Below are 53,956 nucleotides of genomic sequence, written 5' to 3' on the forward strand. Positions count from 1 at the left end.
GGGCGGAATCGGTGTGGAGACCGCCCGGGCCCTCGCCGGGGCGGGTGCGGAGGTCGTGCTGGCGGTCCGCCGCACCAGCGTCGCCGAAACGGCCATCGCGGACATCACGGCAACAACGGGAAACACCGACATCAGCGCACGGGAACTCGACCTGGCCGACCAGGGATCGGTGCGCAGGTTCGTCGACGGATGGGACCAGCCCCTGCACATCCTGGTGAACAACGCCGGGATCATGGCGCTGCCGCACCTCCAGCACACCCCCGAGGGCTGGGAGATGCAGTTCGCCACCAACTACCTGGGCCACTTCGCGCTGACCCTCGGGCTGCACGACGCGTTGGCCGCCGCCGGTGGCGCACGCGTCGTCTCGGTCGCCTCCAGCGGGCACCTGTTCTCCCCCGTCATCTTCGACGACCTGCACTTCCGATTCCGCCCGTACGACCCGTTCCTCGCCTACGGGCAGTCCAAGACCGCGGAGGTGCTGCTCGCCGTCGAGGCGACCCGGCGCTGGTCCGGTGCGGGCATCTACGCCAACGCGCTGAACCCCGGCGCCATCGCGACCGGCCTCCAGAAGCACACCGGCGGGCTGCGTACGCCCAAGGAACAGCACAAGACCCCGCAGCAGGGGGCCGCGACCACCGCCCTGCTGGCCGGCTCGCCACTTGTCGACGGCGTCGGCGGGCGCTACTTCGAGGACGTCACCGAGGCCCCGGTGGTAGACGAGATGCCCGCGAACTACGCGGGCGTCGCCCGGTACGCGCTCGATCCGGCCAACGCGCAACGGCTGTGGGACGTCGCCCTCGGGCTCCTCAACTGAGAACACCCCGGCTCCGGGCGCGGACCGGGGCGCACCGGGCATTCGCCGGTACGCCCCGCCCCGAGGGATCGGTGTGTCAGCTCGCGGGACCCACGTTCATCACGTACTGGCCTTCCATGTTTCCGGGCAGCGAGAAGTTGGCCACGATGAAGGTCTCCCACCACTTCGTGCCCTGGCCGGCGACCCGCCCAACGCCCAGCTTCGTGGTGTTCTTCCAGACCAGTGCGGTGAAGTGCCCGATGGGCTTCGTGGAGTCGATGGGTTCGCCCGTGGCGAAGTTGTAGTTGCTGTGCTCGGCGTACCAGCCGTCTACCGCGGCAGTGCCCGAGCCCGCCGTGGGGCCGGTTGAGGCGCCCGCCCACGACGCGTTCTCACCGGTGTCCGGTCGCAGGCCCTCGTGGGTGAGCGTGGTGCTCTCGGCCATGAAGGACGCCCTCGACTTCGCATACTCCACAAGTTCCGGGTCGAGGGTAAGCGGCGACGATCCGTGCCGTGCCCGCAGTTCGTTGACCTTGGTCAGCACCTCTTGCAGGAACTCGTCGTTGGTTCGATCAGAGAATCCAGCTCGCATGACGTGACACCCTTCTTCGGAAGACGAACGGCGGAAGATCTGCCCCCGTGGCGGGTGGCTCGGCCCTGGACGGCTCGCACCGGGGCTGGGCAGCCATCGGCAGCCTTCCATTCGTCAACGCGAAAAGACCATCACTCAAGGTGACGCATCAATGACAGAGCGACAAGTTGGGGTCTCGCCGGTGGACCGGTGAGGAGACGCTGCGGCGAATCCGGCCGCACCGCTCCAGGTGAGCGGGGTAGCCGGGCTTGGACGTGGGCGTCAGCGCCACGTCGTGCCAGAACCTGAACGATGTCAGTGGCGTGACAGCGAATTTCCTGTTCTCTGCCACAACGGCAATTTCGCACCCCGCCGGTTGCGGCGGGATGCTCCACGAGACTGCGCCCGCGCCTCGTCGTCACCGTCGAGGCGGCGGCGTCACTCTCCGGTCGGACCCCCGGCCAGTTCGGCGACCACGTCGAGGTGGCCGAGGTGGCGGGCGTACTCCTGCACCAGGTGCAACAGCACCCGCTCCAGCGACGCCGGGGCCGCGCCGTTCCAGCGCGGCCCCGGCGCACCGACCTCCGCCAGGTCGTGCGCCGTCACCACCGCCGTGGTGTGCGCGCCCTGCGCCCGCAGCGCCGCCACCAGGTCCGCCCGGGTCTCGTCGGGGCCGACGTACCAGCGGTCGTCGCGGCGGTCACCCCACGGCTCGGCGACGTCCCGGCCCTGGAAACCCCACTCGATCCAGCGCCGCTCGACGTGCCGCAGGTGCGTGAGCAACTCCAGCGGGGTCCACCCGGACGACAGCCGGGTGCGCCGCAACTCCGGCTCGGCCAGCGCCGACACCTTGGCCACCACGGACTCCCGGAAGTAGTCCAGGTAGCGCAGGAAGACCTCGGTGCGGCTGCTAGCCGGGGCGGTGGGCTCGGGGAAGGCGATCACGGCGCGGTCGGCAGGTCGCGGGCGCGCTGGCGCACACCCGCCCCGCCGTAGGGGTAGTCGCCCACGAGCGGGGCGCTGGCCTCGTCGAGCAACCGCATCTGCTCGGCGTCGAGGACCAGGTCCGCGGCGGTCAGGTTGTCGTCGAGCTGCGCGGTGGTGCGCGCGCCGAGGATCACCGAGGTGACCGCCGGGCGGGCGGCCAGCCAGGCCAACGCCACCGCCGACATGGACACGCCGCGTTCCTTGGCGACCCGGCCGACCACGTCGAGCACCCGCCAGGTGCGCTCCTCGGCGTTACGACCGGCGTACGCCTCGACGCCGCGCTGCGGGTTCTCCCCGAGGCGGGTCGCGCCGGTGGGCGTGCTGTCGCGCTGGTACTTGCCGGTCAGCCAGCCACCACCCAACGGCGACCACGGCAGGATGCCGATGCCCTCGTTCTCGCAGACCGGCACCAGCTCGAACTCGATCTCCCGGGCCAGCAGGTTGTACTGCGGTTGCAGGGTCACGATCGGGGTGAGGTTGAGGTGCTGGGTGAGCAGGGCGGCCTTCTGCAACTGCCAACCGGTGAAGTTACTGACCCCCGCGTAACGGATCTTGCCGGCGCGCACCGCGTCGTCGAAGAACCGCAGCGTCTCCGGCAGTGGGGTAAGCGGGTCCCAGGCGTGCGCCTGGTAGAGGTCGACGGCCTCGACGCCGAGCCGTCGCAGGCTGGCATCCAGGGCGCGGGTGAGGTGCACCCGGGACAGGCCGGCGTCGTTCGCCCCCGGCCCCATCGGGAAGCGGCCCTTGGTGGCGATCACCAGTCGGTCGCGCAGGTCGGGCCGGGCCCGCAGCCAGCGCCCGACGATGCTCTCGGAGACACCCGTGGAGTAGACGTCGGCGGTGTCGAGGAAGGTGCCCCCGGCCTCGACGAACCGGTCCAGTTGGGCGAAGCTGCCGGCCTCGTCGGTCTCCGCACCGAACGTCATCGTGCCCAGACACAGGGTCGACACCACCGTGCCGGTGCCGCCCAGAGTGCGATAGCGCATATCGTCCTTCCGGTCCGAGTCAGAAGCCGATCTTCGCACCCGGCTCACCCACCTGCACGGGGAGGCCACCGGACCCCGGTACGGGCACCCACGCGACCGGCCCGCCCGTCATCATGTGCCCATGAGCGAGCCCGCGATCGACACCGACCGGCCGCAGCGTCCAGCCCAGACGGCACCGTCGACGGAGCCCGGTGTGCCCACCCGCGGGCCGTGGCTGGTGGCCCTGGCGACGAGTATGGTCCTGCTGCTGCTCGCCGGCCGCTACGGCTATCACCGCGACGAGTTGTATTTCCTGCTCGCCGGCCGACACCTCGACTGGGGCTACGTCGACCAGGGCCCGCTGGTCCCGGTGCTGGCCCGGCTCCTGGACACGATCGCGCCGGGCAACCTGGTGATCCTGCGTACCCCGTCGGCGTTGCTGGCCGGCGCGGCGGTGCTGCTGGTCGCCGCCATCGCCCGCGAGTGGGGCGCCGGTCGGGCCGCCCAGATCTTCGCGGCGGTGTTGGCCGCGCTGTCCGGCATCGTGCTCGCCAGCGGGCACCTGCTCAGCACCACCACCGTCGACCTGCTGGTCTGGTTGGCCGCGGCGTGGTGCGCGGTGCGGTTGTTGCGCTCCGGCGACAGCCGCTGGGCGCTGGGTATCGGGCTGGCGCTCGGTGTGGGCATGCTCAGCAAGCTGCTGCCCGCGCTCCTGGCCGTGGGCCTGATCACCGGCGTGCTCATCGCCGGGCCCCGTCGGCTGCTGCGCGACAGGTGGGTGCTCGCCGCCGCCGGGATCGCCGTGCTGCTGGCCGCACCCAACCTGATCTGGCAGGCGACGCACGGCTTCCCGCAGCTCGGCGTCGCCGCCTCCATCTCCGGGGGTGACAGCTCCTACAGTGGCCGCCTCGACGCGTTCACCCTCCAGTTCGTCATCATCAGCCCGTATGCCGTACCGATCTGGATCGCCGGCCTCGTCGCGCTGCTGCGCCGCCCGGCGTGGCGGGCCTACCGGGCGGTGGGCTGGGCCTGGTTGGTCGTGTTCGGCATCGTGTTGATCGCCGGTGGCAAGGGTTACTACGACGCGCCGCTGCTGCTGGTGCTCACCGCCGCCGGCGCGGTGGTGACCGTCGCGTGGGCGTCGCGCGGGTCGGTCCGGCTGCGTCGGGGGCTGCTCGCGCTCGGCGTGGTGCCGTTGCTGCTGCCCAGCATCGTGCTGCTGCTGCCGGTGCTGCCGGCCGAGCGGTTGCCCGGTTTCGTGGTCGACGTCAACTACGACGCCGGTGAGACGATCGGCTGGCCGGCGTTCGCCGACTCGGTCGCCGCCGTCCATCGTGGGCTCGCGCCCGAGGAGCGTTCCCGGGCGGTCATCCTGACCGACAACTACGGCGAGGCCGGCGCGCTGGCCCGCTACGGTCCGACCCGTGCGCTGCCCCGGGCCTACTCGGGGCACAACAGCATGGCCGACTTCGGTCAGCCGCCCGCCAGCGCGGACGTGGTCATCGCGGTCGGCTGGCAGCGTGCCGACCCGCTGACCGCCTGGTTCGACGAGTGCACGCTCGCCGGGCGGGTGGACCAGCGGGTCGAGGTGGAGAATGACGAGAACGACGGCCCGATCCACGTGTGCCGAGGGCTGCGGCGTCCGTGGGCGCAGATCTGGGACAGCGAGGTACGCCACACGGGCTGAGCGCGCTCAGCCCGTGCCGGTTGTCAACCACGCCTGGATGCCGGCGAGGGCCTCGGGGCCGGAGGTGGCGTCGACGTCACCGGCGAGGTCGGCGATCGTGACGGCGGCGAGTGCCTGACGCCAGGCGTCCTCGGCTGCCCACATGGCGCGGGCGACCGGGCACGGCGTGGTGCAGGCGTCGGCCGGCGTCGCGAACGGGCCGCGCTGGCGGATCTCGGTGCAGACGAAGGTCGGGCCGGGGCCGTCGATGGCCTGCACCACGTCGAGCAGGGTGATGCTCTCGGGTGCGCGGGTCAGCACGTAGCCGCCCGACTTGCCCTGCACGGAGTGGATCAGGCCGGCACGGGCCAGGGCCTGGAGCTGCTTGGCGAGATAGCTGCTGGAGACGTCGTGCAGCTCCGCCAGCTTGGCCGCCGCCACGGGCGTGTGGCTGGCCGTCAGCACCACGCAGCAGTGCAGGGCCCACTCGACCCCGCCGGACATCTTCATGTCGCCACCCTAGTCGGGGTGCGGCCGTTGATCTCGATCGCGACGTCGACCGGCAGCGGGCGGTGGCGCGGTGAGCTGACACACGCACCCTCGCATACTCGGACTTCCGCTGTCCGGATATAGTTACCCGGACAGCGGAAGTCCGAGTATCGCTGGAGCGTCAGCAACCGGACGAACGACCACACAGCCACGGGAAGGTGCATGGGCATGAAGATCGCCGTACTGGGCGGGACCGGCCTCATCGGGTCACAGGTCGTCAAGATCTTGCAGGCGGCCGGGCACGACGCGGTGCCACTCTCGCTCTCCACCGGGGTGGACCTGCTCACCGGGCAGGGCCTGGCCGACGCACTCACCGGCACCGAGGTCGTCGTCAACCTGACGAACTCGCCGACCTTCGACGACGCCTCCCCCGCCTTCTTCCAGACGACCATGGACAACCTCCTGGCCGCGGCCGCCCGCGCGGGTGTCGGTCACGCGGTGGTGCTCTCCATCGTCGGCGTCGACCAGGTGCCCGACCTGGCCTACTACCGTGCCAAGGTCCTCCAGGAGGACATCCTCAAGGCCGGTCCCATCCCGTACTCGATCGTCCGCGCCACCCAGTTCTTCGAGTTCGTCGAGGCGATCCTGTCCTGGACGGCCGACGACACCACCGTCCGCCTGCCCCGCACCCCCGTACAGCCGATGGCCGCCGCCGACGTGGCGCAGGCCGTCGCCGAGGTCAGCATGGGCGCACCCCTGCGCGGTGTCCGCGACGTCGCCGGCCCCGACGTCTTCACCCTCGACGAACTGGGACGGATCACGCTGGCCGCACGCGGTGACAAGCGCACCGTCACCACCGACGACAGCGCCGGCATGTTCGCCGCCGCACCCGGTGCGGTCCTCATCGCCGCCGACGACGCCGTCATCGCACCCACCACCTACCGGGAGTGGCTCGACCGCCAGAGCTGAGGCGTCCACCGACCCGCACGCCGCCGTGGCGGCCGATCACGACGGCGGCATGCGGGGTCCCGGCCCGCCACTCGTGGGCCGCCGATCGTCGGTCTCCGCGACGATGCCCGGCAGACGACGAGCGGCGCTGTCGACGGTGGACCCGACGCGGCGCGGCCAGCTGCGCCCCCTCGGGAGACGGCTAGAGTGTGCGTCGTGACTGGCCCGGGGGTCGATGTCGACACGCGCGTCGCCGAGGCGTGGGCGCGGATCGAGGCGGGCCTGAGCAGCGTCCTGCCGGCGTCCCTGCGGCTGCTCAACGCGCCGGCCCCGGCACCCGCGATCGACGTGGTGGAAGCCGCCCTGGGCGTGGCACTGCCGCCGGATTTCCGCGCCAGTCTCCGCGTTCACAACGGCACCGACCCCGGTCTGACACTGCCGTCCCCCGAGCCCAGCCCGGTACCACTGACCAACCTCTGCGACACCGACCAGCTCGTCGAGATGACCCGGGTGTGGCGCGACAACCATCACCCGGATCCGGACTGGGACGATCCTCAGGTCTGGGCATACCTGGTCGACACCAAGATGCTCTGCCTGAACGGGCCGGTGCGGCCGATCGTCGGTTCGCCGGGCGCGGTGGTCGTGGGTGACATGAATGGCGACGTGTGGTGGTTGCTCGACTTCGATCCGGCACCGGGGGGAACGCCCGGACAGGTGGTCCGCGTCGATGTCGAATGTGTCTCCTGGGACGTGCTGGCACCTTCCTGGACGCAGCTACTTGTCCGCTACGCCGAGGACCTGACCCGGTTCGCGGCTGATCCGGGCACCTCGCCCCTGGAGATCGATCACCACGTGGGACCGGCCTGCGAATGGGGTAGCACCCCGTCGGACTTCTGGGGGACGCGTCCGGCCTGGCTGCGAGACGTCCAACCGCGCAGCCCCCACACGTGACGCGTGGGGCGACCGCCGGCACCGGCGAGACCTGGGTGGGGCGGTCAGTGCCGCAGCAGACCGGTCGTGTCGATCGGCTCCACGTGACCGGTGGGCGGCGCGCTGCGGTGCAGCTCCACACCGACGTCGACGACGACGGAACGCTCCAACGTCACGACCTGCGCCAGCGGAACCCACTGCGCCAGGTCGGTCGAACCACCCGTCTCGGGCCGAAGCTCACCGCCGACGATCCCGGCCCGGTAGAAGACCGCCACCATGTGCAGGTCGACAACGCCCGAGTCGTCGTAGGACTGCACCTGCCTGGTCCGCGAGTGCACGCCGAGCAACTGCTCGACCCGGGCCTCGTACCCCGTCTCCTCGGCGACCTCGCGCACGACGGCGTCGAACGGATCCTCGGTGTGCTCGACCCCTCCGCCGGGCAACGTCCAGTGCCGCCGAGCCCCGTCCGGCGACACCCAACGGGCGAGCAGCAGACTTTCGTCGCGCAGACACACCGCGTACGCGGCGACCCGGAGCCGTTGTGTGGTCACAGTGACCAGGATCCCCCAGTTGAGGGAAACGTGCTCTCCTCCTCGCCCAGGACGCCCACCTCCAACTGGAATCCCCCTCGCCCCGACCCGCGCACGGGCATCCAACGGCCGCTGCTGTCGACCTGGCGACCGGCCTGCTCGTCGCCGCCCGGGCAGGACTACCCTCGCCGGTATGCCGGATTCCCGCCTGCTGCGCATCGGTACCCGCAACTCCCCGATGGCGCTGGCCCAGGTCGAACGGGTCCGCGCGATGCTCGCCGACCGACACCCCGACATCTCCGTCGAGGTGCTGTCGATGTCCACGAGCGGGGACCGGTGGCACGGCGACCTGGCCGCGCTGGGCGGCAAGGGCGCGTTCACCAAGGAGGTGGACGCCGCGCTGCTCGCCGGGCACGTCGACCTGGTCGTGCACTGCGTCAAGGACATCCCCGGGGACCGGCCCGCACCAGCCGGGACGGTGATGGCCGCCTACCTGGCCCGCGACGACGTCCGGGACTGCCTCGTGCACCCGTCCGGCCTGCCGATCGAGCACCTGCCCGCCGGCACCCGGATCGGCACCTCCGCGGTAAGACGGGTCGCGCAGTTGGCCCTGCACTGGCCGCACCTGACGCCGGTGGCCATCCGCGGCAACGCGAACAGCCGACTGGCCAAACTCGACGCCGGCGACACGTACGACGCGCTGCTGCTCGCGGTCTCCGGGCTGCGACGGATCGGCCAGGCCGCTCGGATCACCCACCCGATCGACGTCGACACGATGGTCCCCGCCGTCGGCTCCGGCACCCTGGTCCTGCAATGCCGCGACGACGACACCCGCACCCGTGACCTGGCCGCCGGCCTCGGCGACCCACGGGCACAACAGGAGACCGTGGCCGAACGGACCATGCTGCACATCCTCCAGGGCAACTGCCACTCCCCCATCGCCGCGCTCGCCCGCACCGAACCGGACGGCCGCCTCGGCCTGCGGGCACGGGTGATCAGCCTGGACGGCAAGACGGTGCTCGACGTACACGAGTGGGCGGCGGACCCGATCACCCTCGGCACCTCGGTCGCCGCGGCCCTGCTCCGGCAGGGCGCCCGTGACCTCCTCGAACTGCCCGCCCACGGGTCGGCCGACGTCGCGGCCCCGTTCGCCGCCGCTGCCGGCGGGGACGTGTCGGGGCGCTGACCTAACCTGGCGAGATGCTGTCGCAGCTGACGGGTCTGTCCCGCCACTTCACCGAGGAGACCCTGCGCGCGTACCTCATCGATCGTTCGGTGCGACGAGACGACGGCTGCCTGATCGTGCGCGGCTACGGCAGCCAGCGGGGCGTGCACCAGAAGCTCGCCGGGAGGGCGTGGGCACACATCACGGCCTACGTCGTCTTCGTGGGTGGTTACGACCCCGAGTTGGACGTGGGCCACCTCTGTGGCACGCCGGACTGCATCGAACCCACCCACCTGCGACAGGTGACCCACGCCGAGACCTGCCGCGAGCGCACCCAGCAGCCGCGCTGCCGCAACGGGCACGAGCGGGAGATCGATCCCACGAGTGGTCGATACCGCAGGGTATGCCGAGTGTGCAACAGCGACGCCCAGAGGCGGTGGCGCGCACGCCAGGCCGCCGAGGTCGCAGCGGCACGCGCTGCCCACGGACGGCAGGTGGGCTGACCGCGCGCGGCGCGACGAGCGGGGCGGTGACGATCGGCGACGTGCGGGCGGCGGCCGGTGTCAGCGGCAGCCGATCGACTGGGGCGACCTCGCCGGTGCCGCCGGCCACTTCGACCAGGCCCACTTCGGCCACGAGTTCCGTGCGTTCACCGGGCTCACGCCGACCCGGTACGTCGAAGCCCGGCGGCGCTTCCTGCGCGAGCATCCCGGCGGCCACGTGCTGGACAGTTGGCCGCTGCCGGCCGATTGATTTCTTACAAGAACGCCAGCTCACGACACGCTAACGTGGGGGCCCCAGAGCAGAGGAGAGCCCGTGGGCACGGTGGTCATGTACAGCTCGGTGTCGGTGGACGGCTTCATCGCCGACGACAACGACCAGCCCGGGCCGCTGTTCGACTGGTTGTCCGGCGGTGACGTCCCGTTGGACGACAGCGGCGCGTTGACGGTGTCGCAAACGTCCTACGACTACGTCCGGCCGTACTGGGACCAGATCGCCGTCACGATCGCCGGCCGTCGCGTCTTCGACATGACCGACGGCTGGGACGGGAAACCGCCGAGCGGAATCGACCACGTGGTCGTCGTGACGCACCGGCCGCCGCCCGAGGGCTGGGCCCCCGAGGCGCCGTTTCACTTCGTCGACGGCATCGAGGCAGCCGTGGCCAAGGCACAGGAGCTGGCGGGTGAGCGCATCGTCGAGGTCGCCGCTGGCGACGTCGGTGGTCAGGTACTTGCCGCGGGCCTGGTCGACGAGGTGCGCATGGACGTCGTACCCGTCGTGTTCGGGTCCGGCAAGCGCTACTTCGGGTCGGTCGACGCGCAGCACCTGTTGGAGGATCCGGACGTGGTGATCCCGGGTAACCGGGTGCTTCACCTGCGCTATCGGGTGCGGACGGCTGCCGGCGGCTGATCCAGCGATGTATCGCTCGGGTCAACGATCGGGGATGCTGGTCCTCACGGGCAGGTGGTGGCTTCAGGAGAGCGGATTTGATGAAGTTTCTTCTCACGTCGGCGGGCATCTGCAATCCGAGCATCTCCGACGCGCTCGTCGACCTGCTGGGCAAGCCGATCGCCGAGGCCACGGCCCTGTTCGTCCCCACCGGTGTCTACCCCTTCCCCGGCGGAGCCGAGAGGGCGTGGAAGGCGATCCACGGCCAGGCTTCGATCCCGCTGTCCCAGCTCGGTTGGAAGTCCCTGGGGATTCTGGAGCTCACCGCGCTGCCGACCATTCGAGAAGAGAACTGGGTCCCGGCGGTCCGGGAGGCCGATGCCCTCCTGGTCTGGGGCGGCGACGTGCTGTACCTGACCTACTGGCTGCGCCAGTCGGGCCTGGCCGACCTCCTGCCGTCGCTGAGTGACACGGTCTATGTGGGGGTCAGCGCCGGAAGCATCGCGGTCACCCCGTACAACTGCGACGCCGACTTCGACCGTGCCTTCGTCCCCGACGGCAGCGACATGGCGCAGCATGCCGACCGGGCGCTGGGGCTTGTGGATTTCACCCTGTACCCCCATCTCAATCATCCGGACATGGAGGACACCGACCTGTCCACCATCCAGAACTGGGCGTCCGGAATCCCGGTCCCGACCTACGCCATCGACGACAACACCGCCATCAAGGTGGCCGATGGCACAGTTGAGGTCATCTCCGAAGGAGACTGGAAACTGATCAACCCCTGACCGACGCAGGGTGGGTCCACACCACGATCACCGCAATCGGCCGAAAAATCGTGGGCCCGGTGCGGGTCGGCTCGTTCTCCCTCATCCCGACCCTCGTCGGCCGATGTCGACTTTGGTGAGGACCGGTCGGGTCACGTCCTGGTTGTCGATGACGACGTCCGCGCGATCGTGCGGCGAGCAGGCGGCGAAGTACAGCCGCTGGCCGCCGACGTAGCGGCCGACGCTGGCATGGTCGGGATCCGGATGCGAGCCGTCGCGTCCGGCTATCCGCGCCACGGTGACGGCGAACGGCGCGTCAAGGAAGACGGAGAGGTCCCAGAACTCCACAAGCTCGTCACGGTGCAGGAACAGCCCGTCGACGATGAGTACCGTGCCGGGCTCCGCGGTCCGCCAGGCGAGATCCAGGACCTCGTCGGTCCGAAGATCGTGAGCAGCAGGACGGTAGCGGCGTGAGCCCCCGGGACCGAACGGCTCCAGCACGTCGTGGACGAGGGCGTCGTAGTCGTAGCTGTCGAGCCAGAAGCCTTCCGGCGAATCACGCCCCCGGCGGTGCCGCACAGCCCGGCGGTGATGAAAGTCGTCCGCCGACACGTGCACGACAGCGCGTCCCCGGCCGCTGAGCAACGCGGCCAACTCGCCGGCGAACGTCGACTTACCCACCCCATCGACCCCGTCGACGGCCACCCGTACGCACCGCGGCGCGGAGAACGTCGGAACCAGGTCGGCGACATCGTCAAGCAACTGCCCCCGCGCGGCACCCACGCCCGTTCCTCCATCCATGACCGGCAGCTCAACACGTCCGTCGGGGCAGGACAACCACCGAACCGTCGGCATCCACACCAGACTGATTCATTACGCACAAGAACTGTCATTATGATGCACGCCCGTTCTGTCCTTTTTGTGGCGCTCATTTAACGAATTACTGTTATCGGAAAACCAGTAATGGTGATCTGCGGTGCAGTGAGGCATCACCGGCAGGTCCGGGGGCATGGTGCGCCTGCTGCCACTTGGGTTGAGGCACCCTGAAGGTCGCGTCGGCGAGGCACGGTGACGATGCGGGCTGCGAGGGTGGCCTACCGGCGCGACGGCCGCCGCGATGATCTGCTCCCGGTCGAGCGGCACCGGGCGATTCGGCGCGCCGGGTGACGGGCAGGAGTGGCCCCCTGTCGACGATGCGGCTCCGCTCCTCGTCCGTGCGGCGAAACGGATCGAGGGTGGCGACCGGGGCCGGCGACCGGATGTTCAACGGGCGAATCCCGCGCAGCCGGAAGCATCGGGCCGATCCAGCTCCGGTCGCAGCCACGAACACCCCGCACCGGGCAAACCACCCATCCCGCGCCGCGCTCACGACCCCGAGCCGCCACCAGCGGGCACGATCGACTCGGGTTTGCGGAAGTCGGGGCATCCCGGCCGCCCGGATACCCCGCCTTTCGCAAACCCGAGTCGATCAAGGCGAGGGCCGCGTGCGCCGCGTTCAGGGTCGCGGCCGACGGTCGAACCGGGCGCGGGTTCGACGCGGGACGTCGAGTTGGTGGTTGCGCTCCCGGATCGAGTGGCCTTCTCGTGGGGAGATCACGAATTTCGTACTCGACAGGGCAGGTGCACGGCCTGCCCGAGGGGAACGTTCGTGTCCTCGACACCGTGCAGGATGAGCACCGGCGTGCGGAGGCCAGCGCTTCGTGCGCGGACCTCGGCGGCGTCGAACGATCCGGTGGTCAGGATGCGGGGTGGGCGCCGGGCCCGGGCAACAGATCGATGTCCGTGGCCCGCATCGGCTGTTCGCACTCCGAGCACCGTAGTTCCACGTGGCTGATCTTGCCGCAGGCGTGGTGGCGGTAGAGCACCGGCGGCCCGGCCTCGCCCGCCGTCCACCGGTCACCCCACCGCACCATGACGAGCAGCAGGTCACAGAGCTCCGTGCCCTTGTCGGTGAGCAGGTACTCGTGCCGGACCGGCCGGGCAGAATACTCACGCCGGGTCAGGACGCCCTGTTCGACAAGCCAGTTCAGCCGCTCGGCGAGCACCTTGCGGGACATGCCGAGGCTCCGCTGGAGTTGCTCGAAGCGGTGTGTGCCGGCGTAGACGTCCCGCAGGATCAGCGGAGACCACGGCTCACCGATGACGTCGAGGGTGCGGGCGATCGAGCAGGCCATGGCGCCGAACCGCGTTCGCTGCATGGGACCACGATACGCAAGGCAGTTCCTTCAAGGAACTAACTCTGTTAGCGTCACATCAGTCCATCCCCTTAGGGAACGGACTGCCCCCTCCCCCCGAGTGCGTGAAGACGAAGGAGGCTCTCTCATGAACCACCCGCCGATCGTGCCGACCGAGGACTGGCAGGACGCTGTGGACACCCTGCGCGTCCAGGAAAAGGCACTCACCCGCCAGCTCGACGCGATGGCCGCAGCGCGTCGCCGACTGCCGATGACGCCGGTGGAGCAGGACTACGTGTTCGAGGGCCCGAACGGGCCTGCCACTCTGAGCGACCTGTTCCAAGGCCGCCGCCAGCTCATCGTGTACACCTTCATGTGGCACGGCGGCGACGCCGTCTGCTCCGGCTGCTCGTTGTTCACCGACAACGTCGGACACCCGGCCCACCTCAACGCCCGCGACGTCACCCTGGCGTTGACGTCGCACGGCCCACTGGACGACCTGCTGGCGCTGCGGCGGCGAATGGGCTGGGACCTGCCCTGGTACTCGTCGCTGAACAACAGCTTCAACGTCGACATGGGAACCGGTGACGGTTTCGCGCTGAACGTCTTCCTCCGCGTCGACGACCGGATCTTCCGCACCTACACCACCACCTCCCGGGGCGTAGAGCGGCTCGGCAGCAACTGGACCTTCCTCGACCTGACACCGTACGGCCGCCAGGAGACCTGGGAGGACTCGCCGGAAGGGTGGCCGCAGACCCAGCCCTACCAGTGGTGGCGGCTGCACGACGAGTACGACGCGACGAACGATCCGTCATGACAGTCGGCCCGGTGGGGGTTCAACCGCACCTGACGTGCCGGCGGCGCGAGCGGCGGACGGGCCCGGGGTGACCGAGAGCGTCGCCCCGGGCCCGTCCGCCGCTGGTTGGTCCCGCCGCACTCCTCGACGTCGGGCGGCCGGCCGGAGATCAGTGGGCGGGCTCGCCGAACCAGCGGGAGAGGTGCTCGTCCAGATCCCGCTGATCGTCACCGACCCAGGCGACGTGACCATCGGGGCGGAGCAGGACACCCGGGGCGTCCAACTCGGCGGTGGGATCCGCCAGGTGATCGACCCGGTCTGACCAGCCGCCGACGGTCAGGCGTTCGGTGCGGTCCAGCAGCAGGCCCCGGCCGCCGTGCAACAGACCGTAGAGGTTGCCCTGTTTGACAGCGATGTCGCGCAGGCGGCGGCCGAGCAGGTCGGAGCCCGTCCCGAAGTCGTACCGGACGCCGAGCCCGGTGATCTTCTCCATCAGATGGCGGTTCACCTCGTCGAGGTCCATCAGTTCGGTGAGCAGCCTGCGGACGGCCTGTGGGCCCGGTTCGGGGGACAGCAACTCGCTCTGGGCGCGGGTGTTGTCCAGCACCTCCTCGGCGACCGGATGACGTTCGGCCTGGTAGGTGTCCAGCAGCGTGTCCGGCGCCCAGCCCCGGACCTGCGCGGCCAGCTTCCAACCGAGGTTGACCGCGTCCTGTACGCCCAGGTTGAGGCCCTGCCCGCCGATGGGTGGATGGATGTGTGCCGCGTCGCCGGCCAGCAGCACCCGCCCGACCCGATACCGTTCGGCCAGCCGGGTGGCATCTCCGAAGCGGGACAACCAGCGCGGGGAGTGCACACCGAAATCGGTCCCGGCGATCGCGCGCAACTGTTGTTGGAAGTCCTCGATGGTGGGTGGCTCCGCGCGGTCGCTGACTCCCGCGGCGGGGACCAGGACGCTGTAGACCCCGTTGCCGAAGGGCCGGAGCCAGAAGGGGCGACGCGTTTCGCTGATCTCGGCCACCTTCGCGGCGATCTCCTCCGGTGGCGCGCCCACCTTCATTTCGCCCATCAGCGTCTCGGTCCGTGCGGGCTCGCCGGGGAAGCCGACACCGAGCACCTTGCGCACCGTGCTGCGCCCGCCGTCGCAGCCGACGAGATAGCGCGACCGCAGCCGTTCCCCGTCGGCCATGTCGACGGTGACACCCTCGTCGTCCTGCTCGACACCGGCGACCGTGCGACCGCGTCGGACCTGCGCACCCAGTGCGATCGCGTGTTCTTCGAGCAGGTTCACGATGACCGGCTGCGGAATACCCAGCAGATAGGCGTACGCGGAATCCAGGCCCCTGGGCTCGGGTTTGGCGATGGCGGCGAAGAAGCCGGCGGCCGGACGCCGTCGTCCGTGCGGGAGGATGCGATCCAACAGTCCGCGCATCGCCATCAGCTCAAGGCTGCGGATGTGCAGACCGACGATGCGGACGAACGACGCGGGCTCGGTCTCCTTCTCCAGAATGAGGACCCGTACATCGTGCAGCCGTAGTTCGGCGGCGAGCATGGCGCCGGTGGGCCCGCATCCGACGATGATCACGTCGAAGTCCCGGTGTGCGCGGTCGGCGGGGGCGTGCAGAGCAGGCATGACGTTGCCTTTCGAGAGTGCCTTGTTGGCGAGGCGCTCCCGGCGACACCTACGTCAGTCGCTCGGCCATGACGGGACGGGGAGCACCCACATCGGTACAGCGTTCATGGGTCTCACCTCCTCGGGCGGTGTCACGGTCAGCTGGAAGCTACAAGCCGAGCAGCTGCCCGTCGAGTCATATTCCCAGCGAACGGTGCAGCCACTCCGTCATGAGCGCGCGTTCGGCGTCGCTGAGCCCCGGGAGGTCGGGCACCACCGTGGCGAAGGTGACCGCCACCGCCCGCACGGTCGTGTCGGGTGTCGCCGGAGTGCTCACCAGGATGCTGCCGAGCACGGCATCGAACATGGCGTCACTCAGACCACTGTCGCGCTGCTGCGGGGGCGTCGCCAGGAGGGCGAGGATGGTGCCGTTGCCGGCGGCGTGGATCATCATGAGGGCCCGCTGCTCGTCGACCCGCAGCAGGCCGGTCGCGGCCAGTCGTCGTACGCGGGTGCGCAGCACCTCGATACCCGCAGCCGTCGCCGGTGACGGCCCGCCGCGCCCTCGTGTGCCGATGAGCGCGTACAGCTCTGGATTCGCCAGGCCGAACTCGACGTGCACCCGCCATCCGTGGCGCAGGTCCGCTACCGGGTCAGGCTCGGCGGCTTGCACCGCGGCCGCCTTGGCAGCGACGTAGGTGGCCATGACGTGTTCCGCGACGGCATCGATCAGGCCGTCCTTGTCACCGAAGAGGCGGTAGATGGTGGGCGCCTGCACACCCGCCGCCTCGGCCACGGCTCGCGTCGTCACCGCGTTCGCGCCCCTGTCCCGCAGTAGTTGGCTGGCTGCCGTGACGATGCCGAGCCGTACGTCGTCCCGCGATGCCGTGTCCTGCGCCGGAGTCATGAATCAATGCTAACAGCATCTTGTTATCCTCGAATTATCACTGCTAACGTTTCGGCGTTAACACCGACAACAAGGAGTGCTCATCATGATCGTCATCACCGGCGCCACCGGTCAGCTCGGCTCCCAGATCGTCGACCGGCTCCTCGATCGGGTTCCCGCCGAAACCGTGGGCGTCAGCGTCCGCGACGTGACCAGGGCCGCGGGTCTCGCCGCGCGTGGCGTACGGGTCCGCGCCGGAGACTTCACCGAACCGGCCACGCTGCAACACGCCTTCGAGGGTGCCGAGAAGGTGCTCGTCGTGTCCGCCGCCATCCGCGGCAGCGGTGCGGTCACCGCGAACCTGGCCGCCATCGACGCCGCCCACACCGCCGGAGCCAAGCGCATCCTCTACACCAGCCACCAGGCGGCATCCCGGGACTCGCTCTTCCCCGCCCAGCTCACGCACGCCGCGACCGAGGAGCACCTGGCCGGGCTGGGCGTCGCGTTCACCGCCCTGCGCAACGGCTTCTACGCGAGCACGCTCAGCTTCGCCATCGGTACGGCCCTCGACACCGGTCAGCTCGTGGCACCGGCGGACGGTCCGGTCTCCTGGACCGCACACGCCGACCTGGCCGAGGCCGCGGCCGTCGCCCTCGCCGAGGACGGCGCGCTCGACGGCGTCACGGCACCACTGACCGCGCCGGAGATGCTCGACCTCGAAGCGGTGGCCGGCATCCTGAGTGCCATCACGGGCCGGACCGTCAGGCGCGTCGTCGCCGATGACGACCAGTGGCGGGCCGATGCCATCGCGCGGGGCCTCCCGGCGGCGGCAGCCGACTTCACCCTCGGCATGTACCGCGCGGCGCGCCGGGGCGAGTTCGCCGTCACCGACCCGACGCTGCAGACCCTCATCGGGCGCCGCCCGACGTCCGTCCGCTCAGTGCTTGAGGGCATCGCCGCCCAGGGCTGAAGGACGTGGTCGCAGATCACCGGCACCGTCCGCCCGCGGCGGCGGGCCGGACGGTCGACGGCGGCCGCCGGCCCAGCACGACATGCCGCATGTCGTGCTGGGCCGGCGTACCGCCGGTGGGAGCGGCCGCACCGATGAGAAATCCTCCGCCACGTCGTCAGTTCTGTTGGCGTACTCGCACCGGTGGAAGGATCAACGACCATGACCGACGCCAGACGGCTGGGTGCCGACGAGGCCACGTTCATCGCCGCGGTCCGTGCGGAGGATTCCGGGCAGTTCGCGCTGCTGACCGAGCGCCACCGGCGTGAGCTGCAGGTGCACTGCTACCGGATGGTCGCGAACTACGAGGACGCTCAGGACCTGACGCAGGAGACGTTCCTGCGAGCATGGCGCAAGCGGGAGTCGTTCAAGGGCCACGCGGCCCTGCGGACCTGGCTGTACCGGATCGCGACGAACGCCTGCCTCGACTTCCTGGAGAAGCGCAACGACCGCACACCCGTACTGTCCGAGCTGCCGGACCCCGACTCCGAGGTGCCGTACCTGCAGCCGTACCCCGACCGGATGCTCCCCGAGGACCCGCAGGAGTCGGTGGTGGCACGGGAGACGATCGAGCTGGCGTTCATCGTCGCCGTCCAGCACCTGCCGCCGCGGCAGCGGGCGGTGTTCATCCTGCGCGACGTCCTCGGCTGGCCGGCGTCGAAAGCCGCCGACGCCCTCGAGCTGACCGTCGCATCGGTGACCAGCGCCCTGCAGAGGGCTCGTGTGACGATGCGTGAGCAGCTGCCCGACCGCCGCCTCGACTGGCGGAGTCCCGCCACCCACGAGCTGTCGAATGACGAGCGCGGCGCGGTGACGTCGTACATCAGGGCCCATGAGCGCAACGACCTCGACGGGCTGACGTCCCTCCTGCGCGACGGCCTGCGCTTCGCGATGCTGCCCGATCCGGGCACCGTGACCACCACCGCCAAGGAGGCGGTGGACGGCTGGGTCTCCGGTGGGCTCTTCCAACGCGGCCACGACGACTGGCGCGGTATCCCCACGACGGTCAACCGCATGCCTGCCGCTGCGCTGTACCTCCGCAGCCCCGACGACCCGGAGTACCGGCTGTTCGCCATCGCGGTCCTGCACATCGTCGACGGGAAGATCGCCGAGCTCACCGGATTCGACGCCGCCGACAAACCATGGCTGGACCTGCCACCGACACGGTGATCACACATGTCGTCGACCGGGGCCCGGCCCGTGCTCATCGCCTCGTCTCGTATCGGGTCAGTACCACGCCGCCGGGAAACGTCCGCGTCTCCACCAGGTTCAGGTTCACCCAGTTGTCCAGGGCTGTGAAGAACGGCGTGCCACCGCCCAGCAGGGTCGGTGCGGTGAGCAGCACGTACTCGTCGATCAGCCCGGCCCGCATGGCCGCCGCGGCGAGTGTGGCGCCGACGATGTCCATGGGGCCGCCGTCTTCGGCCTTGAGCCGGGTGATCTCGGTGACCGCGTCGCCGACGACCAGGCGGGTGTTCCAGTCGACGGTACGGGTCGTCGAGGAGAACACCATTTTCGGCATGTCCCGCCAGCGGCGGGCGAACTCGATCTCCGCCGGTGTGGCGCCGGGCTGCTGGTCGGCCGTGGGCCAGTGGGAGCTCATCGCCTCCCACAGTTTGCGTCCGTACAGCGCCAGGCTTGTCGCTTCCACCCGGTCGGACCACCACTGGAACAGCTCGTCGCTCGGTACGCTCCAGCCGAGGTCGTCGCCCGGCGCGGCGATGTAGCCGTCCAGGCTCAGGTTCATACCGAAGATCAGTTTCCGCATCGTGCCAGCCTCTCGTCAGTCGATCTCACACGTACAGACGGGCGCGGCGCGCAAACCTCATCGGTGCGCGACCTGCGCCCGCAACGGCCGAAGCGCTGGCCAGCGCCCAGTCCCGCTGACGCCGGCCAGCACACCGGCAGGAGTCCCGACGACCCGTGGTCACCAGCAGACAGGAAAATCCGGCCGTGTACGCCGAGGTGGTTCTGGTCCGTCACGCGGTGTCCGTCCAGCCGGCGGCGGACGGCCTGGACGAGCGCGCCCGGCCGCTCACCCCGACCGGCCTTGGGCAGGCACGTGACCTGGTCGACGCGCTCGTCGAGCCGTGCCCGGTCGCGGTGTGGTCCAGCCCGTACCGGCGGGCCATCCAGACCGTCCAACCCACCGCTGACGCCCTCGGTCTGGCGGTGCACACCTGCGCGGAGCTGCGGGAGTGGGACGACGGGCTCCCGTTCACCACCGACTGGGAGCCCCACTACGAACAAAGTTGGGCCGAGCCGTCGTTCGCGCGGCCCGGGGGCGAGAGCCTGGACCAGGTGACGATCCGTGGCGTCGCGGCAGTGCGAGCGCTCGCCGCGACGTACCCCGGCCGGTGTGTCGTCGCGGCCAGCCACAGCACCCTGATCGCCCGCGCGCTAGGTGGTCTCGGCGTTGCCGTGGACTGGGTTTTCGAGCGGCGCATGCCGATGCCCGCGGTCTATCGCCTCCGCTTCACCGACCCGAGCTCCAGGCCGACGATCCGCGGCCCGCACTTCGAGGAGTCGGCGTAGCGCGGCCTCGTCCCCGCTGACAACCGCCGCGCCGACGCTGACGGCGGTGGCCAGTGCGGTGGACCCGTCGAGCAGGCGGTTGAGCGTGGTGGGGTCGGTGCGCAGGCCGGCGTGGGGGTGGGCTGGCTCGCCGGGCTCGACGTGGACCTGCCCGTCCCGGGTGCGGATCGTCCACACCTGTCCGGTGAGTTCGAACCGGTAGGTGGCCGGTGCCGTCGATGGGCTCGGGCGCCGCGAGCCGCGCAGGAACAGCAACACCGAGGTCGCGCTGAGGTGCGTCGGAGCCGGGGGCAGGGGTACGCGCATTCCCCAGCCACCGAGCGCCAGCACGATCGGCTCCAGTTCACGGCCGGACTCGGTGAGGTCGTACACCATCGAGGCCGCAGGGGGCGGCAGTCGGCGCTGACGCACCACGCCATGGCCCTCCAACTCGCGGAGCCGGTCGGTGAGCATGTTGGAGCTGACCGCCGGCAGCGCCCGGCGCAGGTCGGAGAAGCGCTGCGGCCCGAGCAGGAGTTCGCGGACGACGAGCAGCGCCCACCGCTCCCCGACGACGTCGAGGGCGCGGGCGATCCCGCAGGCGTCACCGTAGCTGCGGCTGGTCGGCATGTCGGCCCCTCTCCCCGCACCGATGCCCTACATGTTAATCGCTCCCCTGTGGTTGTTTTTAGCAACCGCGACCGGTTACGGTCTCGCAAACGAGAACGAAGGAGAGACCATGGGAAACCCAGTGGTGCACTTCGAGATCATCGGGACCGATCCGCAACGGTTGCGCGGTTTCTACGGCAAGCTTTTCGACTGGCAGTTCGACGTCGCGGGCGACGCCGCAGAGGCGGTCTCGGCGCCGGGCAACTACGGGTTCGTCCACCCCGACGGTGGTGGGATCCCGGGCGGTGTCGGTGGCGGCGCGGACTACCCACGTCGCACGTTGTTCTACGTCTCGGTCGGAGATGTCGAGGTCGCGTTGCAGCAGGCCGAGCATCTCGGCGGCACCCGAGTGTCGGGGCCGCACCCCAACCCGGACGGGACGCTGGTCGTCGGCTTCTTCACCGACCCCGAAGGACACCTCGTCGGGCTCGCCGCCGCCGCGGTTTGACCCTCGACCGGGTCGAGACCCGACCATCGGCGACATGGACGACCAACCGACTCCCGACCCGACCATGACCCGTATCGGCGAGGCGGTGCAGCTCGGCCGATCAGGGCAGCGCGGCCCCGCTCGCGACGCCCTCACCGCGTTGTGGGACGAGATCGGCCCCACCGGCGACGCCTTCCACCGCTGCACCCTCGCCCACTACCTCGCCGATCTCCAGGACACCACCGAGGCGGAGCTGAGCTGGGACGAGCGTGCCCTGGCCGCCGTGTCCGACCTGACCGACGAGCGCGCCCAGCGCTACCTGTCCTCGCTCCAGGTCCAGGCGTTCCTGCCGTCGCTGCACCTGAACCTGGCCGACTGCCACCGACGGCTGGGCAATCCCGCCCAGGCCCGGGAGCACCTCGCTCGGGCCAGCGAACACCTGCTACACCTGCCGGACGACCCGTACGGCGCGGCCATCCACGCCGCCATCCGCGACTTCGCCGCGGACGACCCGACCGACGCTCGCGGGTAACGGCCGGCGAGGGCGCAAGCGCGCGGCTCGCTGGGCTTCCACGAGATGAGCAGCTTCCGCTGCTGCGAGAGTGCGGCGCTACGCGGAACCCGACGCGCCCTCGGGGTGGTGAGAACGGGCGGCTGACTGTTGTCGGTCTCGCCGGGGTGCTCATGCAGTCGGTCGTGTTCACCAGCGTCGAGGCCACCCGCCTCGCACTGATCTCCGCAGCCCCGCACGACAGTGGGAGCGTCGCCGGTCTCTGGGGCTTGCACACCGCCCTGTTCGGCTTCAACCAGGTCTTCCTGGCGACCGCACTCCTCGGGTCGTCCCTGTTCGGCATCCGCTCCGGCGCCATAGCCCGATGGCACGCCGGCACCGGTCTCCTCGCCGCGACGCTGCTCTTCGTCACCGCGACGACCAGCCCGTACGGCGTCGGCGGCGTCAACCCGCTCGCCCTGCTCGGCCTCACCGGCTGGCTTCTCTGGCTGGTCTGGATCGTGGCATACAGCGTCATCCTGATCCGTCGTGCGCCCACGCGTTCCGGCATGCCCGACCCGTCGCTCAGCGCAGCATCGCCCGGGTCATTCGACGGGTGGCGACGGCCATCGCGATCGAGCCGAAGGCGAGCAGGTAGGCCACCGGAATGAGCAGGTCCCAGCCGAGTCGGCCCAACGCTGGTTCGCGAACCAGCTCGATGCCGTGGTAGAGCGGCAGTGCCTGGATCAGGGGCCGCACCGCCTCCGGATAGACCGACAGGGGATAGAACGTCGTCGCGAACAGGAACATCGGCAGCATGAAGAGCTGGATGTACTGGAAGTCGGGGAAGTCGCGCAGGTACGTCGTGACGGCCAGCCCGCCGGCGGCGAACGCGTAGGAGATCAGCACCGACGCTGGCAGGGCCAGCAGTGCCCAGGGCGAGGTGACCAGCCCGCCGACCGCCATGAGGGTGAGGAAACCGATCGAGGTCACCAACGCGTTGATCATCGCGCTGGTGACCTCGCCGACGGCGATGTCGGTGACCGACAGCGGTGTCGGCAGGATCGCCTCGTAGGTCTTCTCGACCCGCATGCGGGAGAAGACGCCGAAGCTGGTCTGGTTGAACGCGGTGTTCATCGCGGTCGTGGCCAGGATCGCCGGCGCCACGTAGACCGCGTACGGGACATCGACCCCGGGGACCGTGCCGACGAGCAGCCCGACACCGACACCTATCGACAACAGGTACAGGACCGGTTCGACGAGCGCGTTGAGCAGCGGTGTGAGCGACCGCCGGTAGATCATGGCGTTGCGTTCGATGAGCGCGAAGGCCCGGCGGCCCGTCCAGGCCGGCACGACGACGGTGCTCATGCTGTCTCCCCGAGGCTCGGTGGGTGGGCCGTCACGGGTGCAGCCGTCGGCGGTAGGTGACCCGGGCGACCAGGAAGCCGCCGACCGCGAGCGTCAGCAGGTAGGCGACGTGGACGCAACTGCCGGTGATCGTGGCCGTGCCGAGGCTGAGGGTGCGGCACAGCTCCACCCCGTGCCACAGCGGCAGCACGTAGGACACCGGCCGGATCCACTCCGGTAGCTGCGAGACGGCGAAGAACGTACCGGAGAACATGTAGAGCGGCATGATGACGAAGCGGAACACCGTGTCGATGTGGCGTAGCTTGCGCACGCCGACCGCCCACGCCGCGGCCGGCGTCGCGAACGCGGCTCCGGTAAGCGTCGCGCCGAGCAGGGCGCCGAGCGCCCACCAGCCGCCGATCAGCCCGAACGCGGCCATCACCGCGACGAAGGCGCCACTGGCGATGAGCACCCGGACGGTGATGAAGAGCAGGTGCCCGGCGGCGAGTTGCTCCGGTCGCAGAGGCGTCGGGGTGGCGCTGCGGTAGGCCCCGAAGCCCGCGGCTCGGGCGACTCCCGCCGACCCTTCCAGGAACGCGTTCTGCATCGCGGCGGCGGCCAGCATGCCCGGGGCGAAGAACGCCGCGTAGGAGACACCGGCGATCTGGGTTGGCGCGTTGTCGTCGACGAGGGCACCCAGGCCGGCGCCGATGCCGATGAGGAACAGCAACGGATTCAGTACGTTGAGCACGATCGAGCCACGCCACGTACGCCGGTAGCGCGTGACCCAGTATCCGAAGGCGTGCAGCACCAGTGCTCCTCCCCGCTACTCGATCAGCGATCGGCCGGTGAGGGTGAGGAACACGTCCTCCAACGTGGCGTGGCGGACCAGCGCGGTGAGCGGCGTGAGCGACATGGCGTGCACCGCGGCGAGGGCGGCCTCACCGTCGGCGGTGTAGACGAGCACCCGGTCGGGGAGCAGCTCGACGCGCCCGTCGGTGTCGTTGCCTCCGGTGGCCAGGGCCGAGGTGCGCAGCTTCTCCGCGACGGTGTCGCGTTCGTCGAGGCGGAACCGCAGTTCCAGGACCTCACGCGTGGCGTACCTGGTGATCAGGTCCCGGGGTGAGCCCTGCGCGACGATCCGGCCGTGGTCGACGACGATGAGCCGGTCGCAGAGCTGCTCGGCCTCGTCCATGTAGTGGGTGGTGAGGATGAGCGTGACGCCCTCCTGCTTGAGCTGGAAGAGCCGGTCCCACAGGACGTGGCGGGCCTGCGGGTCGAGGCCGGTGGTGGGCTCGTCGAGGAGCAGGATGTCGGGTTCGTTGATCAGGGAACGGGCGATGGTCAACCGTCGGCGCATGCCCCCGGAGAGGGTCTCGACCTGGTCGCCGGCCTTCTCCCCGAGCTGGGCGAAGTCCAGCAGTCGGGTCGCGCGGTTCCGGATGACGGCCCGCGGCAGGCTGAAGTATCGCCCGTAGATGTGCATGTTCTCCCGGACGGTCAGCTCGTTGTCCAGGTAGTCGTCCTGTGTCACGACGCCCAGCCGGGCGCGGATCTCCGGCCCCTGTCGCATCGGGTCCATGCCGAGCACGCGCAGGCTGCCGCCGCTGATCGGCGACGTCGCGGCGATCATCCGCATGGTGGTGGACTTGCCGGCGCCGTTGGGGCCGAGCAGCCCGAACGATTCGCCCCGCCGGACCTCGAAGTCGATGCCGTCGACGGCATGGAACTCCGCTGTGGACCCGCGCGGCGGATAGATCTTCGTCAGCTGGGTCGCCTGGATCAGCGGGTGTTCGCTCACCACATGAGCGTACGGAAAATAGACAGACTTCTGCAAGATCTGGGCAGGCAGCTGAAAATCCAGGGCGGAGCGGCAGATCCCGGTTGCGGTGGCCGAGTCGCGATGCGAGGCTCGACGAATGTCCACGCTGACCGGTGCCGCCCTGCTCCAGGCGGCCGACGAGATGACGCGGGTGCTGCACCCGCACCGCGAGCGCGACTGGTCCGTGCCCGCCGGCACCCTGACGTGGAGCTGCTGGACCACCGCCGCGCACGTCGCGCACGACCTGCTCGCGTACGCCGGCCAGGTCACCGTCAGCCCCACGGACAGCTACCTGCCGTACGACCTGCGGGTCTCCCCCGACGCGAGCCCGGCGCAGACCCTGACCGTGGTGCGGGCCAGCGCCGGGTTGCTCGCCACCGCGGTCGACGCCGCCCCGGCACACGCGCGGGCCTGGCACTTCGGGCCCTGCGACCCCGCCGGCTTCGCCGCGATGGGGGTGGCTGAAACGCTCCTGCACACCCACGACATCACCCGCGGTCTCGGCGTGCCCTGGCAGCCACCGCAGCGGTTGAGCGCGGCGGTGCTGCGGCGGCTCTTCCCGGACGCCCCGGACGGCGCCGCCCCCGAGGTCCTGCTCTGGCTGACCGGCCGCGGTGACCTGCCCGGCCGGGCACGACGCACCTCGTGGAGGTGGGAAGCGGCGCTGCGCTGACCCTCAGGGCGTCAACGAGTGCCGGTGACCGTCCAACGGAAAGGGAGGCCGGGCCGGCAGCACCTCCTGGAACACGTAGCCGCTCTTCTGCGCCACCCGGCAGGACGCCACATTGTCCACCTGGTGCAGCAGGTCGAGGCGCTTCATCGCGGGAAACTCGGCGAACGCCCACCGGCTGAGCGTGGTGACCGCCCGCGGGGCGACGCCACGACCGCGCGCCCACGCCGCCGTCCAGTAGCCCACCTCGGGCTCCGGCCACCGCACGCTGACCTTCTTGAGCACCACGTTCGCCACCAGCCGTGGGCCGTCCGTGTCGTCCTCGACGACCGCGAAGCTGAACCGCCGGCCGTCGGCCCAGTCCTGTCGCACCCGCTCCAGCCACCGCCGGCCCTCGGTCAGGTCGGTCACCGGCATCCGGGTCCACCGGCGCAACACCGGGTCCCGGTACGCGTCCAGCAGGGCGTCCAGGTCGTCGGCGTGCCAGGGTCGCAGGGTGAGGCCCGGCATCGAGGAGGTGTCGGACGCCCGCAACTCGATCACCATCCGCCCAGTCTGGCGGTGCCGCACAAGGCCGACCACACGGGTCAGCGCGAACGGCGGCGCCAGGGCAACCACCAGGTACGGCGGGACCGGCGCGGCGCGGCGACGCCGGTCGCCCGCTCCGTCGATGGTGTCGCGACGCGGGGCGGGGCGTGCTCGGCGCGCCAGCGGCGCACCACCTCGTCGACGTTCACCGGACGCACCGCGACGCGCGGACCGTCGGGGTTGCGCAGCCAGGCCACGATCTGCGTGTTCAACTGGCCGACGAAGTCGCGGACGGACTGCTCGGTGGGCAGGTCGCGAACCTCGTCGGGGACCTGCTCGATGCGCCGACGCAGTTGCAGTGGGGTGGGTAGGAGCAGGTCGCTGGGCAGCGCCTCACGCTCCAGGAAACTTTTGATCCACCACGACTCGTCGTACGGTGCTCCTCGGCCGGGGATCGGCTTGCCCATGCCGGGCAGGTCGTCGAACTCGCCGCGTTGCACGGCTCCCCGGATCTGCGCCTCCACGGCCGCTTCCCACGCCTCGGTCACCCTGCGGCACCTCCCCCGGTCACCGTAACGCGCCACCTCCGGACGGCGACACGCACCGCAACGGTCAGCGCAGCCGCTGCGGCGACCATTCCCGGCCGACGCCCAGCCGGTAGGTTCCGACCAGGATGACCGGTTCGTATCAACAGGCCACCACCTGTCCGGTGGCCCTCGATCGGAAGCGGTGGCCCGGCCTACGGTCGGTGCGGGTGTCGACGAACGGGGGGCGTCATGGTGAGTATGGGTGCAATGGTGGGCATCACTCTGGTGGCGTTGGGGCTGGTGCTCACGCCAGGCCCGAACATGGTCTACCTGGTGTCCCGCTCGGTGGCGCAGGGCCGCCGGGCCGGGCTGGTCTCACTGCTCGGGGTGGCCGCCGGCTTCGGTGTCTACCTGACGGCGGCGGTCGCCGGCCTGGCCGCCGTCTTCGTCCTGGTGCCGACGCTGTACGCGGTGGTGAAGCTGGCCGGAGCCGGTTACCTGCTCTGGCTGGCCTGGCGGACACTGCGTCCGGGTGGGCACTCACCGTTCACGCCGGCGCCGCTGCCGCCGGACCCGCCCCGGCGGCTGTTCACCATGGGCCTGGTCACCAACCTGCTGAACCCGAAGATCGCCATCCTCTACGTGTCGGTGCTGCCCCAGTTCATCGACCCGGCGCGCGGGCATGTGGCGACGCAGAGTCTGCTGCTGGGCCTGACCCAGATCACCGTCGCGCTGATCGTGAACGCGCTGATCGTGCTCAGCGCCGGATCGTTGGCCGGGTTCTTCGCCCGCCGACCGGGGTGGCTGCGGGTGCAGCGATGGGTGACCGGGACGGCGCTGGCCGCGCTGGCCGTCCGGATCGCCGCCGACCGCTCCCGCGCGGCGGTCGCCACGCCCTGACCGGAGCCTCACCACCCCCAGCGGCGGACCACCGCGCGCCACGCCGGGCCGGAGCCTTACTGCCCCCGGTGGCGGCGAACCACCGCGCCCGCCAAGTCCGGGCCGGCGCCTCACCGCCCCCGGTGGCGGCGGAGCATTCCGGCGGCCAGGGGCGCGGCGTCCAGGTCACCGGCGGCGAGGCGAGCCGCGAGGGTACGGCGTACCAGTCGGTCGGCCAGCGCGGGCGCGTGCCGCCCGACGGCAAGCTCCAGCCGTCCACGCCGGGTGGTCGCCACGTCCCGAGGTGCCCGGCGGGCGGTGGCGGCGCGCAGGATCGCCGCGACCACCCCCTCGACCGGCTCGGGACGGGACACTCCCCGCAGGGACAACCCGGCCTCGGCGGTGCTGTCGTGGATGGGTGAGGCGACCATGCTGGGGTAGACCACGCTCACCCCGACGTGCGTACCGACCTCGTGGCGCAGCGCGTCGGCGTACGCGACCAGGGCCCGCTTGCTGACCCCGTAGGCGGCGGCGAGCGGCAGTGGCAGGACCGCCATCCGGCTGGCCACGAAGATCACCCGGCCGCGTGTGGTGAGCAGCGGCGGCAGCGCCGCGGCGGTGGTCCGCCAGGCGGCCAGCAGGTTGACCTCCAGTTGTCGACGGACCACCTCGTCGGGTGCCAGTTCGGCCGGGGCGGGGCCACCGACACCGGCGTTGTTGATCAGTAGGTCGAGCCCGCCGAGCCGGTCGGTAGCGGCCCGCACCGCCGCCGGCACGGCGGCCGCGTCGGTCAGGTCGCAGCCGAGCACCGGCAGGTCGGCGTCGGGGCGGGCGTGCAGGTCGAGCCCCACCACCTGAGCGCCGGCGGCGGTGAACGCCGCGCCGAGGTGCCGGCCGAAGGTGCCGCTCGCGCCGGTCACCAGCACCCGACGGCCGGCCAGCCCGCTGGCCACCCGACCCTTCACCGCTGCACCCCGACCGACGAGGCACCACCGGCCGCACCGGTTACGCCGCCCGCGCTGCCCGCACCGGCGGCTGCGGGCGAGCCGGCCGCTGCGGGACGGGCGCGGCGGGTTCCGGCGGTCAACTCGCGGGTCAACTCGGCCAGGTAGACGTCGAAGTCCACGCGCATCGCCGGACGGCGTTGCCCCCAGCGGGCCGTCGCGGCCCGCAACTCGGCCCGGCAGACGGCCCGCTGGCGGTCCGGGTCCGGCAGCGCGTACCGGCCGGCGAGGTGTGCGGCGATCACCTTCGCCTGCGCCTCCACCAGGGGGAACGCCGAACCGGTGGACTGCATCAGCCCCACGAACGTCAGACCCGGGGCGTCCGGGTGGAACACGTGCCGGTACAGCGGCAGGCTGTCGCCGCCCCCGCCGAGCAGCTCCGGGTCGAGGAACGGGATCTCCACCCGGTAGCCGGTGCACCAGATGATCAGGTCCACGGTGTCGCTGCGACCGTCGGTGAACTCGACCCGGTCCCCGTGCAGGGCGGCGACGCCGGGTCGGGCCTCGACATCGCCGTGGGTCAACCGGGACAGCAGACCGTCGGAGAGCGTCGGATGATCCTGTAGGAAGCCGTGCGTCGGCGCGGGCAGCCCGTACCGGGCGGGACTGCCGACTGTGGCGCTCAGCGTGGCCTGGCTGATGCGTTGGCGCAGTCGCCACGGCAGCCGGCGGGCCAACGCCCCGTTCAGGGTGTCCGAGGGGCGACCCAGCAGGTACTTCGGCACCACCCAGACGCCTCGGCGTAGCGACAGCAGGGTGCGGGTGGCGGCGTACGAGGCATCCACCGCGATGTCCATCGCGGAGTTGCCGCCGCCGACGACCAGGACCCGCTTGCCGGTCAACTGCTCCGGCCCCCGGTAGTCGTGGCTGTGCATCTGCTCGGCCGTGCACGTGCCGGGGTACGACGGGTCGGGCAGCCGGGGCACCCGGTTGTGTCCGTTGGCGACGACCACGGCCTCCACGGTCACCGAGACGGGCCCGTCCGGCCCGTTCGCGACCACCGTCCACGTGCCGGCGGGATCCCGGGTGACCCGCTCGACGGTGTGCCGAAGTCGGATGGTGTCGCCCAACCCGAAGTGGTCGGCGTAGTCGGCGAGGTAGCCGGCGACCCTGCGGTGATCGGGGTAGTCCGGCCAGTCGGTCGGCATCGGGTGGTCGGCGAACTGGGTGCGTCCACGGCTGGTGTTCAGGTGCAGCGTGCGGTACGCGGGCGAGTCGGGTGCCCCGTACACCCAGAGACCGCCGACCTGGTCTGCGGCCTCGAAGCCGATCGTCGGCACCGCGGCGTCGCGCAGTGCCTTGACGGCGGCGAGCCCGGCCGCGCCGGCGCCGATCACCGCCACCCGAGGTGGTACGCCCATCGTCGCCCCCCACTTAATCCAACGTCCGATGGATAATCGTCGTGCGGCGGCGACGCGTCAAGGGGTCGACGACCCGTACAACCCGTCGAGCAGGCGGTGCACGAACGCGCGGAACTCGCGTCGTTCCCGAGCGCCGGGCGCGCCGGCGGCCAACGCCACCACGTGCCCGTGCGTCGCCCAGACCAGGCTGCGGACGGTGATGTGCGGGGTCGGCTCGGCCAGGGCGCCGGTCGTCGCCGCGGCAGTGAGCAGCTCGGCGACCAGCCGGTACAACGGCTCGGCGTAGCGCTTGTCGAGGTCGGCGTGTCGCTGCGGTTCCAGCCAGCGACGCAGCCACAGCGCGGTGGTCTCGGGGCGGTCCTCCAGAAAGTCGACGAAGACGTCGACGAGCTCGTGCAGGGCGCGTCGCGCCGCGTCCGGCCCCGCGTCGAGAGCGGCGCGGGCCTGCTCGGCGGCCTCGGTGAGCACCTCCCGCTCGGCGGCGAAGACCCGTGCGAAGCAGGCGTCGTAGAGCGCCGCCTTCGTACCCGTGTGGTGGGCGACAGTGGCGACGTCGACCCCGGCGGCGGCGGCGACCTCCCGCAGCCCGACGGCGTCGAAGCCACGCTCGGCGAACAGCGCGGTCGCCGCGGTGAGCACCACCTCACGGGTCGGCCGGGTCTCCTCGCGCCGTGGTCGGCCGGGACGGCGTCGGGGCATGGTCATGGCCGCCATTGTGCCCCTAGAATCCAGCAACCGTTGGATTACCGAGGGGATGCGGCGATGACCGGGCTGGACCGGCGGCCCGTGGCCGCCACCGACGCGACGCTACCCCGTGGCCCTCTGGCCGGCTTCGCCGCCGGGTCGCTCGGCATGGGGATCTGGGTGACCGTGCCCGGCCTGCTGCTGCTGTACTTCCTCACCGACCTGCTGGCGGTCGGGCCGTGGTTGGCCGGCCTCGCGCTGCTGCTACCCAAGATCGCCGACGTGCTGCTGCACCCCTGGGTGGGGCACCGCGCCGACGTCGAGCAGACCCGACGCGGCGACCGCCGTCGTCTGCTGCTGCTCGGCTGCGCCCTGCCTGTCGCGTTCGCCGCGCTCTTCGCGGTGCCCGGCGGGCTGACCGGCGCGTCGGCGGCCGCCTGGGTGGCCGTGTTCTTCGTCGCCGGCAACCTCCTCTTCGCCGCCTACCAGGTCCCCTACCTGGCCACCCCGGCCGACCTGCGGATCGGTTACGACGAACGCACCCGGCTGATGGCGTTCCGGATGGTCGTGCTGACCCTGGGCATCCTCGTCTCCGGGCTGCTGGCCCCGCTGCTCACCGGCGGCGACGCCGCCACCCGGGGCGGCTACCACCGCATGGGCGTGGTCCTCGCCGGGGGAATGCTCGTGGCGATGCTCGTCGGAGTCGCCGGCATCGCCCGGCTGCGCGGGTCCGCGGCGGCAAGCGCCGCGTCCGGGCACGGCGGGTGGCGGGCGTTGCGCACCGCATTGCGCGACCGGCAGTTCCGGTGGCTGGTCGCCGCGTACCTGGCCATGTCCACGACCACCCACCTGGTGCTCGCCGGGGTGCCCTACTACGCCGAGTACGAGCTGCGCGCGCCCGGCCTGACCACGGTGCTGGTGGCCGCGTTCGTGGCGCCGGCACTGCTGGTCACCCCGGCCTGGCTGGTGGTGGCCCGACGTGTCGGCAAGCAGCGGGCGTTGCTCGGCGCGCAGGGCGCGTTCGCCCTCGGCTCGCTGGTGCTGGCGGTCGGTCGCCCGGCCGGTCTGCCGGTGCTCGTCGGCGCGGTGGCGGTGCTCGGTGTGGCGTTCGCCGGCATGCAACTGCTGCCGTTCTCGATGCTGCCCGACGTGATCCGCGCCGCCACCGACACCAGCGCCACCGACACCAGCGGTGCCGGCACCTACACCGGGGTGTGGACGGCCACCGAGGCCACCGGTGCGGCGCTGGGCCCGTACGTGTACGCGCTGTGCCTGGCCGTTGGTGGTTTCGTGGCCTCGACGGCCGGTGAGTCGCCGACGCAGCCCGACGCGGCGCTGGCGGCGGTCCGCTACGGCTTCGGGTTGCTGCCGGCGGTGGTGATGCTCGCGGCACTGCTGCTGCAACGCCGCTACACCCTGGACGCGACCGCCCGCACGACGACGTGAATGCCCGGCACTAGACTTCGCCCTCGATGGACGCCCAGCCCACCACCACCGAGACCCGCCCCTGCGCCCACTGTGGAGCACCGGTGCCGCAGCGTGTCGGCGCGGGCCGACCGTTTCGCTACTGCCGCGACAACGACGGCGCCTGCCAGCGGGCCTCGCGCAACAGCCGGATGCGGCACCGCAACGCCCCCGGTCTGCCGGGGCAGGTGGCCCGCACCTGGGAGGCGGTGGACCGCCTCGACCAGATCGTCGAGACGTTGACCGAGTCGCTGCACGCCGAGTTGTCCCCGGTGGGTGTGCAGCGGCAGATCGCGCAGGCTCGCGCCGAGGCCGCCACCGAGGTCGCGGCGGCGCAGACCGAACGGGACGAGGCCCGCGACGACGCCGAGACCGCCGCCGCCGACGCGGCGCGCGCCCGGGAGCAGGCCCGCGCGGCTCTGGCCGAGGCCGACGACGCCCGCCAGCGCGCCGAGCGGGCGCACCAGCAGGCCACCGCCGCCGACGAGCGGGCACAGCGCGCCGAGGCCGCCCGTGAGCAGGCCCGGCACGACGTCAGCGCCGCGCAGGCGCTGCGCGACCAGGCCGAACGTGACCGCGACCAGGCCCGCGCCGAGGTGCGGGACCTGCGCGCGCACCGGGACACCGAGCGGCAGCGGGTGGCCGACCTGACCGCCGAGCGCGACGCGGTGCGCGCCGACGCCGAGCGGGCCACCCGGGTCGCCGCCGAGGCGACCGAGCGGGCCGGGCGGTGGCAGGCCGAGGTGCAGGACGTGCGGCGCCAGATCGAGCAGGCCCGCGCCGACGCGGCGCGCGCCCGCGCGGAGGCCGCCGACGCCACCCGCGCGCGGGAGCAGGCCGACCGGGCCCGTGACCGCGCCCAGGTCGTCGCCCGGGAGGTCGACGACGCCCGGCAGGAGGCCGCGGAGGTGGCGGCGCGGCTGCGCGCGGAGCTGGCCGCCACCGCCGCGCACCGGGACACGCTCACCGCCGAGCTGAGCGCGGCCCGGCGGGCGGCGGCCACCGCCGAGAGCCAGGTCACCGCCCTGACGGTACGACTCGACGCCGCCGAGACCGACCGGGACCTGGCCCAGCGGCGGGTGGCGCAGCTCGGTGACCAGGTCAGCGACCTGGCGGTGGCGCTGGCCCGGCTCGGCCCGGTGCCGCAACCGGCCGAGCCGGACACGGCGCAACCTTCGTCTCCCCCGGGCGGTTAACCTCCCCGGTGGCAGCGGATACACCCCGTTGCGGCCCGGCTGGGGATCACCTGGCCGGGTGCGTGTCCCGGCCGGCTACCCTTGGGTCGCGGCCCACCCCCGTGGACGCCTCACGCCCTCGGGCGGGAATGGCTCGACGGGAACGCACCGTTACACCCAGAAGACCAGCACCACGAACGAGGGGAAGTCGATCATGGGCGAGCGTATGCTGCGCGGAAGCCGCCTTGGCGCGGTGAGCTACGAATCCGACCGCAACACGGAGCTCGCGCCGCGTCAGACCCGCGAGTACCTCTGCGCCAAGGGCCATCAGTTCGAGGTGCCGTTCGCCGTCGACGCCGAGGTCCCGACGACCTGGGAGTGCAAGTTCGACGGCAGCGTCGCCCGACTCGTCGACGGCAGCGAGCCGGAGCAGAAGAAGGCCAAGCCGCCGCGTACCCACTGGGACATGCTGCTGGAGCGGCGCTCGATCGCCGAGCTTGAGGACATCCTCGAGGAGCGTCTGCAGGAGGTTCGGACCCGCCGCGGCCGCGCCTGAGCCGCACGACGACCGACGCCCCCGGGTTCTCCCGGGGGCGTCGTCGTGTGCGTGCACGTGATCTCAGTGGCGACCGGGCTCGACGATCTCGCCCTCGATGGCCCGACCGCCGTCGACGACCACCGGCTGTTCCGGCTGTGGGGTCGGTTGGGGCGCACCCTGGCGCACCCGCACCGTGCGGGGGCCGAACAGGTCACCGGCGACCATCGACGACACCCGCCGCTCGGTGGCACGTCGCACACCGGCGCGGGCCAGGCGGCGCACCGGTGGCACCAGCAGCAACAACCCGGTCAGGCCGCTGACCAGCCCGGGGACCGCCAGCAGCAGGGCGCCGGCCAACCCGACGAGCCCGTCGGTGACCTGCCCGCCGGGTGGCTGCCCGGCCGCCGCGGCGGAGCGGAACCCCCGCCAGGCCCGCATCCCCTCCCGGCGCAGCAGCACCAGCCCCAGCAGCGACGCGGCGAACACCAGCAGCACCGCCGCGCCGAACCCCAGCGCCCGCCCGACACCGACGAACACCGCCAGCTCCAGCACCACCGCCAGCAACAGGGCCAACGGTACGAACCTCAGTCCTCGGCGCATCTCACCTCATCGCCATTCTGTGCGGGCACCGTGGGCGTGCCCCGCCCATCCAGCATGACACGGCCGCGCTCACGGCCACCGCACCTGACCGGAGGGGGTGCCGTACAGGCCACGACGCACCGCCTGACGGCGGTCCTGCACACCCCAGGTGGTGATCCGCCACAGCGCCTCGGCCACGATCCGTGGGCTCATCTTGCTGTCTCCGCGTTCCCGTTCGGCGAAGGTGATCGGGACCTCCACGATCCGCACCCCGGCCCGGTGCGCCAGCCGGGACAACTCCACCTGGAACGAGTAACCCTGCGACGTCACCGAACCCAGGTCGATGGCGTCCAACGCGCTGATCCGGTAGACCCGGTAGCCGCCGGTGGCGTCCGAGACGGGCATCCCCAGGGCGAGGCGCGCGTACAGGTTGCCGCCGCGCGACAGCAGCAGCCGCCGCAACGGCCAGTTGACCACCCGCGCGCCGCTGGTCCACCGGGACCCGATCACCACGTCGGCGTCGCGGGCGGCGTCCAGCAACGCCGGCAGGTCCTCCGGCGCGTGTGACCCGTCGGCGTCCATCTCCACGACCGCCTGGTAGCCGTGCTCGCGCGCCCAACCGAACCCGGCCAGGTACGCCGCACCCAGGCCCTGCTTGCCCTGGCGGTGCAGCACCTGCACGTGCGCGTCGCCGTCGGCGAGGGCGTCGGCGATCGCGCCGGTGCCGTCGGGGCTGTTGTCGTCGGCGATGAGGATCCGCACCGCCGGCACGGCACGCCGCAGACGGCCCACGATCACGGCGATGTTGTCGGCCTCGTTGTAGGTGGGGATCACCACCAGCACCCGGCCCACACCCGGCACCTCGTCCGGGCGTCGGATCGTATCGGTCGCCTGGATCACGGTTCCTCCGCTCCCGCCGGCGTACCGGCTGTTGCTATCCGGGCCTGACCCGCTGCCGCCGGCGCAGCACCGCCGCGCCGATGAGGGCCGCCACGGCCAGCGCGGCGAGCGTCACCTCCGGCCACCAGCCGAGGCGGGTGGCGAGGCTACGCCCGTCGTCGAGCCGCAACTGCCGCACCACGACCTCCCGGGTGTTGAACCCGGTGGCATCGCTTACCCGCCCGTCGGGTGCCACGAACCCGGACACGCCGACCGTGGACGCCATCAACGCCGGCCGGCCGTGCTCCACCGCCCGCAACCGCACCATCGCCAACTGCTGGCGGGCCTCGGCCACGTTGAAGGTGGCGTTGTTGGTCTGCACCACCAGCAGTTGCGCACCGCCGTCGACGGTGTCGCGCACCACGTGGTCGTAGGCGACCTCGAAGCAGATCACGTCACCGAGCACGACGGGCCCCGCCCGTACCACACCCGGGGTGCTTCCCGCGACGAAGTCGCTGCGGATCAGGTCGACCTGTTTGCTGACCATCCGGGCGACGTCGCGCAGCGGCACGTACTCGGCGAACGGCACCGGGTGGCGTTTGGTGTACAGCTGGCCCAGGTCGGCGCCGGTGCCGGGCCGCCACAGGATGCCTGCGTTGCGGACCTGCCCGGGGCCGGGGCCGAGCAGCACCGCGCCGACCAGGATCGGCGCGCGGACCGCGTCGGCGGCCTGGGAGATCCGGGCCCCGGCGGCAGGGTTGCGCAGGGGGTCGATGTCGCTGGAGTTCTCCGGCCACACCACCAGGTCGGGTTGCCGTTCCTGGCCGGCGGCGACCCGCGCGGCCAGGTCGATGGTGGCGTCGGCGTGGTTGTTGAGCACCGCCTGCCGTTGGGCGTTGAAGTCCAGGCCCAGACGCGGCACGTTGCCCTGCACGATGGCGACGGTGACCGTGGCACCGGACCCGGCGGTGGCGACCGGCACGAGCAGACCCCCGACGACCACCGCGACCGCCACGATTGCCGGTCCGCCCACCGGCGTCCACCGCCACCCCGCGACGACCCTTTCGCCCCGCGGGCCGTCAGCGGGCGGTGTGGCGTCGCGCGGGGTGTGCCGGGCGGTGACCCAGCCCCGCCAGGCGGCGGTGACCAGCAACCCGCCGACGAGCGCCGTCGCGAAGGTCACCAGCGGGGCGCCGCCCCAGGCGGCCAGGCGCAGCAGCGGCGACGTGTCCTGGCTGAACGCCAACCGCCCCCACGGGAACCCGCCGAACGGGGTGCGGTCGCGCAGCGCCTCCTGCCCCACCCACAGCAGCCCGGTCAGCACCGGCCACGCCCAGCGGCCGCGGTCGGCCAGCGGCGACACCCAGGCGGTGGCCGCGCCCAGCATCGCCAGGTAACCGGCCTGCAACAGCGACAGCAGCACCCACGGCAGGTAACCGGTGTGCAGGTTCGTCCAGGCCAGCATCGGGGCGAACAACGCCACCCCGGTCAGGAAGCCCAGGCCGGCGCCGGCACGCAACCGCCGCCGGTGTGCGGCGGCGGCCAGCAACGCCACCCCGACCGGCGCGAGCGGCCACACCCCGTACGGGGGGAACGCCACCAGCAGGGCCAGCCCGGCAGCCAGGGCCAGGGGCACGGCGACCCTCAGCGGCAGCGGCCCACCGGTGATCACCGGTGGGGGCGGCACCGCCGCCGGGGTGGGGGTCTCATCCCGGTCCAGAATCGTCACCGCTTCACCTCGATCACAGGGCGAAGGCTACCCGGCTGGCCTGCGGACCGGCCGCGTCGGGCCGACGGGCACGAACCGCCCGGCGGACATGAAATCGGGGCGCGGCTGACGCCGCGCCCCGATGCTCCCAGGCCCTTCCCGGCCGGTGTGGCGAGGATGCGGCACGACGACCTTCGGACCGACCAGACGTGGACTGGCTGCCCCCGCCGGGCCGTTGTCTACTGGCCGTGCACCTCACCCTTCCCGTACACCGGTAACCGCGGCCGGTTCGCGCCGCCCCGCCGACCCCCGCCCGCTGGACCTGGCCGCCGCGACGATGACGCTGAAAAATGTCGCTCGGCCAGCGGACGAGAGGACGAAGCGAACAACAGCCGCTTCCCGTGGTAGGACTCAAAGACGGTACGTGTCGACCCCCGTCGGTTGTCAACCCACCCGGGCCTGTCGTGTGTTGCGCCACGGCGTGTCGGGTCGGCGAGTCTCAATGTGCGCGCAGATGGTGACGCAGCAGCGCCTGCGCCGCCGCCCGGTGTTTCCCGGCGAGCAAACCCCCGGCGGCCAGCACGTAGTCGACGTCGACGACCCCGGCGGCGGCACGGGGCAACGCCCACCCGCCGGCGTGGTCGGCGAGGACCGCCGCCAACACCTGCCCGGACGCGTCGGTCGGCGCGTGCCGCAGCACCCCACCGGAGCCCACCAGCAGCCGCACGTCGCGCAGGTCCCGCCCGGCCCGCTCACCGGTGGCGGCACCCCGGGCGTGCCGGCGCAACGCCACAGTCGCCGCGAGGGTGGCGATGCGGGCGTCGACGGCCCGCTCGACGTCGTCCACGGCCAGAAACGCCGGGTCGGCCGCCCGGCGTGCCGCGGCGGCGCCCAGGTCGGCGGACTCGCCCGCGGTGAGCAGCCGCTCCTCGGCGGCGGCCCGCACCACCCCCGGGGCGCTCCACCGCACGCCCAGGTCACCCTCCACCGTGCGGGCCCGCCACAGGCTGCCGGCGACCTCGCGGCCCGGCCCGGTGGCCCGCTCGTCCGGGGTGAGCACCGAGTACACGTCTGTGGTGGCACCACCCACGTCGACCACGGCCAGGTCACCGCCGAGGGTGTCGGCGAGCACCTCCACACCGGTGAGCACCACGTCGGGGGTGGCCGCGCGCACCAGCCGCGCGAACCGGGTGGCCCTCGACAGCCGTTTCCCGCCGATCACGTGGCGCAGGAACACCGCGCGGATCGCCGCCCGCGCCGACGCCGGGGCGAGCACCCCGATGCGCGGCAGGACGTTCTCCGCGCCGGTCACCGGCACCCCGGCGGCCTCCAGCAGCCCGATCGCGGGCGCGCGGACGTCGGCGTTGCCCGCGTACACCACAGGCACCCGCCACCGGGCCCGGGCCAGGCGGGTCGCGTTGTGGGTGACCGTCTCGGCGTCACCACCATCGGTGCCCCCGACCAGCAGCACCACGTCGGGTCGGGCCGCCCGCAACGCCGTCAGGTCCGCCGCGCCGAGCCGACCCGCCGCGACGTGCACCACGTGCGCGCCGGCGGACAACCCGACCCGCCGGCCCGCCTGCGCGGTGACCAGCGGCTCGTAGCCGACCACGGCCAGCCGCAGCCCACCGCCGGCCGACGAGCACACGTACCACGGCACGTCGCGCACCCCGAGCCCGGCGGTGGCCGCCGCGACCGCGGCGTCCAGGCCGTGCAGCACGTCGGTGCCCACCGTGGTCGGCGCCGCCGCCGCGCCGACCAGGACACCGGCGGCCAGGTCCACCACCGCGACCTTGGTGTACGTGGACCCGACGTCCGCGCAGACCGCCAGGCTCACGGGTTTCCCTGTTCGCGACTGCGGGGCTCGCAACCCCGGCTCACTCCTCGCGACTCACGCTGGCGGGCACGACCACGGTGCCGGTCGCGGTGACCGCCACGATCGGCGGGTCCAGAACCTCCGCGGCGGACGCGGAGCGGTCCGGGCAGCCCCGGCACACCACCACACAGGACAACTCCAGGGTGCGGCTGCGGGTGCCGACCCGCGACACCTGCGCGGTCACCTCCACCACGTCACCGGCGCGGATCGGGGCGCTGAACCGCACGTCGGAGTACCCGGCGAACAGGCCCTCGTCACCGTCGGTGCGGATGCACACCTCCGTCGCGACGTCCCCGAACAGGGCCAGGGCGTACGCCCCGTCGACGAGGTTGCCCGCGTAGTGGGCGTGCGAGTACGGCACATACCGCCGGTGCGTCACCGTCAACCCGAGCCGTTGGTCGGTCATGCGTTCGCCTTCCGCTGCGTGATCAGGGCGTGCACGAGGTAGCTGGCCACCTCGCCCGGGGTGGTGCCCCGACCGAAGATCCGGTCCACGCCCAACTCGCCGGTCATCGTCTCGTCGAACCGGGGACCGCCGACGATCAACAGGGGCCGCTTACCCGCCGGCATCGCCTCCCGGAACGCCGCCGACATCTCCCGCGTGTTGTGCAGGTGCGCGTCGCGTTGGGTGACCACCTGCGACACGAGCACCGCGTCGGCCTTCTCCACCCGGGCGGTCTCCACCAACTCCGGCACGCTGACCTGCGCACCCATGTTGGTGACCTTCAACTCCCGGTAGTACTCCAGGCCCTTCTCCCCCGCGATGCCCTTCACGTTGAGGATCGCGTCGATGCCCACGGTGTGCGCGTCGGTGCCGATGCACGCCCCGACCACCGACAGCTTGCGCCGCAACCGCTGCTTGATCACCGTGTTGACGTCCTTCGCCGACAGCAGCGCGAAGTCACGCTCCACCACCTGCACCGCGTTCAGGTCGACCAGGTGGTTGACCCGCCCGTACACCACGAAGAACGTGAACCCGTCACCCATTGGCTTGGCGTGCACCACCATCGCCGGGTCGATGCCCATCTTGTTGGCCAACTGCACCGCCGCGCCCTCGGCCCGCTTGTCGTGACCCACCGGCAGGGTGAACGACACTTGCACCATCCCGTCACCGGTGGTGTCCCCGTACGGCCGCACGATCTGCCCGCTCACGCCGCCGCTGTGCTGGCCGGTTCGCTCGCTCCGCTCGCTCACGCGGCGGCCTCCAGGATGTCGGTGGCCGGGTTGCAGTAGTCGGCCTCGTGCGCGGCGACCCCGTCCAGGCCCTTGCCCCGGTCGGCGGGCCGCTTCATGATCCCGAAGGTGCCCTCGGCGATCGCCGTGAGCAACGTCTGCTCCCCGATGCGCTCCAGCAGATCCAACGCCTCACCGAGGACCTGGTTGGCGCGGCGGCGGATGAACCCGCCCGGCGCCGGCACGAAGTCCTCGTGCAGCCCACCGGCCGCACCCAACACGTAGCGCACGTTCTGCAACGCGATGTCCCGATCCGACAACCACGGCGTCACCACCGCCTCGGTCATCATCCCCACCAGCAGGATCCCCTGACCGGTCAGCGCACCCGCCAGGTTGAAGAACCCGTCGAGCAGGTTGCCCCGGAACACGTCACCGGTCATGTGCTTCGTCGGCGGCATCCACTTCAACGGCGCGTCGGGGAACAACTCCCGCGCCAGCAGGGCGTGCGCCAACTCCAACCGGAACGACTCCGGCACCTCCGGGTTGATCTCGAACGCGTGCCCCAACCCCAACTGCCAGTCCGCCAACCCCGCCTCGTGCGCGAAGAACTCGTTGAGCAACTGCGACACCGTCACCGTGTGCGCCTCGTCGACCGCGTCGGCGGTGGTCAGGTAGTTGTCCTCACCGGTGTTGATGATGATCCCCGCCCGGGCGTGCACCTGCCGGGAGAACCGCTGGTCGACGAACGTGCGCACCGGGTTGATGTCGCGGAACAGGATCCCGTACATCGAGTCGTTGAGCATCATGTCCAGGCGTTCCAAACCGGCCAGGGTCGCCATCTCCGGCATGCACAACCCGGACGCGTAGTTGGTCAACCGCACGTAGCGGCCCACCTCCTTCGACGACTCGTCCAACGCCGCGCGCATCAACCGGAAGTTCTCCTGCGTGGCGTACGTGCCGGCGAACCCCTCCCGGGTCGCACCCTCGGGCACGTAGTCCAGCAACGACTGCCCGGTGGAACGGATCACCGCGATCACGTCCGCGCCGGCACGCGCCGCCGCCTGCGCCTGCGGAATGTCCTCATAGATGTCACCCGTGGCGACGATCAGATAGATCCACGGCCGCTGCCTCGGATCACCGTGACGCTTCACCAGCCGGTCCCGCTCGGCACGCCGCCGGTCGATACGCCGAATCCCCGCACCGACCGCCCTACGCGCCGCCGACCGGGCGGCCGTGGCCGCCCGACCGGGCGGCACGGCGAACCGCACCGACCCGGCAGCGGCCTTCTGCGCCAACAACGTCACATCCGCCAGACCCTCCCGGGTCAGCGCGTCGAACACCGGCACCGCCACCCCGTGCCCCAACCCCACATCCGCGGTGACCGCGTCGACGAGCCGGTTGACCCACGGGATGCCGTCCGGGTCGGCACCGGTCACCCCGGCCAACCGCAGCACCGCCCGCTCCACCGACACCGTCGTGTGGCTACGCGCCAGGTCCACCACCGGCTGCCCGGCCCGCCGCGCCAACTCCCGCGCCCGCGCCACCAACACCGGATCAAGATCAAGCTTCCCGGTCATCATGACCCTTCCTCGTAGATGACCTCACCGCGCAGCACCAACCGCCGGCACACCGGCAACGGCGTCGGGTCGTCCGGACCCCGCAACTCCGGATCCTCGGCCAGCAACACCGGCAGACCCCGCTCCACCCCCGCCGGCGTCGACCACACCGCGAAAGTCGCCGGCGCACCCAGCGCGAGCACCCCCTCGGCGTCCAGGTGCACCGCCCGCCACCCACCACGGGTGTGCGCGGCGAACGCCGCCCGCACACTCATCCGCTGCGCCCGGTTGTGATGCGCCGCCGCCGCCCGCACCGACCCCCACGGGTCCAGCGGCGTCACCGGCGAATCCGACCCGAACGCCAACGCCACACCCACCGAATGCATCGCACCCATCGGATTCGACTCCAACGCCCGGTCCAGACCCAGCCGCGACTCGTACATCCGACCCGCACCACCCCACAACCTGTCGAACGCAGGCTGCATGCTCGCCACCACCCCGTACTCCACGAACCCGGCGATCAACCGCTTGTTCATGACCTCCGCGTGCTCGATACGGTGCCGCGCCGCACGCAACCGCTCCACACCCACCGTCCGCGCCGCCTGCGCGAACCCGTCGAGGACCGTGCCGATCGCCGCGTCACCGATCGCGTGGAACCCACCCTGCACACCGTGCGCCGCGCAGTCCAGCAGGTGATCACGCACCTGCTCAGCACTCAGGTAGGCGTGCCCACACCCGTCACCGTCGCCGTACGCCTGCGACACGTGCGCCGTACGCGCACCCAACGCCCCATCGGCGAACAGGTCACCACCGGCACCCACCGCACCCAACTCCCGGGCCCGCGCCGCACCACCCAACTCACCCCAGTACCCGTACACCTCCGGCAACCCCGCACCCGAGATGCCCAACAGGCCGATGAAGTCCTCCTCGTCGGAGATCTCCGGCCCACCGCACTCGTGCACGGCCGCGATGCCCAACGACGCCGCGTGCGACAGAGCCACCCGCTGCGCGGCGACCCGCTGCGCCCGACTCACCGACCCCTGCGCCGCCGCCCGCACCACGTGATGCGCGTCGCGACGCAACCACCCCGACGCGTCGTAACCAGTCACCCCCACCACCTGCGGACACGCCGCCAACAACGCCGACGACACCAACGCCGAATGCAGCGACGCCTGCGACACGTACACCTGCCGCCCACCGGCCGCCCGGCCCAGCGCCGCCGCGTCCGGCACCACCGCATCCGACCAGGTCGACTCGTCCCAACCGTGCCCGAGCACCACCGCGTCCGCCGGCAGACCCGCCGCGAACCCGGCCACCGCGTCCAGCAACTGACCCGCCGAGCGCACCCCGGCCAGATCCAGCCCGGACAACGCCAGCCCGGTGTCGGTGGCATGCACGTGCGCGTCGACGAACGCCGGCGTCACCAACGCACCACCCAAATCCACCACACGGTCGGCCGGCGGCGCGTCACCGCCGGTCCCCAACCAGGTGATCCGCCCACCGGACACCAGCAGCGCGGTGGCGCTCGGGTCGGCAGGGCAGTGCAACACGCCGCCGCGGTACAACGTCGAGGGGTTCGTCATGACCTCAGTGTGCCGCGATCCGCGCCGCGAACAGCTGACGCACCCCCGGCTCGGAACGCAGCAACCCCAACGCCAACTCCGCGTGCCCCGGCACGTACCCATTGCCCACCAGCATCGTCACGTCCGCCGCCAACCCCTCGGCACCCAACGCCGCCGCGGAGAAGCTCGTCGCCATCGAGAAAAAGATCACCGTGCCGCCGTCCGCGGTGGCCAGCACCGCCCCGTGCTCACACCCCGGCACGTCCACGCAGACCACCGTGACGTCCGCCGGCGCCCCCAGGGCCGTGGTCACCGCCGTGGACAAACCCACCGGGTCCCGCGCGTCGGCCACCGCCACCACCGACGCCAGGCCGGCCGCCGTCAGCGCGTCGCGCTCCACCGCCACCGGCACCACCCCGACGGTACGCGCGGCACCCGCCCGCCGCGCCGCGGCGAGGGACAGCGACCCGCTCTTGCCCGCCCCGCCGATCACCGCGACCCGCACCGGCGTCGGATCACCGGTACGCCGACGCTCCTCGACATAGCGCGACACCACCCGGGCGGTCAGCGCGGGCGCCCCACACACGTCCAACACCGCCAGGGACAACTGCGGATCCTCGTCCTCGGGCAGCACCGCGGCGATGGACCGCGCGAACAGGATCGCCCACCCGTCACACGGCACCTGCTCGCTGCGCCCGTCCCAGCGGACCAACCCATCGGTGATCACCAACGGCGTCAGGGTCAACGACACCAGGGTGGCGACCCGCTCCCCCGCCCTGAGCCCCAACGGGGACCGCCGACCGGCCTCCTCGACAGTGCCGATCAGCATCCCACCCGACCCGGTCACCGGGTTCTGCATCTTGCCCCGCGTGGAGATGATCTCCAGCACCTCGGCGCGCACCGCAGCACCGTCACCGCCGTGCTTCTCCGACAACTGCCGGAAACTCGCCGCGTCCAGGTTGAGCCGCTGCACCCGGATCCGCACCTCGTTCGGCGCGATCGCCGCCGACGCGTCCAGGCGCCAAGCCGCCTGCGGCAGCACCCCCGCCGGTTGCACGACGCGGTGCAGTCCCACCGGTGACGTCACGCCAACCCTCCCCTGCCCAGCCGCTCGAAGCCCCGGTCAAGGCTCGCGTAACGGGAAAACTTACGGCAGACTAATTTCTTCGCCGGATATTTTCCAGTAGCGTTCCGGCTCCGATGATCAGCAGCACCACCGAGGAGGGGCCGTGACCCAGACCATCCCGCAACCCCGTCACGCCCCGGTCGGCACACCGACCGCCGGGCAGCCGTACGAATACGTCCGCCGCCCCCTCATCGAACCCGACTGGACCCGCTTCCCCGGCTGGCGCCACGTCACCCGCGACCAGTGGGAATCCGCCCAGTGGCAACGCGTCAACTGCGTCAAGAACACCAAGCAACTCCGCACCGTCCTCGGCGACCTCGTCGACGACACCTTCTACACCGACCTCGAGGCCGACCAGTTGGCCCTGGCCACCATGTCCATGCTGGTGCCACCACAAATGATCAACACGATGGTGCCGTTCACGACCCCCACCACCGAGGCGTTCCTGGCCGACCCCATCCGCCGCTACATGATCCCCGTCGCCTCCGACCGCCGCACCGACTGGCCGTCACACCCCTACGCCAGCCGCGACAGCCTCCACGAGCACGACATGTGGGTCGCCGAAGGTCTCACCCACCGCTACCCCACCAAGGTCCTCGCCGAACTACTCTCCACCTGCCCGCAATACTGCGGGCACTGCACCCGCATGGACCTCGTCGGCAACTCCACCCCCGCCGTCGACAAACTCAAACTCACCCTCAAACCCGTCGACCGCTACGACGCCCACATCGCCTACCTCAAGGCCCACCCCGGCGTCCGCGACGTCGTCGTCTCCGGCGGCGACGTCGCCAACGTCCCCTGGCGCAACCTCGAGACGTACCTCATGCGCCTGCTGGAACTGGAAACGGTCCGCGACATCCGCCTCGCCACCAAGGCCCTCATGGGCCTGCCCCAGCACTGGCTGCAACCCGACGTCGTCGAGGGCCTGGAGCGCGTCGCCCGCACCGCCGCCCGCCGCGGCGTCAACCTCGCCATCCACACCCACGTCAACCACGCCCAGTCCCTCACCCCACTTGTCGCCAAGGCCGCACAGACCGCCCTCGACGTCGGCGTCCGCGACGTCCGCAACCAGGGCGTCCTCATGCGCGGCGTCAACGCCACCACGCCCGAACTACTCGACCTCTGCTTCGCACTCCAGGGCGAAGCCGGCATCCTGCCGTACTACTTCTACATGTGCGACATGATCCCCAACGCCGAACACTGGCGCGTCCCGGTCTGGCACGCCCAGCAACTCCAGCACGACATCATGGGCTACCTCCCCGGCTACGCCACCCCCCGCATCGTCTGCGACGTCCCCTTCGTCGGCAAACGCTGGGTGCACATGCTCACCGACTACGACCGCGACCGCGGCATCTCCTACTGGACCAAGAACTACCGCACCTCCATCGAGTCCGCCGACCTGGAGGCGCTCAACAAGCGCTACGCCTACTACGACCCGATCGACACCCTCCCCGCCGACGGCCAGCAGTGGTGGCACGACCACCGCGAGGACTGACCCACCGACGGCGGCACCCCCGGATTCCCCCGAGGTGCCGCCGTTCCCCGTCACCGGCAGCCCAGGGCCTGCACATACCCGGCCCGCACCGTCCCCGCCGAGACCTCGTCGGCGTACTCCCAGAACACCTCCGCCCAGTCACCGGCCCCGTCCAGGCCCCGCAGCACCCGCCACCCGTGGCTGCCCCGCAACGCGTCCGCGGCCCGCCGCACCGCGGCCACGTCCCCGCTCGCCCGCGCCCGCTGCCACTCCGCGATCCACCCGCACCCGACCCGGGACGTCACACCCACGCCGAACTGGGACGAGTCACTCACACCGATGCCCTCCAGCGAGGCGCCATCCAACCCGGGCGGCACCGGCATCACCATCTCCGCCGGCAGCGCAGCCAACCACGTCCGCACGTCCACCCGCACGATGTCCACGAGAACCCGGTCCAGGTCCTCACGCCACCAGTTCCCGCAGGTACTCATCTCCACGAACACGTCGTCGCGGGGAAAGCCGCTCCGGCACCTCACTCCCCGGATCCGTGACCGCAGCAGAAATCTGCTGGCGCAACCGCTCACCGAGACGCTGCCGACGAACACCACCACGGTGCTGGTTGGCCAACACCCGCCGAGCCACCCCGTACAACCACAGCCGCGCCTCCCCGCCGACCGGCATGTCCTGCCGGCGACGCCACGCCACCAGGAAGGTCTCCGCGACGACGTCAGCCGCGTCCACCGGATGCGCGACCCGCGCAGCGCGTACGCCAACAACGACTCGAAGTCCTCGGCATACGCCCGCCGGAAGCGGTCCTCGTCCTGCTCTGTCCCCGAGCTCACGTCCAGTCCATGTCCGGTGCGACCACAACCGTCACAGCCCGCACCAGTCAGGCGCGGATACCGGCGAGCACGAGACCGGCGACCCTACCGATCACCTGGGCACTCGTCGTCGCCGGCAACCGCCGTAGCGACGCAATGGCCAGCAGGCCGGCCCGGACATCGCCCACGTCGACGCCGTCGCGCAGCACACCCGCGGCCTGCGCCCGTACGACGAGCACATTCAACGCCTGCGCATGCTCCCGCCGCTCCTCCTGGAACGCCGCACCCAGCTCACCCGGCCCCAACAACGCCTCGTTGAGCGCCAGGTCATGGATCTGCCGCTCAGCGAACTCGCGCACCACCCCCGACAGCGCCCGCCACGGGTCCGGGTCGTCGAGCGCGCGGCGCATCCGCACACCGCAGTCCTCGACACGCTCTGCCAAGACCGTCGCGACCAACTCCGTACGCGTCGGAAAGTGCCGGTACAGGGTCGCCACCCCCACCCCAGCCCGTCGCGCCACCTCCCGCATGGGCACCTCGAGCCCCGCCGACGCGAACGCCGCCCGCGCCGCCGCCACCACCCGATCACGGTTGAACCGGGCATCGGCACGCTGCATCTGAGACATCCTCGGCCGGCCTCCCTCTCACTTGACCCCACAACGGAACAGCTGCTCCGTTTCCCGTCTACGGTACGAACACCGCCCCGTCACCCCAGGCAGAGGAGCCCTTCATGTTCGCCGTCCAGTACGACCGGTTCGGTGGCCCCGAGGTACTCCACCTCGGCACCACCGACGCGCCCCACCCCCGGGCCGGCCAGATCCGCATCCGCCTCCAGGCCGCCGGGGTCTCCCCCGTCGACGTCGGCCTCCGCTCCGGCCGCACCCCGATGAGCGCCCAACTACCGCTGCCCCACATTCCCGGGGTCGACGCGGCCGGCATCGTCGACGAGATCGGCAGCGACGTCGACGATGTGACAGTCGGCGACCACGTCTTCGGCATCGTCGAGCTGGCCAGACTCGGCGGCGCGAGCGCACAGTTCGCGGTACTACAGCTCTGGGCGCACAAGCCCATCACCATGCCGTGGGCCCAGGCGGGCGCGGCGGGCACCAGCATCGAGACCGCCACCCGAGCCCTCGACCTGCTGGACCTACGGCCCGGCCTGACGCTCCTCGTCGACGGCGCCGCTGGTGGCGTCGGCAGCATCGCCATCCAACTCGCCGCCGCCCGAGGCATCAACGTCATCGGCACCGCCCGCGCCGACAACCACGACCTCCTCCGCCAGCTCGGAGCGACACCGCTCACCTACGGCCCCGACCTCACGAACCGCCTCGACGCCCTCGGCGTGACCCGGGTCGACCGCGCCCTCGACGTCGCCGGCGCCGGGTCCCTGCCCGAACTGCTCCACCTCACCGGCGACCCGACAGCGGTCGTCACCCTCGCCGACTTCACCGCCCCCACGCACGGCGTCCGCCTGTCGATGGGGCAACTGGCGGGCGAACCCGACGGCCGCCACGGCCTGCCCGCAGCAGCCGAACTGTTCACCAAGGGCCGGTTCAGGGTGCCGATCGACGCCGCCTTTCCCCTCGAGAAGGCGGCCGACGCGCACCAGGCGGCCGAAGGCGGATCCCGCCGCGGCAAGATCGTCCTGACTGTCGACGACGTGCGGGAAAGCTGAGCCTCAGCCGCCGGCCAGCACCTCGGACAACGGCGCCGGCTCCAGCCCTCGCTCGCGCAGCCCGGCCAGGATGTGCGGCAACGCCTCGTCGGTCATCGCCGCGTTCGCCTCGGTCACGTGCATGATCACCACCGACCCCGGGCGGACGTGGTCCAACACCGCCCGCACCAGCGGCTTCCACGCGGTCGCGAAGGGATCACCACTGACCACGTCCCCGTCGACGACGGTCACACCCAGCGGCGCCAGGGCGTCAAGCGTCACCGCGTCATGGCACAGCCCCGGAAAGCGGAAGTACCGGGTCTGCCGACCCCCGTACGGCTTGATCACCTCGAACGTCTTCGCCACGTCCCCGGCCAACTTGTCCACCGGCAGCGAGGGCAGGTCATAGCAGTCGGCCGTGAACGCCGCGTGCCCGTAGGTGTGGTTGGCCAACTCGAAGCGCGGGTTCCCGGCGATCCGCCGGGTCACGTCCGGATACCGCTGCACCCACTTGCCGGTCAGGAAGAACGTGGCCGCCACCTCGTCGCGCTCCAGCAGGTCGAGGATGCGCAGGTTGGCGTACGACTTCACCCGACCGGCACGCAGACTGGCCAGCATCCCGTCGGTCATGTCCGCGTCGAAGGTCAACGCGACCCGGTTACCGCGACGCGGCCCGTGATCCACCACCGGTGCCCGGGTCCCCACCCGCGTCGCCCCCGGGACGGCCGACGCCCTCTGCGGCGCGCTGGGACCGACCGACGGGGCGGCCGTGGTGGCGGACGAGCCAACGAAGGCCGGTCGCTCCGTCGAGGGCACCCGGGACGCCGAGCACGCGGCGCTGCCCAGAACAGCCACCGTCACCAGTACGCCCCACCCGAAGCGAAGCCGAGATCGATTCACGCCGCAGATCATCGCAGAAGCGAAGAGCACTCACCGTCCCCGAAACTCAGGGCAGCAAGGACCTCAGGCGCCACGGGGGGCGTACATGATGACCGCGACGCCGAGCAGGCACAACGCCGCACCGGCCACGTCCCACCGGTCCGGGCGAAAGCCGTCCACCACCATCGCCCAGCCCAACGAACCCGCCACGAACACCCCGCCGTACGCGGCCAGGATCCGGCCGAAGTGCGCGTCCGGCTGGAACGTGGCGACGAACCCGTAACAGCCCAACGCGACCACACCGGCGGCGATCCACCACAGGCCCCGCTGTTCGCGCCAGCCCTGCCACACCAGCCAGGCGCCACCAATCTCAGCCAACGCCGCCAACGCGAACAACACCAGGGAACGCAGCACCGTCACCGGCCGACCCTAGCCGCAGACAGCGACGGGCCCCCGGGCGACAGTGCCACCCGGGGACCCGTGGACCGCCCAGGTCACTTCGTGAACGAGTCCTTCATATTGCGACCGGCGTCCTTCACGTTCTGACCGGCCTGCTTGGCGCGGGCGTCGCTCTCCTGGCTGGCGCCCTCGCCACGCATCCGCTCGTTGTCGGTCATGTCGCCGACGCGCTCACGCGCGGCACCGGCCATCTGTTCGACCTTGTTCTTGGCCTTCTCGGTGAAGCTCATCGCGCCTCCTCGGTCTGGCGGTTGTCCCGGCTCGCTTGCCCGGTCTTCCGGTGCCGAAACCGGTGGTGCCGGTCGGCACACCCGCTAAGGCATCCTAGGAAGATAGGTTGAGGGAGGGTCGCCTGCCGGGGCCGGTCACGATGGTTAACTTGCCGCATGGGAGAGCTCCTGCTGATCCGGCACGGCGAGACCACCTGGAGCGCCAGCCTGCGGCACACCTCGTACACCGACCTGGAGCTGACCCCCGACGGCGAGCGACAGGCGCGCACCCTCGCCGCGTTCCTCGCCGGGCGGCGGTTCGCGACAGTGCTGGCCAGCCCCCGCTCCCGGGCGCTGCGCACCGCGCAGCTGGCCGGGCTCACCGTCGACGCCGTCGACGAGGACCTCAGCGAGTGGAACTACGGCGAGTACGAGGGCCGCACGACAGTCGACATCCACGCCGACCACCCACACTGGAACATCTGGACCGACGGCTGCCCCGGCGGCGAGTCACCCGCGCAGGTCGGCGAACGCCTCGACCGGGTGCTCGCACGGGTCACCCCGCTGCTCGACCGGGGCACCGTCGCACTTGTCGGGCACGCGCACAGCCTGCGCGTGCTCGGCGCGCGCTGGATCGGCCTGCCCCCGTCCGCCGGCGGACGGCTACGCCTGGAGACCGCCACGGTCAGCGCGCTCGGTCACGAGCACGGCCGGCAGGTCATCCTGCGCTGGAACCAGCCTGCTCCTCCGGCGCCCGGGACCGCGACCGACTCGGTGCCGCCCCGCTGATCTTCGGCGGCCGATTCTCGTACGGGGTGGACAGCACCACGGTCGTCCGGGTCGTCACGTTCGCCGAGGTGCGAATCTCCTGGAGCACCCGCTCCAGGTCGGTCGGGCTCGCCACCCGCACCAGCAGCAGGTAGAAGTCCTCCCCCGCCACCGAGTAACACGAGTCGATCTCGGGCAGGTGGGCCAGCCGCTCCGGCGCGTCGTCCGGCTGCGACGGGTCGAACGGGCGGATCGCCACGAACGCGGTCAGCGGCAGGTCCAGTGCCTCGAACGACACCCGGGCGGCGTACCCCTTGATCACCCCACGCTGCTCCAGCCGGCGCACCCGCTGGTGCACGGCGGACACCGACAACCCCACCTTCTCGGCCAGGTCGGTGTACGACAGTCGGCCGTCGGCGGTCAGCGCGGCGACGATAGCGCGGTCGATCTCCTCCACGGCGTGCAACCTACCGGGAAAACGGCCCGACGGCGACGAGGTACCCGCCGGGGCGGCGGCCGGTGGACCCACCGCCGCCGCCCCGGCGCTGCTCAGCCCTTCGCCAGCGACCGGGAAATCACCATCCGCTGGATCTGGTTGGTGCCCTCCACGATCTGCAACACCTTGGCCTCGCGCATGTACCGCTCCACCGGGTGATCGGCCACGTAACCGGCGCCGCCGAGCACCTGCACCGCGTCGGTGGTCACCCGCATCGCCATGTCGGTGGCGAAGAGCTTCGCCTTGGCCGCCTCGATCGCGTACGGGCGGCCGGCGTCGCGCAGCCGGGCCGCGGCGAGGGTCAGCGCGCGGGCGGCGGAGATCTGGGTGGCCGCGTCGGCGAGGAGGAAGCCGAGGCCCTGGAAGTCGATGATGGACCGGCCGAACTGCTGCCGCTCCCGGGCGTAGGAAACCGCGTAGTCCAGGGCCGCCTGGGCCAGACCGACCGCGCAGGCGGCGATGCCCAGACGACCGGAGTCGAGCGCGGACATGGCGATGGTGAAGCCCGCGCCCTCGCCGCCGATCAGCCGGTCGGCCGGCACCCGCGCCTCGTCGAAGACGATCTGCGCCACCGGGGAGGCGCGCAGCCCCATCGTCCGTTCGGCCGCCTGCGGGTTGATGCCGACCGTGCCCGCGTCCGCGAGCAGGCAGGAGATCCCCTTCGGCCCGGGTCCGGACGTGCGGCAGAAGACGTTGTAGAAGTCGGCGGTCCGCGCGTGGGTGATCCAGGCCTTGGTGCCGGACACCAGGTACGCGTCGCCGTCGCGAACCGCCCGGGTGCTCAGCGCCGCCGCGTCCGAGCCACCCTGCGGCTCGGAGAGGCAGTACGCGCCCAGCAACTCGCCGCCGATCAGGTCCGGCAGCCGCTTGCGCTGCTCGTCGCTGCCGAACGCGAACACCGGGTAGCAGGACAGGGTGTGCACGCTGACCGCCTCGGCGACCGCGAGCCAGCGGCTGGCCAGGATCTCCAGCACCTGTAGGTACACCTCGTAGGGCTGGGCCGCGCCGCCGTACTCCTCGGGGTAGGGCAGGCCGAGCAGGCCGGCACGGCCGAGGGCCCGGAGCACCTCGCGGGGGAACTCGGCGCGCTCCTCGAAGGCGGCGGCCTTCGGCGCGAGCTCGCGGTCGGCGAGCTCGGTGGCGAGACCCAGCAGGTCGTGGGCCTCGTCGGTGGGCAGGATCCGGTCGACAGTCATAGCGCGATGAGCTCCGTGGGGGTGGTGTTGAGCCGTTGCACGCCGTCCGTGGTGCAGACGACGATGTCCTCGATGCGGGCGCCGTGCCGGCCCGCCAGGTAGACGCCCGGTTCGATGGAGAACGCCATCCCGGCCTCGATCGGGCGGTCGTTGCCGGCCACCAGGTAGGGCTCCTCGTGACCGTCGAGACCGATGCCGTGGCCGGTGCGGTGCAGGAACGCGGGGCCGTAGCCGGCGGCGGCGATCGGGTCGCGGGCCGCGGCGTCGGCCGCCGCACCGGTGATCCCGGGCCGCACCGCGGCGACCGCGGCGCGCTGGGCGTCGTGCAGCACCGCGTAGTAGTCCAGGAAGTCCGCCGGCGCCGGCGCACCCACCACGTAGGTGCGGGTGCAGTCCGAGCGGTACCCCGACGCCATCGTGCCGCCGATGTCGACCACCACCGGCTCACCGGCACCGATCGGCCGGTCCGAGGTGCCGTGGTGTGGGCTGGCCCCGTTGGGTCCGGCCGCGACGATGACGAAGTCGACGGTGACGTGCCCGGCGGCCCGGATCGCCGCGGCGATGTCGGTGGCGACCTGCGCCTCGGTGCGGCCGGGCCGCAGCCACCGTCCCATCCGCAGGTGCACCTCGTCGATCGCCGCGCCGGCCTCGGCGAGGGCCGCGACCTCCGCCGGGGACTTGCGGATCCGCAGCTCGCGCAGCACCTCGCCGGCGAGGCGTTGCGCGGCGCCGGGCAGGGCCGCGCGCAACGCGAGGACCTGCTCGGCCCACATCCGGTCGGCCAGCCCGACCGCCGCGACCGGCCCGCCGAGTGCGGCGACCACCAGGGGGTACGGGTCGGCGCCGTCGACGTGGTCGACGATGCGCACGCCGGTGGCCGGTGCCGCCTCCGCCGCCGGGCGTTCCAGCCGGGGCACGACGAGGGTCGGCTCACCCACGGCGGGCAGCACCAGGCAGGTCAGCCGCTCCCCCGCGTGGGCGTCGTACCCGGTCAGGTACCGCAGGTCGGAGCCGGGTGTGAGCAGCAGGGCGTCCAGACCGGCGGCGGCGGTGGCGCGCTGCGCGGCGATCAGCCGGTCGGGCGGGTACAGCTCGTCGATTCCCACCCCAGCAGCTTAACGGTCGTTTGGGTAAACCCCCATATCGGTTCCGGCGCGGGTAAATCCACGGACGTTGATTGACGCGGACAGTTAACACTCTTTAAGATTTGGCTGCCTCGAGGCCCACCCGTTCCTGCGTCCCGCACCGCCCGCCCGCGACAACCCGCGTGGGCGGGTGTCGTCCCCCGCCACGGGAAGGCCCCCGATGTCCTCACCCCTGCGCCGCGCCCTCGCCGCCGGCCTCCTCGCGCTGGCCACCGCCGGCGCCACCCTCACCGTCACCACCACCGCCGCACAGGCCGTGGTGCTGCCGAACAACTTCAAGAGCGTCGGCTACCTGCCCTCCTGGGCCGGCGACATCAACACCATCCAGTACAACAAGCTCACCCACATCAACTACGCCTTCGTCCTGCCGAACAGCAACGGCAGCCTCCAGGGCGTGGACGGCGGCCGGCTCTCCTCGCTTGTCTCGCGGGCACACGCCAACAACGTGAAGGTCTCCATCGCCGTCGGCGGCTGGAACGACGGCAACGACTCGGCGTTCGAGGCCCTGGCGGCCAACTCCGGCAGCCGGACCACCTTCGTCAACAACCTGGTCAACCTCGTCAACCAGTACAACCTCGACGGCGTCGACATGGACTGGGAGTATCCCGACCCGGGCGCCT

At 71.6% G+C, this 53,956-nt stretch carries 59 protein-coding genes and 3 pseudogenes (2 of these 62 only partly in view); 24 read left to right on the top strand and 38 right to left on the bottom strand.

Going from position 1 to position 53,956, the window contains the following annotated elements:
- Window positions 1–814: the 3' portion of an SDR family NAD(P)-dependent oxidoreductase gene (locus tag ACGFIW_RS19885; RefSeq protein ID WP_393317569.1), read on the top strand. 107 nt of this gene lie to the left of the window's left edge; 814 of the gene's 921 nt are visible here — the last part of the coding sequence; its start codon lies off the left edge, out of view; the stop codon is at window positions 812–814.
- 76 nt (window positions 815–890) lie between these two features.
- On the opposite strand, the gene ACGFIW_RS19890 is transcribed toward ACGFIW_RS19885, so the two are convergent.
- The 3 genes from ACGFIW_RS19890 to ACGFIW_RS19900 form a co-directional block, all read right to left on the bottom strand.
- The gene (locus tag ACGFIW_RS19890; protein WP_393317572.1) at window positions 891–1,385 is read right to left on the bottom strand and encodes a CAP family protein; all 495 of its coding nucleotides are present in this window, start codon (window positions 1,383–1,385) and stop codon (window positions 891–893) included.
- Window positions 1,386–1,802: 417 nt separating this feature from the next.
- On the bottom strand, window positions 1,803–2,309 hold the full coding sequence (locus ACGFIW_RS19895; RefSeq protein ID WP_393317574.1) for a DinB family protein: 507 nt from the start codon (window positions 2,307–2,309) through the stop codon (window positions 1,803–1,805).
- Window positions 2,306–3,337, bottom strand: coding sequence for an aldo/keto reductase (locus tag ACGFIW_RS19900; protein ID WP_393317577.1), 1,032 nt, complete (start codon window positions 3,335–3,337; stop codon window positions 2,306–2,308). The genes ACGFIW_RS19895 and ACGFIW_RS19900 overlap by 4 nt, the downstream gene beginning before the upstream one ends.
- 121 nt (window positions 3,338–3,458) lie before the next feature.
- On the opposite strand from ACGFIW_RS19900, the gene ACGFIW_RS19905 reads away from it, so the two are divergent.
- Window positions 3,459–5,003 (top strand): ArnT family glycosyltransferase, encoded by a 1,545-nt coding sequence (locus ACGFIW_RS19905; RefSeq protein WP_393317580.1) that lies wholly within the window; start codon window positions 3,459–3,461, stop codon window positions 5,001–5,003.
- Window positions 5,004–5,009: 6 nt separating this feature from the next.
- Here ACGFIW_RS19905 and ACGFIW_RS19910 read toward each other — a convergent pair whose 3' ends face one another.
- Window positions 5,010–5,492 carry an RrF2 family transcriptional regulator gene (locus ACGFIW_RS19910; protein ID WP_393317583.1) on the bottom strand — a complete coding sequence of 161 codons (483 nt, stop codon included), beginning with the start codon at window positions 5,490–5,492 and terminating at the stop codon, window positions 5,010–5,012.
- A 207-nt stretch (window positions 5,493–5,699) separates the two neighbouring features.
- Here ACGFIW_RS19910 and ACGFIW_RS19915 point away from each other — a divergent pair, with 207 nt between their 5' ends.
- Window positions 5,700–6,440 (top strand): SDR family oxidoreductase, encoded by a 741-nt coding sequence (locus ACGFIW_RS19915; RefSeq protein ID WP_393317586.1) that lies wholly within the window; start codon window positions 5,700–5,702, stop codon window positions 6,438–6,440.
- A gap of 195 nt (window positions 6,441–6,635) precedes the next feature.
- On the top strand, window positions 6,636–7,370 hold the full coding sequence (locus ACGFIW_RS19920) for an SMI1/KNR4 family protein (protein WP_393317589.1): 735 nt from the start codon (window positions 6,636–6,638) through the stop codon (window positions 7,368–7,370).
- Between the two features lie 44 nt (window positions 7,371–7,414).
- Here the strand turns inward: ACGFIW_RS19920 and ACGFIW_RS19925 are convergent, their stop codons facing one another.
- Window positions 7,415–7,900 carry an NUDIX hydrolase gene (locus tag ACGFIW_RS19925; RefSeq protein WP_393317592.1) on the bottom strand — a complete coding sequence of 162 codons (486 nt, stop codon included), beginning with the start codon at window positions 7,898–7,900 and terminating at the stop codon, window positions 7,415–7,417.
- A 172-nt stretch (window positions 7,901–8,072) separates the two neighbouring features.
- Here ACGFIW_RS19925 and hemC point away from each other — a divergent pair, with 172 nt between their 5' ends.
- From hemC to ACGFIW_RS19945, 4 genes are all read left to right on the top strand, one after another.
- A complete protein-coding gene (gene hemC, locus ACGFIW_RS19930) occupies window positions 8,073–9,065 on the top strand; it encodes a hydroxymethylbilane synthase (protein WP_393317595.1) in 993 nt (330 codons plus the stop codon).
- Between the two features lie 14 nt (window positions 9,066–9,079).
- Window positions 9,080–9,547, top strand: a complete 468-nt coding sequence (locus tag ACGFIW_RS19935; protein ID WP_393317597.1) for an HNH endonuclease — start codon at window positions 9,080–9,082, stop codon at window positions 9,545–9,547.
- A gap of 313 nt (window positions 9,548–9,860) precedes the next feature.
- Window positions 9,861–10,454: a dihydrofolate reductase family protein gene (locus tag ACGFIW_RS19940; protein WP_393317600.1), complete on the top strand. Its 594-nt coding sequence runs from the start codon at window positions 9,861–9,863 to the stop codon at window positions 10,452–10,454.
- An 80-nt stretch (window positions 10,455–10,534) separates the two neighbouring features.
- Window positions 10,535–11,221, top strand: a complete 687-nt coding sequence (locus tag ACGFIW_RS19945; protein WP_393317603.1) for a Type 1 glutamine amidotransferase-like domain-containing protein — start codon at window positions 10,535–10,537, stop codon at window positions 11,219–11,221.
- Window positions 11,222–11,302: 81 nt separating this feature from the next.
- Here the strand turns inward: ACGFIW_RS19945 and ACGFIW_RS19950 are convergent, their stop codons facing one another.
- The 3 genes and pseudogenes from ACGFIW_RS19950 to ACGFIW_RS19960 form a co-directional block, all read right to left on the bottom strand.
- The gene (locus ACGFIW_RS19950; protein WP_393317606.1) at window positions 11,303–12,001 is read right to left on the bottom strand and encodes an AAA family ATPase; all 699 of its coding nucleotides are present in this window, start codon (window positions 11,999–12,001) and stop codon (window positions 11,303–11,305) included.
- Window positions 12,002–12,695: 694 nt separating this feature from the next.
- A pseudogene (locus ACGFIW_RS19955) lies at window positions 12,696–12,922 on the bottom strand (S9 family peptidase); the annotation flags it as partial.
- 14 nt (window positions 12,923–12,936) lie between these two features.
- Entirely contained in the window at window positions 12,937–13,398 is a 462-nt protein-coding gene (locus ACGFIW_RS19960; protein ID WP_393317609.1) for a winged helix-turn-helix transcriptional regulator, read from the bottom strand.
- A gap of 124 nt (window positions 13,399–13,522) precedes the next feature.
- Between ACGFIW_RS19960 and ACGFIW_RS19965 the strand changes: the two genes are divergently transcribed.
- Window positions 13,523–14,191: a DUF899 domain-containing protein gene (locus ACGFIW_RS19965; protein WP_393317612.1), complete on the top strand. Its 669-nt coding sequence runs from the start codon at window positions 13,523–13,525 to the stop codon at window positions 14,189–14,191.
- A gap of 148 nt (window positions 14,192–14,339) precedes the next feature.
- Here ACGFIW_RS19965 and rox read toward each other — a convergent pair whose 3' ends face one another.
- Together rox and ACGFIW_RS19975 are read right to left on the bottom strand one after the other, a co-directional pair.
- Complete coding sequence (gene rox, locus ACGFIW_RS19970) at window positions 14,340–15,803, bottom strand: rifampin monooxygenase (RefSeq protein WP_393317615.1); 1,464 nt, start codon at window positions 15,801–15,803, stop codon at window positions 14,340–14,342.
- Window positions 15,804–15,978: 175 nt separating this feature from the next.
- Window positions 15,979–16,689 (bottom strand): TetR/AcrR family transcriptional regulator, encoded by a 711-nt coding sequence (locus ACGFIW_RS19975; RefSeq protein WP_393317618.1) that lies wholly within the window; start codon window positions 16,687–16,689, stop codon window positions 15,979–15,981.
- 85 nt (window positions 16,690–16,774) lie between these two features.
- Here ACGFIW_RS19975 and ACGFIW_RS19980 point away from each other — a divergent pair, with 85 nt between their 5' ends.
- Together ACGFIW_RS19980 and ACGFIW_RS19985 are read left to right on the top strand one after the other, a co-directional pair.
- Complete coding sequence (locus tag ACGFIW_RS19980; protein ID WP_393317620.1) at window positions 16,775–17,638, top strand: NmrA family NAD(P)-binding protein; 864 nt, start codon at window positions 16,775–16,777, stop codon at window positions 17,636–17,638.
- Between the two features lie 201 nt (window positions 17,639–17,839).
- On the top strand, window positions 17,840–18,847 hold the full coding sequence (locus ACGFIW_RS19985; protein ID WP_393317622.1) for an RNA polymerase subunit sigma-70: 1,008 nt from the start codon (window positions 17,840–17,842) through the stop codon (window positions 18,845–18,847).
- Between the two features lie 34 nt (window positions 18,848–18,881).
- Here ACGFIW_RS19985 and ACGFIW_RS19990 read toward each other — a convergent pair whose 3' ends face one another.
- Entirely contained in the window at window positions 18,882–19,445 is a 564-nt protein-coding gene (locus ACGFIW_RS19990; RefSeq protein ID WP_393317624.1) for a dihydrofolate reductase family protein, read from the bottom strand.
- Between the two features lie 218 nt (window positions 19,446–19,663).
- Here ACGFIW_RS19990 and ACGFIW_RS19995 point away from each other — a divergent pair.
- Window positions 19,664–20,101: pseudogene (locus ACGFIW_RS19995) on the top strand (histidine phosphatase family protein); the annotation flags it as partial.
- On the opposite strand, the gene ACGFIW_RS20000 reads toward ACGFIW_RS19995, so the two are convergent.
- Window positions 20,078–20,821, bottom strand: coding sequence for a winged helix-turn-helix transcriptional regulator (locus tag ACGFIW_RS20000; RefSeq protein ID WP_393317627.1), 744 nt, complete (start codon window positions 20,819–20,821; stop codon window positions 20,078–20,080). The pseudogene ACGFIW_RS19995 and the gene ACGFIW_RS20000 sit on opposite strands and share 24 nt — an antisense overlap.
- 109 nt (window positions 20,822–20,930) lie before the next feature.
- On the opposite strand from ACGFIW_RS20000, the gene ACGFIW_RS20005 reads away from it, so the two are divergent.
- The 3 genes from ACGFIW_RS20005 to ACGFIW_RS20015 all read left to right on the top strand — a co-directional run bounded on the left by ACGFIW_RS20005 (window position 20,931) and on the right by ACGFIW_RS20015 (window position 22,448).
- On the top strand, window positions 20,931–21,308 hold the full coding sequence (locus ACGFIW_RS20005) for a VOC family protein (RefSeq protein ID WP_393317629.1): 378 nt from the start codon (window positions 20,931–20,933) through the stop codon (window positions 21,306–21,308).
- A gap of 34 nt (window positions 21,309–21,342) precedes the next feature.
- On the top strand, window positions 21,343–21,819 hold the full coding sequence (locus tag ACGFIW_RS20010; protein WP_393317632.1) for a tetratricopeptide repeat protein: 477 nt from the start codon (window positions 21,343–21,345) through the stop codon (window positions 21,817–21,819).
- A 152-nt stretch (window positions 21,820–21,971) separates the two neighbouring features.
- Window positions 21,972–22,448, top strand: coding sequence for a hypothetical protein (locus tag ACGFIW_RS20015; protein WP_393317635.1), 477 nt, complete (start codon window positions 21,972–21,974; stop codon window positions 22,446–22,448).
- Here the strand turns inward: ACGFIW_RS20015 and ACGFIW_RS20020 are convergent.
- Genes ACGFIW_RS20020 through ACGFIW_RS20030 form a run of 3 tightly spaced genes read right to left on the bottom strand, consistent with a single transcriptional unit; the run spans window position 22,363 to window position 24,928 of the window.
- Window positions 22,363–23,145, bottom strand: a complete 783-nt coding sequence (locus ACGFIW_RS20020; RefSeq protein WP_393317638.1) for an ABC transporter permease — start codon at window positions 23,143–23,145, stop codon at window positions 22,363–22,365. The genes ACGFIW_RS20015 and ACGFIW_RS20020 overlap by 86 nt on opposite strands.
- A 31-nt stretch (window positions 23,146–23,176) precedes the next feature.
- A complete protein-coding gene (locus tag ACGFIW_RS20025; RefSeq protein WP_393317641.1) occupies window positions 23,177–23,935 on the bottom strand; it encodes an ABC transporter permease in 759 nt (252 codons plus the stop codon).
- Window positions 23,936–23,950: 15 nt separating this feature from the next.
- Window positions 23,951–24,928: an ATP-binding cassette domain-containing protein gene (locus tag ACGFIW_RS20030; RefSeq protein ID WP_393317644.1), complete on the bottom strand. Its 978-nt coding sequence runs from the start codon at window positions 24,926–24,928 to the stop codon at window positions 23,951–23,953.
- A gap of 115 nt (window positions 24,929–25,043) precedes the next feature.
- On the opposite strand from ACGFIW_RS20030, the gene ACGFIW_RS20035 reads away from it, so the two are divergent.
- Window positions 25,044–25,619 (top strand): maleylpyruvate isomerase N-terminal domain-containing protein, encoded by a 576-nt coding sequence (locus ACGFIW_RS20035; RefSeq protein WP_393317647.1) that lies wholly within the window; start codon window positions 25,044–25,046, stop codon window positions 25,617–25,619.
- A 3-nt stretch (window positions 25,620–25,622) separates the two neighbouring features.
- Here ACGFIW_RS20035 and ACGFIW_RS20040 read toward each other — a convergent pair whose 3' ends face one another.
- Window positions 25,623–26,162, bottom strand: a complete 540-nt coding sequence (locus tag ACGFIW_RS20040; RefSeq protein ID WP_393317650.1) for a GNAT family N-acetyltransferase — start codon at window positions 26,160–26,162, stop codon at window positions 25,623–25,625.
- 41 nt (window positions 26,163–26,203) lie between these two features.
- A complete protein-coding gene (locus tag ACGFIW_RS20045; protein ID WP_393317653.1) occupies window positions 26,204–26,692 on the bottom strand; it encodes a DUF1992 domain-containing protein in 489 nt (162 codons plus the stop codon).
- 228 nt (window positions 26,693–26,920) lie between these two features.
- Between ACGFIW_RS20045 and ACGFIW_RS20050 the strand changes: the two genes are divergently transcribed.
- Window positions 26,921–27,571 carry a LysE family translocator gene (locus tag ACGFIW_RS20050; RefSeq protein ID WP_393317656.1) on the top strand — a complete coding sequence of 217 codons (651 nt, stop codon included), beginning with the start codon at window positions 26,921–26,923 and terminating at the stop codon, window positions 27,569–27,571.
- A gap of 110 nt (window positions 27,572–27,681) precedes the next feature.
- Here ACGFIW_RS20050 and ACGFIW_RS20055 read toward each other — a convergent pair whose 3' ends face one another.
- From ACGFIW_RS20055 to ACGFIW_RS20065, 3 genes are read right to left on the bottom strand one after another with little or no spacing between them, the layout of a single operon-like run.
- Window positions 27,682–28,515, bottom strand: a complete 834-nt coding sequence (locus ACGFIW_RS20055; RefSeq protein WP_393317659.1) for an SDR family NAD(P)-dependent oxidoreductase — start codon at window positions 28,513–28,515, stop codon at window positions 27,682–27,684.
- Complete coding sequence (locus tag ACGFIW_RS20060; protein WP_393317662.1) at window positions 28,512–29,915, bottom strand: flavin-containing monooxygenase; 1,404 nt, start codon at window positions 29,913–29,915, stop codon at window positions 28,512–28,514. Before ACGFIW_RS20060 ends, ACGFIW_RS20055 begins: the two co-directional genes overlap by 4 nt.
- 57 nt (window positions 29,916–29,972) lie before the next feature.
- Window positions 29,973–30,620 carry a TetR/AcrR family transcriptional regulator gene (locus tag ACGFIW_RS20065; RefSeq protein ID WP_393317665.1) on the bottom strand — a complete coding sequence of 216 codons (648 nt, stop codon included), beginning with the start codon at window positions 30,618–30,620 and terminating at the stop codon, window positions 29,973–29,975.
- Window positions 30,621–30,677: 57 nt separating this feature from the next.
- Here ACGFIW_RS20065 and ACGFIW_RS20070 point away from each other — a divergent pair, with 57 nt between their 5' ends.
- The 3 genes from ACGFIW_RS20070 to ACGFIW_RS20080 all read left to right on the top strand — a co-directional run bounded on the left by ACGFIW_RS20070 (window position 30,678) and on the right by ACGFIW_RS20080 (window position 33,794).
- Complete coding sequence (locus ACGFIW_RS20070; RefSeq protein WP_393317668.1) at window positions 30,678–32,045, top strand: MFS transporter; 1,368 nt, start codon at window positions 30,678–30,680, stop codon at window positions 32,043–32,045.
- Window positions 32,046–32,071: 26 nt separating this feature from the next.
- Entirely contained in the window at window positions 32,072–33,259 is a 1,188-nt protein-coding gene (locus tag ACGFIW_RS20075) for a hypothetical protein (protein ID WP_393317671.1), read from the top strand.
- A gap of 193 nt (window positions 33,260–33,452) precedes the next feature.
- The gene (locus ACGFIW_RS20080) at window positions 33,453–33,794 is read left to right on the top strand and encodes an RNA polymerase-binding protein RbpA (protein ID WP_030327608.1); all 342 of its coding nucleotides are present in this window, start codon (window positions 33,453–33,455) and stop codon (window positions 33,792–33,794) included.
- A gap of 63 nt (window positions 33,795–33,857) precedes the next feature.
- Here ACGFIW_RS20080 and ACGFIW_RS20085 read toward each other — a convergent pair whose 3' ends face one another.
- From ACGFIW_RS20085 to ACGFIW_RS20125, 9 genes and pseudogenes are all read right to left on the bottom strand, one after another.
- Window positions 33,858–34,376 carry an FxsA family protein gene (locus ACGFIW_RS20085; protein ID WP_393317674.1) on the bottom strand — a complete coding sequence of 173 codons (519 nt, stop codon included), beginning with the start codon at window positions 34,374–34,376 and terminating at the stop codon, window positions 33,858–33,860.
- Window positions 34,377–34,445: 69 nt separating this feature from the next.
- The gene (locus ACGFIW_RS20090) at window positions 34,446–35,255 is read right to left on the bottom strand and encodes a polyprenol monophosphomannose synthase (RefSeq protein ID WP_393317677.1); all 810 of its coding nucleotides are present in this window, start codon (window positions 35,253–35,255) and stop codon (window positions 34,446–34,448) included.
- Window positions 35,252–36,921 (bottom strand): annotated as a pseudogene (lnt, locus tag ACGFIW_RS20095) (apolipoprotein N-acyltransferase). Before lnt ends, ACGFIW_RS20090 begins: the two are co-directional and overlap by 4 nt.
- A 520-nt stretch (window positions 36,922–37,441) precedes the next feature.
- Window positions 37,442–38,779, bottom strand: coding sequence for a glutamate mutase L (locus ACGFIW_RS20100; protein WP_393317679.1), 1,338 nt, complete (start codon window positions 38,777–38,779; stop codon window positions 37,442–37,444).
- A gap of 40 nt (window positions 38,780–38,819) precedes the next feature.
- The gene (locus tag ACGFIW_RS20105) at window positions 38,820–39,224 is read right to left on the bottom strand and encodes a hotdog domain-containing protein (protein ID WP_393317681.1); all 405 of its coding nucleotides are present in this window, start codon (window positions 39,222–39,224) and stop codon (window positions 38,820–38,822) included.
- On the bottom strand, window positions 39,221–39,970 hold the full coding sequence (locus ACGFIW_RS20110; RefSeq protein ID WP_393318491.1) for an OAM dimerization domain-containing protein: 750 nt from the start codon (window positions 39,968–39,970) through the stop codon (window positions 39,221–39,223). Before ACGFIW_RS20110 ends, ACGFIW_RS20105 begins: the two co-directional genes overlap by 4 nt.
- Before the next feature lie 38 nt (window positions 39,971–40,008).
- The gene (locus tag ACGFIW_RS20115; RefSeq protein WP_393318494.1) at window positions 40,009–41,568 is read right to left on the bottom strand and encodes a lysine 5,6-aminomutase subunit alpha; all 1,560 of its coding nucleotides are present in this window, start codon (window positions 41,566–41,568) and stop codon (window positions 40,009–40,011) included.
- The gene (locus ACGFIW_RS20120) at window positions 41,568–43,130 is read right to left on the bottom strand and encodes an amidohydrolase (RefSeq protein ID WP_393317684.1); all 1,563 of its coding nucleotides are present in this window, start codon (window positions 43,128–43,130) and stop codon (window positions 41,568–41,570) included. Before ACGFIW_RS20120 ends, ACGFIW_RS20115 begins: the two co-directional genes overlap by 1 nt.
- Window positions 43,131–43,134: 4 nt before the next feature.
- Complete coding sequence (locus ACGFIW_RS20125; protein ID WP_393318497.1) at window positions 43,135–44,184, bottom strand: zinc-binding alcohol dehydrogenase; 1,050 nt, start codon at window positions 44,182–44,184, stop codon at window positions 43,135–43,137.
- Window positions 44,185–44,338: 154 nt separating this feature from the next.
- Here ACGFIW_RS20125 and ACGFIW_RS20130 point away from each other — a divergent pair, with 154 nt between their 5' ends.
- Window positions 44,339–45,730, top strand: coding sequence for a KamA family radical SAM protein (locus ACGFIW_RS20130; protein WP_393317687.1), 1,392 nt, complete (start codon window positions 44,339–44,341; stop codon window positions 45,728–45,730).
- A 50-nt stretch (window positions 45,731–45,780) separates the two neighbouring features.
- On the opposite strand, the gene ACGFIW_RS20135 is transcribed toward ACGFIW_RS20130, so the two are convergent.
- From ACGFIW_RS20135 to ACGFIW_RS20145, 3 genes are all read right to left on the bottom strand, one after another.
- Window positions 45,781–46,206, bottom strand: coding sequence for a hypothetical protein (locus ACGFIW_RS20135; RefSeq protein ID WP_393317690.1), 426 nt, complete (start codon window positions 46,204–46,206; stop codon window positions 45,781–45,783).
- Window positions 46,172–46,450 carry an RNA polymerase sigma factor gene (locus ACGFIW_RS20140; RefSeq protein ID WP_393317693.1) on the bottom strand — a complete coding sequence of 93 codons (279 nt, stop codon included), beginning with the start codon at window positions 46,448–46,450 and terminating at the stop codon, window positions 46,172–46,174. The genes ACGFIW_RS20135 and ACGFIW_RS20140 overlap by 35 nt, the downstream gene beginning before the upstream one ends.
- A gap of 148 nt (window positions 46,451–46,598) precedes the next feature.
- Window positions 46,599–47,147: a TetR/AcrR family transcriptional regulator gene (locus ACGFIW_RS20145; protein ID WP_393317696.1), complete on the bottom strand. Its 549-nt coding sequence runs from the start codon at window positions 47,145–47,147 to the stop codon at window positions 46,599–46,601.
- Between the two features lie 113 nt (window positions 47,148–47,260).
- Between ACGFIW_RS20145 and ACGFIW_RS20150 the strand changes: the two genes are divergently transcribed.
- A complete protein-coding gene (locus ACGFIW_RS20150) occupies window positions 47,261–48,205 on the top strand; it encodes an NADP-dependent oxidoreductase (RefSeq protein ID WP_393317698.1) in 945 nt (314 codons plus the stop codon).
- 3 nt (window positions 48,206–48,208) lie between these two features.
- Here ACGFIW_RS20150 and ACGFIW_RS20155 read toward each other — a convergent pair whose 3' ends face one another.
- From ACGFIW_RS20155 to ACGFIW_RS20165, 3 genes are all read right to left on the bottom strand, one after another.
- The gene (locus ACGFIW_RS20155; RefSeq protein ID WP_393317701.1) at window positions 48,209–48,871 is read right to left on the bottom strand and encodes a polysaccharide deacetylase family protein; all 663 of its coding nucleotides are present in this window, start codon (window positions 48,869–48,871) and stop codon (window positions 48,209–48,211) included.
- A gap of 276 nt (window positions 48,872–49,147) precedes the next feature.
- Window positions 49,148–49,483 carry a YnfA family protein gene (locus ACGFIW_RS20160; protein ID WP_393317703.1) on the bottom strand — a complete coding sequence of 112 codons (336 nt, stop codon included), beginning with the start codon at window positions 49,481–49,483 and terminating at the stop codon, window positions 49,148–49,150.
- A 74-nt stretch (window positions 49,484–49,557) separates the two neighbouring features.
- Window positions 49,558–49,752 (bottom strand): CsbD family protein, encoded by a 195-nt coding sequence (locus ACGFIW_RS20165; RefSeq protein WP_124856785.1) that lies wholly within the window; start codon window positions 49,750–49,752, stop codon window positions 49,558–49,560.
- Window positions 49,753–49,908: 156 nt separating this feature from the next.
- On the opposite strand from ACGFIW_RS20165, the gene ACGFIW_RS20170 reads away from it, so the two are divergent.
- Complete coding sequence (locus ACGFIW_RS20170) at window positions 49,909–50,520, top strand: histidine phosphatase family protein (RefSeq protein ID WP_393317706.1); 612 nt, start codon at window positions 49,909–49,911, stop codon at window positions 50,518–50,520.
- Here the strand turns inward: ACGFIW_RS20170 and ACGFIW_RS20175 are convergent.
- From ACGFIW_RS20175 to ACGFIW_RS20185, 3 genes are all read right to left on the bottom strand, one after another.
- On the bottom strand, window positions 50,450–50,956 hold the full coding sequence (locus ACGFIW_RS20175) for an Lrp/AsnC family transcriptional regulator (RefSeq protein WP_393317709.1): 507 nt from the start codon (window positions 50,954–50,956) through the stop codon (window positions 50,450–50,452). The genes ACGFIW_RS20170 and ACGFIW_RS20175 overlap by 71 nt on opposite strands.
- Window positions 50,957–51,048: 92 nt before the next feature.
- The gene (locus ACGFIW_RS20180) at window positions 51,049–52,191 is read right to left on the bottom strand and encodes an acyl-CoA dehydrogenase family protein (protein ID WP_393317712.1); all 1,143 of its coding nucleotides are present in this window, start codon (window positions 52,189–52,191) and stop codon (window positions 51,049–51,051) included.
- Complete coding sequence (locus ACGFIW_RS20185) at window positions 52,188–53,297, bottom strand: M24 family metallopeptidase (RefSeq protein ID WP_393317715.1); 1,110 nt, start codon at window positions 53,295–53,297, stop codon at window positions 52,188–52,190. Before ACGFIW_RS20185 ends, ACGFIW_RS20180 begins: the two co-directional genes overlap by 4 nt.
- 199 nt (window positions 53,298–53,496) lie before the next feature.
- Here ACGFIW_RS20185 and ACGFIW_RS20190 point away from each other — a divergent pair, with 199 nt between their 5' ends.
- Window positions 53,497–53,956: the beginning of a glycosyl hydrolase family 18 protein gene (locus ACGFIW_RS20190; RefSeq protein WP_393317718.1), read on the top strand. The gene runs 908 nt beyond the window's last position; 460 of the gene's 1,368 nt are visible here — the first part of the coding sequence; it begins with the start codon at window positions 53,497–53,499; the stop codon falls past the right edge of the window.

This window comes from Micromonospora sp. NPDC048935 (genome assembly GCF_043197875.1).
In the GTDB taxonomy this organism is placed as follows: domain Bacteria; phylum Actinomycetota; class Actinomycetes; order Mycobacteriales; family Micromonosporaceae; genus Micromonospora.

Excerpts from the sequence above, each read along its gene's own strand:
- ACGFIW_RS20020 (WP_393317638.1), bottom strand. The coding sequence starts at position 23,145 with ATGAGCACCGTCGTCGTGCCGGCCTGGACGGGCCGCCGGGCCTTCGCG.
- ACGFIW_RS20010 (WP_393317632.1), top strand. The coding sequence starts at position 21,343 with ATGGACGACCAACCGACTCCCGACCCGACCATGACCCGTATCGGCGAG.
- ACGFIW_RS20115 (WP_393318494.1), bottom strand. The coding sequence starts at position 41,568 with ATGACCGGGAAGCTTGATCTTGATCCGGTGTTGGTGGCGCGGGCGCGG.
- ACGFIW_RS20150 (WP_393317698.1), top strand. The coding sequence starts at position 47,261 with ATGTTCGCCGTCCAGTACGACCGGTTCGGTGGCCCCGAGGTACTCCAC.
- ACGFIW_RS19950 (WP_393317606.1), bottom strand. The coding sequence starts at position 12,001 with ATGGATGGAGGAACGGGCGTGGGTGCCGCGCGGGGGCAGTTGCTTGAC.
- ACGFIW_RS19915 (WP_393317586.1), top strand. The coding sequence starts at position 5,700 with ATGAAGATCGCCGTACTGGGCGGGACCGGCCTCATCGGGTCACAGGTC.
- ACGFIW_RS19985 (WP_393317622.1), top strand. The coding sequence starts at position 17,840 with ATGACCGACGCCAGACGGCTGGGTGCCGACGAGGCCACGTTCATCGCC.
- ACGFIW_RS19910 (WP_393317583.1), bottom strand. The coding sequence starts at position 5,492 with ATGAAGATGTCCGGCGGGGTCGAGTGGGCCCTGCACTGCTGCGTGGTG.
- ACGFIW_RS20180 (WP_393317712.1), bottom strand. The coding sequence starts at position 52,191 with ATGACTGTCGACCGGATCCTGCCCACCGACGAGGCCCACGACCTGCTG.
- ACGFIW_RS20015 (WP_393317635.1), top strand. The coding sequence starts at position 21,972 with ATGCAGTCGGTCGTGTTCACCAGCGTCGAGGCCACCCGCCTCGCACTG.
- ACGFIW_RS20145 (WP_393317696.1), bottom strand. The coding sequence starts at position 47,147 with ATGCAGCGTGCCGATGCCCGGTTCAACCGTGATCGGGTGGTGGCGGCG.
- ACGFIW_RS20105 (WP_393317681.1), bottom strand. The coding sequence starts at position 39,224 with ATGACCGACCAACGGCTCGGGTTGACGGTGACGCACCGGCGGTATGTG.
- ACGFIW_RS20060 (WP_393317662.1), bottom strand. The coding sequence starts at position 29,915 with ATGGGCGTACCACCTCGGGTGGCGGTGATCGGCGCCGGCGCGGCCGGG.
- ACGFIW_RS20165 (WP_124856785.1), bottom strand. The coding sequence starts at position 49,752 with ATGAGCTTCACCGAGAAGGCCAAGAACAAGGTCGAACAGATGGCCGGT.
- ACGFIW_RS19935 (WP_393317597.1), top strand. The coding sequence starts at position 9,080 with ATGCTGTCGCAGCTGACGGGTCTGTCCCGCCACTTCACCGAGGAGACC.
- ACGFIW_RS19960 (WP_393317609.1), bottom strand. The coding sequence starts at position 13,398 with ATGCAGCGAACGCGGTTCGGCGCCATGGCCTGCTCGATCGCCCGCACC.
- ACGFIW_RS20070 (WP_393317668.1), top strand. The coding sequence starts at position 30,678 with ATGACCGGGCTGGACCGGCGGCCCGTGGCCGCCACCGACGCGACGCTA.
- hemC (WP_393317595.1), top strand. The coding sequence starts at position 8,073 with ATGCCGGATTCCCGCCTGCTGCGCATCGGTACCCGCAACTCCCCGATG.
- ACGFIW_RS19990 (WP_393317624.1), bottom strand. The coding sequence starts at position 19,445 with ATGCGGAAACTGATCTTCGGTATGAACCTGAGCCTGGACGGCTACATC.
- ACGFIW_RS20040 (WP_393317650.1), bottom strand. The coding sequence starts at position 26,162 with ATGGTGATCGAGTTGCGGGCGTCCGACACCTCCTCGATGCCGGGCCTC.
- ACGFIW_RS20065 (WP_393317665.1), bottom strand. The coding sequence starts at position 30,620 with ATGACCATGCCCCGACGCCGTCCCGGCCGACCACGGCGCGAGGAGACC.
- ACGFIW_RS19900 (WP_393317577.1), bottom strand. The coding sequence starts at position 3,337 with ATGCGCTATCGCACTCTGGGCGGCACCGGCACGGTGGTGTCGACCCTG.
- ACGFIW_RS20005 (WP_393317629.1), top strand. The coding sequence starts at position 20,931 with ATGGGAAACCCAGTGGTGCACTTCGAGATCATCGGGACCGATCCGCAA.
- ACGFIW_RS20170 (WP_393317706.1), top strand. The coding sequence starts at position 49,909 with ATGGGAGAGCTCCTGCTGATCCGGCACGGCGAGACCACCTGGAGCGCC.
- ACGFIW_RS20050 (WP_393317656.1), top strand. The coding sequence starts at position 26,921 with ATGGTGAGTATGGGTGCAATGGTGGGCATCACTCTGGTGGCGTTGGGG.
- ACGFIW_RS20075 (WP_393317671.1), top strand. The coding sequence starts at position 32,072 with ATGGACGCCCAGCCCACCACCACCGAGACCCGCCCCTGCGCCCACTGT.
- ACGFIW_RS19945 (WP_393317603.1), top strand. The coding sequence starts at position 10,535 with ATGAAGTTTCTTCTCACGTCGGCGGGCATCTGCAATCCGAGCATCTCC.
- ACGFIW_RS19975 (WP_393317618.1), bottom strand. The coding sequence starts at position 16,689 with ATGACTCCGGCGCAGGACACGGCATCGCGGGACGACGTACGGCTCGGC.
- ACGFIW_RS20120 (WP_393317684.1), bottom strand. The coding sequence starts at position 43,130 with ATGACGAACCCCTCGACGTTGTACCGCGGCGGCGTGTTGCACTGCCCT.
- ACGFIW_RS19980 (WP_393317620.1), top strand. The coding sequence starts at position 16,775 with ATGATCGTCATCACCGGCGCCACCGGTCAGCTCGGCTCCCAGATCGTC.
- ACGFIW_RS20080 (WP_030327608.1), top strand. The coding sequence starts at position 33,453 with ATGGGCGAGCGTATGCTGCGCGGAAGCCGCCTTGGCGCGGTGAGCTAC.
- ACGFIW_RS20000 (WP_393317627.1), bottom strand. The coding sequence starts at position 20,821 with ATGCCGACCAGCCGCAGCTACGGTGACGCCTGCGGGATCGCCCGCGCC.
- ACGFIW_RS19905 (WP_393317580.1), top strand. The coding sequence starts at position 3,459 with ATGAGCGAGCCCGCGATCGACACCGACCGGCCGCAGCGTCCAGCCCAG.
- ACGFIW_RS20085 (WP_393317674.1), bottom strand. The coding sequence starts at position 34,376 with ATGCGCCGAGGACTGAGGTTCGTACCGTTGGCCCTGTTGCTGGCGGTG.
- ACGFIW_RS19965 (WP_393317612.1), top strand. The coding sequence starts at position 13,523 with ATGAACCACCCGCCGATCGTGCCGACCGAGGACTGGCAGGACGCTGTG.
- ACGFIW_RS20035 (WP_393317647.1), top strand. The coding sequence starts at position 25,044 with ATGTCCACGCTGACCGGTGCCGCCCTGCTCCAGGCGGCCGACGAGATG.
- rox (WP_393317615.1), bottom strand. The coding sequence starts at position 15,803 with ATGCCTGCTCTGCACGCCCCCGCCGACCGCGCACACCGGGACTTCGAC.
- ACGFIW_RS19890 (WP_393317572.1), bottom strand. The coding sequence starts at position 1,385 with ATGCGAGCTGGATTCTCTGATCGAACCAACGACGAGTTCCTGCAAGAG.